The organism is Streptomyces sp. NPDC046303, from assembly GCF_055588085.1.
Genome location: NZ_JBVJFA010000001.1, coordinates 220,475 through 273,825, shown reverse-complemented (window position 1 = coordinate 273,825; position 53,351 = coordinate 220,475). Strand labels below are relative to the sequence as shown.

At 73.5% G+C, this 53,351-nt stretch carries 56 protein-coding genes, 1 tRNA gene and 1 pseudogene (2 of these 58 running past the window's edge); 27 read left to right on the top strand and 31 right to left on the bottom strand.

All coding sequences use genetic code 11. The features are described 5' to 3' along the window. Positions 1–242, bottom strand: partial view of an MASE1 domain-containing protein gene (locus ACZ6I1_RS01280; RefSeq protein ID WP_469281784.1) — the start only. It extends 754 nt beyond the left edge of the window; 242 of the gene's 996 nt are visible here — the first part of the coding sequence; its start codon is at positions 240–242; the stop codon falls past the left edge of the window. 74 nt (positions 243–316) lie between these two features. Beyond that, positions 317–1,141, bottom strand: a complete 825-nt coding sequence (locus ACZ6I1_RS01275) for a PP2C family protein-serine/threonine phosphatase (protein ID WP_469281782.1) — start codon at positions 1,139–1,141, stop codon at positions 317–319. Positions 1,142–1,471: 330 nt separating this feature from the next. Here ACZ6I1_RS01275 and ACZ6I1_RS01270 point away from each other — a divergent pair, with 330 nt between their 5' ends. Both ACZ6I1_RS01270 and ACZ6I1_RS01265 read left to right on the top strand, forming a co-directional pair. Next, a complete protein-coding gene (locus ACZ6I1_RS01270) occupies positions 1,472–2,179 on the top strand; it encodes a cyclodityrosine synthase (RefSeq protein WP_469281780.1) in 708 nt (235 codons plus the stop codon). Next, positions 2,169–3,353: a cytochrome P450 gene (locus ACZ6I1_RS01265; protein WP_469281778.1), complete on the top strand. Its 1,185-nt coding sequence runs from the start codon at positions 2,169–2,171 to the stop codon at positions 3,351–3,353. Before ACZ6I1_RS01270 ends, ACZ6I1_RS01265 begins: the two co-directional genes overlap by 11 nt. A 33-nt stretch (positions 3,354–3,386) precedes the next feature. Here ACZ6I1_RS01265 and ACZ6I1_RS01260 read toward each other — a convergent pair whose 3' ends face one another. From ACZ6I1_RS01260 to ACZ6I1_RS01250, 3 genes are all read right to left on the bottom strand, one after another. Then, entirely contained in the window at positions 3,387–4,592 is a 1,206-nt protein-coding gene (locus ACZ6I1_RS01260; RefSeq protein WP_469281776.1) for an MFS transporter, read from the bottom strand. A gap of 95 nt (positions 4,593–4,687) precedes the next feature. Then, on the bottom strand, positions 4,688–5,296 hold the full coding sequence (locus ACZ6I1_RS01255; RefSeq protein ID WP_469281775.1) for a hypothetical protein: 609 nt from the start codon (positions 5,294–5,296) through the stop codon (positions 4,688–4,690). 71 nt (positions 5,297–5,367) lie between these two features. After that, positions 5,368–5,985, bottom strand: a complete 618-nt coding sequence (locus tag ACZ6I1_RS01250) for a sigma-70 family RNA polymerase sigma factor (RefSeq protein WP_469281773.1) — start codon at positions 5,983–5,985, stop codon at positions 5,368–5,370. Between the two features lie 76 nt (positions 5,986–6,061). On the opposite strand from ACZ6I1_RS01250, the gene ACZ6I1_RS01245 reads away from it, so the two are divergent. From ACZ6I1_RS01245 to ACZ6I1_RS01225, 5 genes are all read left to right on the top strand, one after another. Continuing rightward, the gene (locus ACZ6I1_RS01245; RefSeq protein WP_469282011.1) at positions 6,062–6,889 is read left to right on the top strand and encodes an alpha/beta fold hydrolase; all 828 of its coding nucleotides are present in this window, start codon (positions 6,062–6,064) and stop codon (positions 6,887–6,889) included. A 54-nt stretch (positions 6,890–6,943) separates the two neighbouring features. Beyond that, complete coding sequence (locus ACZ6I1_RS01240; RefSeq protein WP_469281771.1) at positions 6,944–7,897, top strand: GlxA family transcriptional regulator; 954 nt, start codon at positions 6,944–6,946, stop codon at positions 7,895–7,897. Between the two features lie 130 nt (positions 7,898–8,027). Beyond that, a complete protein-coding gene (locus tag ACZ6I1_RS01235) occupies positions 8,028–8,759 on the top strand; it encodes a VOC family protein (protein ID WP_469282009.1) in 732 nt (243 codons plus the stop codon). Positions 8,760–8,826: 67 nt separating this feature from the next. Further along, a complete protein-coding gene (locus tag ACZ6I1_RS01230; protein WP_469281770.1) occupies positions 8,827–9,444 on the top strand; it encodes a dihydrofolate reductase family protein in 618 nt (205 codons plus the stop codon). 106 nt (positions 9,445–9,550) lie between these two features. Next, complete coding sequence (locus tag ACZ6I1_RS01225) at positions 9,551–10,921, top strand: FAD-binding oxidoreductase (RefSeq protein ID WP_469281768.1); 1,371 nt, start codon at positions 9,551–9,553, stop codon at positions 10,919–10,921. A 45-nt stretch (positions 10,922–10,966) separates the two neighbouring features. On the opposite strand, the gene ACZ6I1_RS01220 is transcribed toward ACZ6I1_RS01225, so the two are convergent. After that, entirely contained in the window at positions 10,967–11,398 is a 432-nt protein-coding gene (locus ACZ6I1_RS01220) for a VOC family protein (RefSeq protein WP_469281766.1), read from the bottom strand. A gap of 295 nt (positions 11,399–11,693) precedes the next feature. Between ACZ6I1_RS01220 and ACZ6I1_RS01215 the strand changes: the two genes are divergently transcribed. After that, a complete protein-coding gene (locus ACZ6I1_RS01215) occupies positions 11,694–13,037 on the top strand; it encodes an alpha/beta family hydrolase (protein WP_469281765.1) in 1,344 nt (447 codons plus the stop codon). Here the strand turns inward: ACZ6I1_RS01215 and ACZ6I1_RS01210 are convergent. The 4 genes from ACZ6I1_RS01210 to ACZ6I1_RS01195 form a co-directional block, all read right to left on the bottom strand. After that, complete coding sequence (locus ACZ6I1_RS01210; protein ID WP_469281763.1) at positions 13,006–14,949, bottom strand: DUF2264 domain-containing protein; 1,944 nt, start codon at positions 14,947–14,949, stop codon at positions 13,006–13,008. The genes ACZ6I1_RS01215 and ACZ6I1_RS01210 overlap by 32 nt on opposite strands. Before the next feature lie 58 nt (positions 14,950–15,007). Then, a complete protein-coding gene (locus ACZ6I1_RS01205; protein ID WP_469281761.1) occupies positions 15,008–16,114 on the bottom strand; it encodes an RICIN domain-containing protein in 1,107 nt (368 codons plus the stop codon). Between the two features lie 49 nt (positions 16,115–16,163). Further along, positions 16,164–17,288, bottom strand: a complete 1,125-nt coding sequence (locus ACZ6I1_RS01200; protein WP_469281759.1) for an alpha/beta hydrolase — start codon at positions 17,286–17,288, stop codon at positions 16,164–16,166. A gap of 150 nt (positions 17,289–17,438) precedes the next feature. Then, complete coding sequence (locus ACZ6I1_RS01195; protein ID WP_469281757.1) at positions 17,439–17,963, bottom strand: hypothetical protein; 525 nt, start codon at positions 17,961–17,963, stop codon at positions 17,439–17,441. A 177-nt stretch (positions 17,964–18,140) separates the two neighbouring features. On the opposite strand from ACZ6I1_RS01195, the gene ACZ6I1_RS01190 reads away from it, so the two are divergent. Further along, on the top strand, positions 18,141–18,296 hold the full coding sequence (locus tag ACZ6I1_RS01190; RefSeq protein ID WP_469281755.1) for a DUF6131 family protein: 156 nt from the start codon (positions 18,141–18,143) through the stop codon (positions 18,294–18,296). A gap of 137 nt (positions 18,297–18,433) precedes the next feature. On the opposite strand, the gene ACZ6I1_RS01185 is transcribed toward ACZ6I1_RS01190, so the two are convergent. From ACZ6I1_RS01185 to ACZ6I1_RS01175, 3 genes are all read right to left on the bottom strand, one after another. Next, positions 18,434–19,390, bottom strand: a complete 957-nt coding sequence (locus tag ACZ6I1_RS01185) for an NmrA/HSCARG family protein (RefSeq protein WP_469281753.1) — start codon at positions 19,388–19,390, stop codon at positions 18,434–18,436. 61 nt (positions 19,391–19,451) lie between these two features. Further along, complete coding sequence (locus tag ACZ6I1_RS01180) at positions 19,452–19,757, bottom strand: hypothetical protein (protein ID WP_469281752.1); 306 nt, start codon at positions 19,755–19,757, stop codon at positions 19,452–19,454. A gap of 164 nt (positions 19,758–19,921) precedes the next feature. Next, the gene (locus tag ACZ6I1_RS01175) at positions 19,922–20,350 is read right to left on the bottom strand and encodes a hypothetical protein (RefSeq protein ID WP_469281751.1); all 429 of its coding nucleotides are present in this window, start codon (positions 20,348–20,350) and stop codon (positions 19,922–19,924) included. A 460-nt stretch (positions 20,351–20,810) separates the two neighbouring features. On the opposite strand from ACZ6I1_RS01175, the gene fusA reads away from it, so the two are divergent. The 4 genes from fusA to ACZ6I1_RS01155 all read left to right on the top strand — a co-directional run bounded on the left by fusA (position 20,811) and on the right by ACZ6I1_RS01155 (position 25,029). After that, positions 20,811–22,859, top strand: a complete 2,049-nt coding sequence (gene fusA, locus ACZ6I1_RS01170) for an elongation factor G (RefSeq protein ID WP_469281750.1) — start codon at positions 20,811–20,813, stop codon at positions 22,857–22,859. Positions 22,860–23,033: 174 nt separating this feature from the next. Further along, the gene (locus ACZ6I1_RS01165) at positions 23,034–23,576 is read left to right on the top strand and encodes a heme-binding beta-barrel domain-containing protein (protein WP_469281748.1); all 543 of its coding nucleotides are present in this window, start codon (positions 23,034–23,036) and stop codon (positions 23,574–23,576) included. A 137-nt stretch (positions 23,577–23,713) separates the two neighbouring features. After that, positions 23,714–24,484 carry a polysaccharide deacetylase family protein gene (locus tag ACZ6I1_RS01160; protein WP_469281747.1) on the top strand — a complete coding sequence of 257 codons (771 nt, stop codon included), beginning with the start codon at positions 23,714–23,716 and terminating at the stop codon, positions 24,482–24,484. A 41-nt stretch (positions 24,485–24,525) separates the two neighbouring features. After that, on the top strand, positions 24,526–25,029 hold the full coding sequence (locus tag ACZ6I1_RS01155) for an FBP domain-containing protein (RefSeq protein ID WP_469281745.1): 504 nt from the start codon (positions 24,526–24,528) through the stop codon (positions 25,027–25,029). A gap of 46 nt (positions 25,030–25,075) precedes the next feature. On the opposite strand, the gene ACZ6I1_RS01150 is transcribed toward ACZ6I1_RS01155, so the two are convergent. Beyond that, positions 25,076–25,594, bottom strand: a complete 519-nt coding sequence (locus ACZ6I1_RS01150) for a DoxX family membrane protein (protein ID WP_469281743.1) — start codon at positions 25,592–25,594, stop codon at positions 25,076–25,078. Between the two features lie 117 nt (positions 25,595–25,711). Here ACZ6I1_RS01150 and ACZ6I1_RS01145 point away from each other — a divergent pair, with 117 nt between their 5' ends. The 3 genes from ACZ6I1_RS01145 (at position 25,712) to ACZ6I1_RS01135 (ending at position 28,005) form a co-directional block, all read left to right on the top strand. Further along, entirely contained in the window at positions 25,712–26,191 is a 480-nt protein-coding gene (locus tag ACZ6I1_RS01145; RefSeq protein ID WP_469281741.1) for a hypothetical protein, read from the top strand. Between the two features lie 9 nt (positions 26,192–26,200). Then, positions 26,201–26,551, top strand: a complete 351-nt coding sequence (locus tag ACZ6I1_RS01140; RefSeq protein ID WP_469281739.1) for an ArsR/SmtB family transcription factor — start codon at positions 26,201–26,203, stop codon at positions 26,549–26,551. Between the two features lie 80 nt (positions 26,552–26,631). Beyond that, positions 26,632–28,005: an MFS transporter gene (locus ACZ6I1_RS01135; RefSeq protein ID WP_469281737.1), complete on the top strand. Its 1,374-nt coding sequence runs from the start codon at positions 26,632–26,634 to the stop codon at positions 28,003–28,005. Here ACZ6I1_RS01135 and ACZ6I1_RS01130 read toward each other — a convergent pair. Then, positions 27,980–30,073 (bottom strand): SpoIIE family protein phosphatase, encoded by a 2,094-nt coding sequence (locus tag ACZ6I1_RS01130; protein WP_469281735.1) that lies wholly within the window; start codon positions 30,071–30,073, stop codon positions 27,980–27,982. The genes ACZ6I1_RS01135 and ACZ6I1_RS01130 overlap by 26 nt on opposite strands. 108 nt (positions 30,074–30,181) lie before the next feature. On the opposite strand from ACZ6I1_RS01130, the gene ACZ6I1_RS01125 reads away from it, so the two are divergent. Further along, entirely contained in the window at positions 30,182–30,532 is a 351-nt protein-coding gene (locus ACZ6I1_RS01125) for a VOC family protein (protein WP_469281733.1), read from the top strand. Positions 30,533–30,542: 10 nt separating this feature from the next. Here ACZ6I1_RS01125 and ACZ6I1_RS01120 read toward each other — a convergent pair whose 3' ends face one another. The 8 genes from ACZ6I1_RS01120 to ACZ6I1_RS01085 all read right to left on the bottom strand — a co-directional run bounded on the left by ACZ6I1_RS01120 (position 30,543) and on the right by ACZ6I1_RS01085 (position 41,952). After that, entirely contained in the window at positions 30,543–32,690 is a 2,148-nt protein-coding gene (locus tag ACZ6I1_RS01120; protein ID WP_469281731.1) for a xanthine dehydrogenase family protein molybdopterin-binding subunit, read from the bottom strand. Positions 32,691–32,735: 45 nt separating this feature from the next. Further along, positions 32,736–33,728 carry an FAD binding domain-containing protein gene (locus ACZ6I1_RS01115; protein WP_469281730.1) on the bottom strand — a complete coding sequence of 331 codons (993 nt, stop codon included), beginning with the start codon at positions 33,726–33,728 and terminating at the stop codon, positions 32,736–32,738. Beyond that, positions 33,725–34,270, bottom strand: a complete 546-nt coding sequence (locus tag ACZ6I1_RS01110; RefSeq protein ID WP_469281728.1) for a 2Fe-2S iron-sulfur cluster-binding protein — start codon at positions 34,268–34,270, stop codon at positions 33,725–33,727. The genes ACZ6I1_RS01115 and ACZ6I1_RS01110 overlap by 4 nt, the downstream gene beginning before the upstream one ends. Positions 34,271–34,548: 278 nt before the next feature. Beyond that, a complete protein-coding gene (locus ACZ6I1_RS01105; protein ID WP_469281726.1) occupies positions 34,549–35,538 on the bottom strand; it encodes a Rossmann-fold NAD(P)-binding domain-containing protein in 990 nt (329 codons plus the stop codon). Between the two features lie 76 nt (positions 35,539–35,614). Beyond that, positions 35,615–36,406, bottom strand: a complete 792-nt coding sequence (locus ACZ6I1_RS01100) for a class I SAM-dependent methyltransferase (protein WP_469281725.1) — start codon at positions 36,404–36,406, stop codon at positions 35,615–35,617. A 75-nt stretch (positions 36,407–36,481) separates the two neighbouring features. Next, positions 36,482–38,560, bottom strand: coding sequence for a dynamin family protein (locus ACZ6I1_RS01095; protein WP_469281723.1), 2,079 nt, complete (start codon positions 38,558–38,560; stop codon positions 36,482–36,484). Continuing rightward, on the bottom strand, positions 38,560–40,392 hold the full coding sequence (locus ACZ6I1_RS01090; RefSeq protein ID WP_469281721.1) for a dynamin family protein: 1,833 nt from the start codon (positions 40,390–40,392) through the stop codon (positions 38,560–38,562). The genes ACZ6I1_RS01095 and ACZ6I1_RS01090 overlap by 1 nt, the downstream gene beginning before the upstream one ends. A gap of 81 nt (positions 40,393–40,473) precedes the next feature. After that, positions 40,474–41,952, bottom strand: a complete 1,479-nt coding sequence (locus ACZ6I1_RS01085; protein ID WP_469281719.1) for a L,D-transpeptidase — start codon at positions 41,950–41,952, stop codon at positions 40,474–40,476. A gap of 186 nt (positions 41,953–42,138) precedes the next feature. Here ACZ6I1_RS01085 and ACZ6I1_RS01080 point away from each other — a divergent pair, with 186 nt between their 5' ends. Beyond that, positions 42,139–42,678: a GNAT family N-acetyltransferase gene (locus ACZ6I1_RS01080; protein WP_469281717.1), complete on the top strand. Its 540-nt coding sequence runs from the start codon at positions 42,139–42,141 to the stop codon at positions 42,676–42,678. A gap of 40 nt (positions 42,679–42,718) precedes the next feature. Here the strand turns inward: ACZ6I1_RS01080 and ACZ6I1_RS01075 are convergent, their stop codons facing one another. Beyond that, positions 42,719–43,405, bottom strand: coding sequence for a MerR family transcriptional regulator (locus tag ACZ6I1_RS01075; RefSeq protein ID WP_469281715.1), 687 nt, complete (start codon positions 43,403–43,405; stop codon positions 42,719–42,721). Positions 43,406–43,484: 79 nt separating this feature from the next. Here ACZ6I1_RS01075 and ACZ6I1_RS01070 point away from each other — a divergent pair, with 79 nt between their 5' ends. Continuing rightward, a complete protein-coding gene (locus ACZ6I1_RS01070; protein WP_469281713.1) occupies positions 43,485–43,988 on the top strand; it encodes a DUF4188 domain-containing protein in 504 nt (167 codons plus the stop codon). A gap of 7 nt (positions 43,989–43,995) precedes the next feature. On the opposite strand, the pseudogene ACZ6I1_RS01065 reads toward ACZ6I1_RS01070, so the two are convergent. From ACZ6I1_RS01065 to ACZ6I1_RS01050, 4 genes and pseudogenes are all read right to left on the bottom strand, one after another. Further along, a pseudogene (locus ACZ6I1_RS01065) lies at positions 43,996–44,270 on the bottom strand (hypothetical protein). A 51-nt stretch (positions 44,271–44,321) separates the two neighbouring features. Beyond that, positions 44,322–44,816, bottom strand: coding sequence for an SRPBCC family protein (locus ACZ6I1_RS01060; protein WP_469281711.1), 495 nt, complete (start codon positions 44,814–44,816; stop codon positions 44,322–44,324). Then, positions 44,813–45,154, bottom strand: a complete 342-nt coding sequence (locus ACZ6I1_RS01055) for an ArsR/SmtB family transcription factor (RefSeq protein ID WP_469281709.1) — start codon at positions 45,152–45,154, stop codon at positions 44,813–44,815. The genes ACZ6I1_RS01060 and ACZ6I1_RS01055 overlap by 4 nt, the downstream gene beginning before the upstream one ends. A 4-nt stretch (positions 45,155–45,158) precedes the next feature. After that, complete coding sequence (locus tag ACZ6I1_RS01050; protein WP_469281707.1) at positions 45,159–45,533, bottom strand: VOC family protein; 375 nt, start codon at positions 45,531–45,533, stop codon at positions 45,159–45,161. A gap of 96 nt (positions 45,534–45,629) precedes the next feature. Between ACZ6I1_RS01050 and ACZ6I1_RS01045 the strand changes: the two genes are divergently transcribed. From ACZ6I1_RS01045 to ACZ6I1_RS01015, 7 genes are all read left to right on the top strand, one after another. Next, positions 45,630–45,703: transfer RNA gene (locus ACZ6I1_RS01045), tRNA-Cys, on the top strand. A 32-nt stretch (positions 45,704–45,735) separates the two neighbouring features. Then, a complete protein-coding gene (locus ACZ6I1_RS01040) occupies positions 45,736–47,250 on the top strand; it encodes an ankyrin repeat domain-containing protein (RefSeq protein ID WP_469281705.1) in 1,515 nt (504 codons plus the stop codon). A gap of 49 nt (positions 47,251–47,299) precedes the next feature. After that, the gene (locus tag ACZ6I1_RS01035) at positions 47,300–47,683 is read left to right on the top strand and encodes a VOC family protein (protein ID WP_469281704.1); all 384 of its coding nucleotides are present in this window, start codon (positions 47,300–47,302) and stop codon (positions 47,681–47,683) included. Between the two features lie 172 nt (positions 47,684–47,855). Beyond that, positions 47,856–48,353: a SigE family RNA polymerase sigma factor gene (locus ACZ6I1_RS01030; RefSeq protein ID WP_469281702.1), complete on the top strand. Its 498-nt coding sequence runs from the start codon at positions 47,856–47,858 to the stop codon at positions 48,351–48,353. Continuing rightward, positions 48,346–48,726: a hypothetical protein gene (locus ACZ6I1_RS01025; protein WP_469281700.1), complete on the top strand. Its 381-nt coding sequence runs from the start codon at positions 48,346–48,348 to the stop codon at positions 48,724–48,726. The genes ACZ6I1_RS01030 and ACZ6I1_RS01025 overlap by 8 nt, the downstream gene beginning before the upstream one ends. 107 nt (positions 48,727–48,833) lie before the next feature. Then, entirely contained in the window at positions 48,834–50,054 is a 1,221-nt protein-coding gene (locus ACZ6I1_RS01020; RefSeq protein ID WP_469281699.1) for a mannosyltransferase family protein, read from the top strand. A 34-nt stretch (positions 50,055–50,088) separates the two neighbouring features. Continuing rightward, complete coding sequence (locus ACZ6I1_RS01015; RefSeq protein ID WP_469281697.1) at positions 50,089–50,838, top strand: tyrosine-protein phosphatase; 750 nt, start codon at positions 50,089–50,091, stop codon at positions 50,836–50,838. Here the strand turns inward: ACZ6I1_RS01015 and ACZ6I1_RS01010 are convergent. Beyond that, on the bottom strand, positions 50,835–51,215 hold the full coding sequence (locus tag ACZ6I1_RS01010; protein WP_469281695.1) for a PRC-barrel domain-containing protein: 381 nt from the start codon (positions 51,213–51,215) through the stop codon (positions 50,835–50,837). The two genes, ACZ6I1_RS01015 and ACZ6I1_RS01010, sit on opposite strands and share 4 nt — an antisense overlap. Before the next feature lie 119 nt (positions 51,216–51,334). Here ACZ6I1_RS01010 and ACZ6I1_RS01005 point away from each other — a divergent pair, with 119 nt between their 5' ends. Beyond that, the gene (locus ACZ6I1_RS01005; protein ID WP_469281693.1) at positions 51,335–51,550 is read left to right on the top strand and encodes an antitoxin MazE7; all 216 of its coding nucleotides are present in this window, start codon (positions 51,335–51,337) and stop codon (positions 51,548–51,550) included. Positions 51,551–51,754: 204 nt separating this feature from the next. Here the strand turns inward: ACZ6I1_RS01005 and ACZ6I1_RS01000 are convergent, their stop codons facing one another. After that, positions 51,755–52,732, bottom strand: coding sequence for a hydroxyacid dehydrogenase (locus tag ACZ6I1_RS01000; protein ID WP_469282007.1), 978 nt, complete (start codon positions 52,730–52,732; stop codon positions 51,755–51,757). Positions 52,733–52,806: 74 nt separating this feature from the next. Further along, on the bottom strand, positions 52,807–53,351 hold the 3' portion of the coding sequence (locus ACZ6I1_RS00995) for a carbohydrate ABC transporter permease (protein WP_469281691.1). 394 nt of this gene lie beyond the right edge of the window; the window shows 545 of its 939 coding nt (coding positions 395–939); the start codon falls outside the window, past its right edge; the stop codon is at positions 52,807–52,809.

The window sequence follows — 53,351 nt, the reverse complement described above, 5'->3', positions numbered from 1 at the left end:
GAGCCGCTGATCGACTGGATGACGAGGCAGGCGCCCAGTGCGATGCCCGGCCAGACGCGCAGGCCCAGCCACAGCAGGCAGGCCAGGGCGATGCCCGTGGGCGGCCACAGGGGTGTCACGACCGCGCCCTGGATCACCACCTGCTGGAACAGCCCGATGCGCCCGCCCGCGAAGTAGGCGGCGGCGACGACCAGGATCCGGAGCACCGTCATGCCCAGACGTCGGAAATCCTCGGTGCGCATCGCATCATCAGACAACAGGCCGCGCCCACCGACCGGGCATGACACGCGCTACGCCCTCCGCGGCGTCATCCGGTTCAGCCCAGGAAGGCCTCGTGGCACAGCACGAGTACGGCGGCGTCGTCCTGGTGGCCGGTGGAGTCGGCGACCTTCATCACCTCGGCGGCGAGGTCGCCGGGGTCCGCGCCCGCCTTCGCCCGGACCACCTCGGCCACGCGGGCCAGGCCGGCGTCGATGGGGAAGGAGGGGCCTTCGACGACCCCGTCGGTGACCAGGACGAAGGAGCCGGCCTCCGCGAGGCGGCGGCGGGTCACGGGGTACTGCGAGCCCGGCAGCATGCCCAGGGGCAGGCCGCCTTCGTCTTCCACGATGCCGTGTTCGCCGTCGGTGGTGGCCCAGACCCCGGGCACGTGGCCGGCGCGAGCGCTCTGGATCTCCCAGGTGACGGGGTCGAAGCGGAGGAAGGTGCACGTCGCGAAGAGGTCGCAGTCCACCGAGAGCAGCAGATCATTGGCCCTGCTGAGCACCTCGCCCGGGTCGGCCGCGGAGGCGGCGACGGCGCGTACGGCGATGCGCACCTGCCCCATGAAGGCGGCCGCCTCGACGTCATGGCCCTCCACGTCGCCTATGGAGAAGCCCAGCGCGCCCTCGGGGAGCCGGAAGCCGTCGTACCAGTCGCCGCCTATGCTCAGGCCGTGACGGGCCGGTGCGTACCGGGCCGCCGCGCGCAGGCCCGGCACGCCGGGGAGGGACGCCGGAAGGATCTCCCGCTGCAGTGCCTCGGCCAGCTCCACCCGGGCCCGCTGGAGCTCCGCTCCTTCCCGGGCCTGGGCGGTGAGCCGTCCGAGCCTGGTCAGCAAGTCGTCCGCGGTCGCCGACCGCGTGGACCGATGGGGGCTCATGGACGACTCCTGGACCGCTCCGAACGTACGTTCGCTTCAGTTTCCGGCGCAAATGACCGGATTCATCATATTGCGACGATCCGGTGATCGCATCATCACGTCACCTGGAGGCAACCTCACCGTAACGTCATGGCCATGCCCAATTCTTGTTGACGAAGCCCCTGCCGGGGACTTGGCCTGGACCAGGTAACTTCCCTGTCCAGCATGTGAGTTACCGAGGGCAAGACATGGAAACGGACGGTCACGCTCAGGTACCTTCCATCACGTCGTCGCCACACCCGGGGCACAGGGCCCCACGGGACTCGCGGCGACCGAAGGAACCGACGTCTGTTGACGACAGCCACAGAAGTCTTCACGGTCCGGCCCTACACCCCGCACTGCCAGGTGATTCACACCGAAGGCGACCATGCGGTGATAGGCATCTCACCAGGAAACAGCTACTTCTCCGCGCAGCGCGTCGCGGATCTGGCGCAGTGGGGCATGCGCAACTTCCGGCAGGTCGACCTCATTTACACCGACCTGCACGTGGCCGAGATGTACGAGGCCCTCGGCTACGGCCCGGACGAGGCGCGGCGCAAGGCGGTCAAGAACCTGCGCGGGGTCCGCGCGAAGGTGAACAACGCCGCGGCCGAGGCCGATCCCACGGGGACCCGCCTGCGGGCCCGCCCGATGTCGTCCCTCACCGACATCCCGGCGTACCGCAGGCTGCACGCCCACCTGATGACCCTCCTCGACACCGACCCGGAGTTCCGCGAGACCTGCAACGCCCTGGTCGACGCGTTCCTCTCCTCCAAGGTGCTCGGCGGGGAGACCGCCACGCTCCGCCAGCGCGAGGTCTGCCTCGAGTACGTCTGCGCCGAGGCCCCGCTCTTCCTGGACAGCCCGGCCATTCTCGACGTGCCCTCCTCCCTCAACTGCTACCACCAGCTCCTGCCGATGGCCGAGCTGTTGTACTCCCGCGGTTCGGGCCTGCGTGCCTCGCGCAACCAGGGCCACGCCGTCATCACCCCCGCCGAAGGACACGCCGATGCCCACTGACACACTCCTCGATTTCCCGTTCTCCGCGCGCGGCGACCGGCTGCCCGACGAGATCGAGCAGCTCCGCAGCGAGCCGGTCAAGCGGGTCCGCACGATCGCCGGGGACGAAGCCTGGCTCGTCTCCTCCCACGCCCTGTGCAAGCAGGTCCTCGAGGATCCCCGATTCAGCCTCAAGGACACCTCGGCTCCCGGGGTTCCACGCCAGTACGCCCTGACGATCCCGCCCGAGGTCGTCAACAACATGGGCAACATCACCGGCGCGGGGCTGCGCAAGGCCGTCCTCAAGGCCATCAACCCGAAGACCGACGGCCTCACCGACTGGATGCGGGAGCAGGCCCGCAGCCTCGTCGACGGCCTGCTGGCCACGGGCGCGCCGGTCGACCTGCGCGGCCAGTTCACCAGCCCGTACGCCGAGCAGCTCCACTGCCGCATCCTGGGCATCCCCGGCGAGGACGCCCCGCGCCTGGCCGCGAGCCTCGACATCGCGTTCATGAACTCGGCCTGCCCCGTCACCGGCGCCAAGCTCAACTGGGACCGGGACATGGCCTATATGGTCGAGCGCCTCGACGACCCCGCCGTCACGGGCCTCATGGCCGAGCTCGCGGCCCTGCGCAAGGACCCCGACTACGCCCACCTGACCGACGAGATGCTCGCCACGGTCGGAGTCACCCTCTTCGGCGCCGGGGTCATCTCCACCATGGGCTTCCTCACCATGGCCCTGGTCTCGCTCATCCAGCACCCCGAGGTGTGGCAGCAGATCCGCCAGGACCCCTCCAAGATCCCCGCGGCGGTCGACGAGCTCCTGCGCATCAACCTCTCCATCGCGGACGGCCTGCCCCGCCTCGCCCTCGAGGACGTCACGCTCGGGGACGTCGAGGTGAAGAAGGGCGAGCTCCTCCTCGTCCTGGTCGAGGCCGCCAACACCGATCCGGACGTGTATCCCGACCCGCACACCGTCGACATCGGCCGGCCGAACGCGGGTACGCACCTTTCCTTCGGCGGCGGCCAGCACTACTGCCCGGCCACCGCCCTCGGCAAGCGGCACACCGAGATCGCCCTCGAGGTGCTCGTCGAGAAGATGCCGGGGCTCCAGCTCGCCGTGCCGGTCGACCAGCTCGTGTGGCGCACCCGCTTCATGAAGCGCCTGCCGGAGCGGCTGCCCGTGCTCTGGTAGCAGCCCGGCGGCCGGCGGCGCGGGCGCCCGGGGTCATCCTCGACCCGGGTGTCCCGCGCCGCCGCCCGGCCGGCGCAGCAGGTAGACGGCCGCGGTCGAGACGAGGACGGCCATGGTGGCGATGAACACCAGGCCCGCGCCCTCCAGGCCCATCGGGCCCGACAGGACGCCCACGCCGATCACCGGCACCGAGATGCCCGCGTACGCGACCACGAACAGGGCCGAGATCACCGCCGCCCGCCGGTCGGCGGGAGACGCCCCGGCCACCGCCGCCAGCGCCCCGCGGAACGCCAGCCCCTGTCCCGCGCCGCCGACCAGCGCGCTCATGACCACCAGCCACAGCAGGTCCCAGTGCAGCGCGCCCGCGAGCAGCGCCAGCCCGGCGAGGAGTCCGGTGCATCCCAGGGGCAGCGAGCGCGCCACCCCGACCCGGCCGACCACCAGCTGTCCGGCGGTCGAGGCGAAGAAGGCCAGGGCGACGACCAGCCCGCTCACGGCGTGGTTGTGGACGTCCAGGGACTGGGCGAGGAACGCCGGGCTGACCGAGGTGAACACCCCGAACAGGGCGAATCCCACGAACGAGGCGATCGCCGCGGGCCCGAACACCGCCCGCACCTCTGCGGGCAGCCCGGGGCGCTGCGGCCGTACGGTGCTCAGCGGCCGGCGTTCCCGCACGGTCTCCGCGAGGCGCAGCAGGACGGCCGCCGAGCCGGCCACCAGGGCGAGGTGCACGATGAACGGCAGGTACAGCGGCCGGACGGCGTACTGCGCGAGCACGCCGGCGAGCAGCGGACCGCAGCCCAGCCCGCCCATGTTGGCGGCCGTGGCCACGAACGTGGCCCGGGACGCCCCGCCGGACGGGGCCAGCTCCATCACGTACGCCGTGGCGGCGCCGGTGAACAGGCCGGCGGACAGCCCCGACAGCAGCCGCCCCGCGTACAGCCAGCCCAGTCCGGTGGCGCACAGGAAGCAGACGGCGCTCGCCGCCGCGCAGCCCAGCCCGGCGAGGAGCACGGGCCGCCGGCCCACGGCGTCCGAGGCGTTGCCCGCCAGCAGCAGCACGCCGATGACCCCGAAGGCGTACACCGCGTACACGACGGTCACGATCAGCTCGGAGAAGCCGAACTTCTCCTGGTAGAGGCCGTAGAGCGGGGTCGGCAGCGTGGTGCCGGCCATGCAGACGGCGAACACCGCCCCGCTGAGCAAGCACTGGCGCCACCCTCGGCGATCACCGTCCATGCCGCCGACGGTAACCCCGCTCCCCGGCCCCGCCCGGCGCGGCGTGCCCGGCGCGCCGCCGCCGGGGTACGGGATCCGGGTCGTGAGGGGTGCCTTCAGGGGGCCGGCCGCGGGGCGTCCGGTACGGGTTCCGGGGCGGGCCGCCGCCGTGAGGCGATCAGCGTACTGACGGCGAGGAGGAGCACGGCGCAGACCACGGCCGGCCACGGCGAGGTCTTCCCCTCCAGCGCCGGGGACACCCGGCGCCGCGGGTCGTACGCGACACGGACCTCCTCGCCCGCGTCGGCGACCGGCCGGTCGTCCTTGAGTGCGTCGGGGTAGCCGCCGGGGCAGTCCAACTCGATCCGGTACACGGTCTTCTGGGCGGCCCCCTCGCCGAAGGCGTCCTGGAGCTTGCTGCGGACCTCGCGCACGACACAGGTGGCGGTCTCCGCGCGCGCCGCCGTCTGATCCGCCGCCGCCACGGTGAGCAGCAGCCCCAAGGCGAGCAGGAGCCCGCCGAAGAAGGCGCCGTTGCCGCCGGTGATCAGGCCGTACGCCGCGCAGGCGGCGACCAGCAGGACCGCTCCGCCCGCCACCGCGACGGCGGTCGGCGGCGGGGCGGGGCCCGCGTAGCACCAGTGGGCCCAGCCGTACACGACCGCCGCGGCAACGGCGGGCAGGCCTGCGGCGGGCCGCCGGCGCTGTGGTTGCGTCCCCGACATGAACACCACCCCCGCACAGGGGACGCGCGCCGCCGCCCGCCCGGTTTCCGGGCGGCTCCGGGAAACCGGGTTCAGGCGTCGTCGCCGCGGAGCCGGTCGCGCTGGAGCCGGTGGGCGAGGGCCCGGCGCACCGAGGCCGGTGCGGCGCCGGCAGGGACAGCGGCCGCCTTCGGCGGGACGTCCAGGGCGCGGCTGATCTCGTCGTAGGCACTGCGGTGACCGGCTGGCAGCCGGGCGCGGTGCTGCCGCAGGTCCTCTTCGAGGTGGCGTCGCAGGTCGTCGACGGTCCGGGGCGTGAAGCGCCTGCGGCCGCGGGCGAGGGCGTCGACGGTCCGGGTGCAGTGTGCGGTGTTGTCGAGGGCCTCGGAGACCTCCTCGGCGAGGCCCCAGAGGCGACCTTCGAGCCATGGGGTGTCGTACTGGTCGAGGGCGAGGTCGAGCGGCGGCAGCGGTTCGTCCGTCTTGTACTTGGCGACCTGCTTGGACACGGCGGGCTGGCTCATGGCGGTGAGCCGGGCGATCTTGTCCTGGGTCCAGCCGAAGCCGACGAACACCTTGATCATTTCGGTGCGCAGCTTGCGCATCTCCTCGCCCGCGCGGATGACCTCGTTCATGCCGGCGAGCATCCGCTCGGCCTGTTCCTCGGTCAGCGCCCCGGGATTCCGGGGGTCCTGCTCTCCACCTGCCATAACCACGTTATACACCACCGCCCCGATCGTCATAACCAGGTTGTATAACCTGGTTATGGGTGGCAGGATCCGCGTCATGCACACCTTCTCCGCTCCTGACGGCACCCTGCTCGCGTACCGCACCCACGGGGACGGCGCCCCCCTGGTCTGCCTCCCCGGCGGCCCCGCGGACTCCGCCTACCTCGGCGACCTCGGCGGCCTGTCCGCGCACCGCCGGCTGATCGTTCCGGACCACCGCGGCACCGGCCGGTCCGCACGCCCCGAGGACCGCGCCACCTACCGCTGCGACCGCCTCGTCGACGACGTCGAGGCCCTGCGCGTACACCTGGGGCTCCCCGCGATGGACCTGCTCGCCCACTCCGCCGGGGCGAACCTCGCGGCGCAGTACGCGGCCCGGTTCCCGCACCGCGTGAGCCGCCTCGCCCTGATCGCTCCCGGCACCCGGGCCGTCGGCATCGAGATCACCGGTGAGACGCGCCGCGAGCTCGCCCGGCTCCGCGCGGACGAGCCGTGGTTCCCGGAGGCGTTCGCCGCGCTGGAGGCGATCGGCGCGGGCACGGGCAGCGACTGGGACGCCATCGCCCCCTTCTTCTGCGGCCGCTGGGACGACCGCGCGCGCCGGCACCACGCGGCCGGCCGGCCCGGCAACACCGAGGCGGTCACCCTCTTCGCGGCCGAGGGAGCGTTCGACCCGCGGGCCACGCGCACCGCACTCGCCGCGTTCGGGGCTCCAGTGCTGCTGCTCGCCGGGGAGTTCGACCTGAACAGCCCGCCTCGGTCGACGGCAGAGTTCGCCGGGCTCTTCCCCCACTCCTCGTTCGCCGTACAGCGGGGGGCCGGCCACTACCCCTGGGTCGACGACGCCGAGCGGTTCGTGGCCACCACAGCGGCCTTCCTCGGATAGGCGGTGTCCGAGGCCGGAGTCGGGCGATCGCGGGAAATCTGCCAGACTCCGCGCATGCCGCCCTTCACCTCCGTCGCCGCCTACGCCCCGCCCGGTGTCGGGATGCTCGCCGTCGGTGTCGTCACCGAAGTCTTCGGACCGCGCGAGGGATTGCCCCGCTTCGACTTCGCGCTGTGCGCCGAACGGCCCGGGCCCGTGCCCACCGATCTGGGCGTGCCCCTCGCCGTCGAGAACGGGCTGGAGCGGATGGCCGCCGCCGATCTCGTGCTCGCCCTGCCCTGGGCCGGCTTCCGGGCCCCGCTCGCGCCGGCCGTGCTGGAGGCGCTGTCCGCCGCCCACGCCCGCGGCGCCCTGGTCGCGGCGCACTGCGTCGGCACGTACGCACTCGCGGCGGCCGGACTGCTCGACGGGCGGCGGGCCACGACGCACTGGCGGTTCGCGGAACTGCTGGCCGCCCGCCATCCGGAGGTCACGGTCGACCCCCACGCGCTGTACGTCGACGAAGGACGCGTCGTCACGGGGGCGGGAGCGGCCGCGGGCTTCGACCTCTGCCTGCACCTGGTCAGGCGGGAGCACGGCGCCGCGGCCGCCAACGCCCTCGCGCGCGACCTCGTCCTGCCCTCCCACCGCGAGGGCGGACAGGCCCAGTACCTCGCCGCCCCCGTACCCGAGGACGCCCAGGACACGCGACTCGCCGACGTCCTCGCCTGGGCCCGCGAGCACCTCCACGAGCAGCTTCCCGTCGCCGAACTGGCCCGGCGGGCCGTGATGAGCAAGCGGTCCTTCGCCCGCCGCTTCACCGCGGCGACCGGCACGACCCCGCACGCCTGGCTGGTCGGCCTCCGGCTGAGCCGCGCCGAGGAGCTGCTGGAGACCACAGACCTGTCCGTCGAGGAGATCGCCCGCGCGGTGGGGTTCGCGAGCGCGGCCGTGCTCCGCGAGCAGTTCGTACGCCGGCGCGGGGTGCCGCCCCGCTCCTACCGGCGCTCCTTCACCCGTACGCCGTAACGCTTCGTGAGCGGAGGCGCCGACGGCGCTAGGGTGGGCCGAACCCCGCCGTAGTTGATCGCGAGCAAGGTGGACCGCTGTGTCGACGTCGAGTCACGAGATGTTCGGCGCCCCGTGCTGGGTCAGCCTGATGACCGGGGATCTCGCCGCGGCGCAGCGGTTCTACGGGGCCGTCATGGGCTGGCGGTTCCGCGCCACCCGGCTCGGGGAGGGCTTCTCCATCGCCTTCGGCGGCGGGGCTCCGGTGGCCGGTATCGGCGCTCTGGCCCACCGGCTGGGCCTTCCGGCCGCGTGGACCCCGTACTTCGCCGTCGACGACGCCGATGTCACGGCGGCGCGGATCGTCGAGCGCGGCGCGACCGTGGCGGTGGGCCCGCTCGCCTTCGGCACCGGACGCGCCGCGCTGGCCGCCGACCCCCACGGAGCGGTCTTCGGGTTCTGGCAGGGCCAGGTCATCCCCGACTGGACCGTCGGTCGGGGCAGCGCCCCCGCCTGGATCGAACTGCGCACCCGTGACGCCTTCGCCGCGGCCGTCTTCTACGGCGAGGTCCTCGATTGGGCCGGCGAACGGGACGGCTGCTGCACGGTCTCCTACGAGCACGACCACGTCGTCCTGCGCCACGGGAACGACACGATGGCGCGCATCGTGGGCGGGGCCCTGGAGGAGGCCCCGGATCCGCAGGTCCGACCCCGCTGGCACGTCCACTTCCGCGTCCCCGACCTCGAGGCGGCCGTGGAATCCGCCACCGCGCTGGGCGGCCGCGTCGTCTCGCCCGTGGACACCACCACCACCAGCCGCTCGGTCGCCCTGGCCGATCCCGACGGCGCGTTGTTCACCGTGGTGGCCCCGCAGGACCAGTGACGGACCCGTGCCGGACCAGGGGCGGACCAGGGGCGGGACCTCGACCACGGCAGCTGTGGAGGCTGACATGAGGAAGATCATCGCAGGGCTGTTCATCTCGCTCGACGGGGTCGTCGAGGCACCCGACCAGTGGCATTTCCCCTATTTCAACGACGAGATGGGCGCGGCCGTCGACGCGACGCTCGGCTCGGCCGACACCATGCTGTTCGGCCGCAAGACGTACGACAGCTTCGCCGGGGCCTGGCCCGGGCGGGAGGCCGCGGGCGGGGAGGACGCCGCCTTCGCCAAGGTCCTCGGCGACGCCCGCAAGATCGTCGTGTCGAACCGGCCCCTGGAGTTCACGTGGCGCAACTCCGAGCAGCTCGAGGGCGGCCTCGTCGAGGCGGTGACCGCCCTGAAGGCCGGGCCGGGCAACGGTCCCATCGGGATGAGCGGCTCGGTCTCCGTCGTGCGCCAGCTGCTGGCGGCGGGACTGCTGGACGAACTGCACCTGCTGCTGCACCCGATCGCCGTCCGCAAGGGCATGCGGCTCTTCGACGAGGGCGAGGCCCCGATCCCGCTGACGCTGCTCTCCTCGGAGACCTTCGAGACGGGCGTGCTGAACCTCCACTACGCCCCGGCGGATTCGGTCGGGCAGGGGACGTACGAGGACGCCAAGACCCACCTGCGGCAGCCCGGGAGCTGACCGGGCCGGCCGCCGGGCGGGGGCCGGGTTGAGGCTTCGGGACACCGGCGTAGCGTGGAAAGTGGCCGCACAGCCGGCGGCACCACGCACACGAGGAGCGGTGGCCATGGGCAAGCCCTCGATCGATGAACTGCGGGAACGGGTACGCGGGGCGGTCGTCACCCCGCAGGACGACGGTTATGACGACGCGCGGGCGGTCAACAACGCCATGATCGACAAGAGGCCGGCGGCCGTCGTGCGCTGCGCCAATGCGGGTGACGTCATGGCCTCGGTCGATTTCGCCCGCGACAACGGGCTCGACCTGGCGGTCCGCGGCGGCGGGCACAGCGTGCCCGGCTTCGGCACCTGCGACGACGGCCTGGTGGCCGATCTGTCCGGGATGCGTTCCGTCCGGGTCGATCCCGCCCGCCGGACCGCCCGCGCCGACGGCGGGGCGACCTGGGGCGACTTCAACGCGGCGACGCACGCCTTCGGCCTGGCCACGACCGGCGGGATCATCTCCACCACCGGTCTCGGCGGCCTCACCCTCGGCGGCGGCATCGGCTACCTCGCCCGCGGACTCGGCCTGAGCTGCGACAACCTCCTGTCGGCCGATGTGGTGACCGCCGACGGCCAGATGCTCGTCGCGAACGAGGAGGAGAACCGGGACCTGTTCTGGGCCCTGCGCGGCGGCAGCGGCAACTTCGGCGCGGTGACCTCCTTCGAGTTCAAGCTCAGCCCCGTCAAGGACATCTACGGCGGACCGATCCTGTTCGAACTCGAGGACGCGGGCACCGTCCTGCGCTCCTTCCGCGACCTGATCGCCGACGCCCCGGAGCAACTCGGCGGCTTCCCGGCCTTCCAGATCGCACCACCGCTCCCCTTCATCCCGGAGGACCGGCACGGCGAACCCTTCGTCCTGATCGTGGCCTGCTGGGCCGGACCCGTCGACGAGGGCGAGCGCGCCGTGCAGGCCTTCCGCGACATCGCGCCGGTGGTCGCCGAGCACGTCGGCCCCATGCCGTATCCGGCGCTCAACAGCGCCTTCGACGCGCTCGTACCGCCCGGCCTCCAGCACTACTGGAAGGCCAACTTCGTGACCGAACTGACCGATGACGCGATCGAGGCGCACCTGCGGTTCGGGCCGGGGCTGCCCGCCGTGAACTCGACCATGCACATCTACCCCATCAACGGCGCCTGCCATCGCATGGCACCGGAGGAGACGGCCTTCGCCTACCGCGACGCCAACTTCGCCACCGTCATCGCCGGGATGTGGCCCGACCCCGCCGACAACGACGCCAACATCGCGTGGGTGCGCGACTACTACGAGGCGACCGCCCCGCACTCCGAGGAGGGCGGCTACATCAACTTCATGGCCGAAGACGACCAGGGGCGGATCCGGGCCAACTACAAGGGCAACTACGACCGGTTGGTGGAGGTCAAGCAGGCGTACGATCCGGGCAACCTCTTCCACCTGAACCAGAACATCAGGCCGTGACCGGAGGGCGGCGGCCGACGCCTGCGCCCGGCGGCCGCCGCCCGCTCAGCGTTCCGAGAGTTCCGACGGCGCCTCCTGGACCACCCAGCCGTTGCCGTCCGGGTCCTCGAAGGTCATGAACGAGTTCCAGGTCCCGCCCTTGCCGTCCGCCCAGCCCGTGTCGCCGAGGTGGCGGACCGGGGAGACGTCCACGCCCCGTCCCACGAGTTCGCCGTGGGCAGCCTCGATGTCCGTCACGCAGATCTGGAGTCCTTGGAGCGTCCCCGGTGCCATCGGCTTCGTACCGGGTGCGGGGGGCATCCCCTGGAGCATCGCGATCGAACAGCGGGAGCCGGGCGGGGTCATCTGGATGATGCGCACCCCCGGGGCCACCTCGTCGTCGAGATCGACCGTGAAGCCCACCTTGTCGGCGTAGAACTCCTTCGACCGGTCCATGTCGGTGACAGGGACCGGCACGACTTCGAGCGTCCAGTTCACGGCGCGTCTCCTCACGAACACCGGCTCGCCGCGGCGGACCGGACCGAACGGATCAGGTGGGTCCCACCCTCGCCCACGACGCAGCGGCCCCGCACCACGAAACGCCGAACCTTTACGCACCGCGCCCGCCCCGCGCCCTGGCGGGCCAGCACCTGGCGGAACCAGCGGCGCTCCACGTCGGCGAGGTGCCGGACCGGACTTTATGCACCGCCGCCGATTTGCGGCGCGGCCCTTTGTGGGGTTGTTTCGAAGTAGGTGCGTTCCCTGTTTCCCCTGGGTTTGGGGGTGAACCACCGTGTTCTTCTCCGACCGGGCCGATGCCGGACAGCGTCTGGCCACCGTTCTCGGACACCTCAAGCAGGACCGTCCCGTCGTCCTCGGCCTGCCGCGCGGCGGGGTCCCCGTCGCCTTCGAAGTGGCGCGGGCACTCGGTGCCCCGCTCGACGTGATCGTCGTCCGCAAGCTGGGGGTCCCGTACCACCGCGAGCTGGGCTTCGGTGCCATCGGCGAGGGCGGGGTACGGGTGATCAGCGACGAGATCGTACGTCACAGCAGGGTCGCCGAGCGGGACCTCAAGGCGGTCGAGCACGCCGAGGAGGCGGAGCTCGCCCGGCAGGCGGAACGGTTCCGCGCCGGCCGGCCGCGGATGCGGCTCGACGGGCGGACGGTGATCCTCGTCGACGACGGGATCGCGACCGGGGCCACGGCCGCGGCGGCCTGCCAGGTGGTACGCGCGATGGGCGCGGCCCGCGTGGTACTGGCGGCCCCGGTGGCGCCACCGGACGCGGTCGCCTGGCTGCGCACCGCGGCGGACGAGGTGGTGTGCCTGTCCACGCCGAGCGGATTCTCGGCCGTCGGCCAGTGGTACCAGGACTTCTCGCAGACCCCCGACGAGGAGGTCGTCTCGCTGCTGGCGCAGGCCGCCGCCGAAACCCGGCCCGAGGCCGAACCCGACGCCGGACCGGAGCGCGGGGCCGAGGCCGAGGCGGACAGGGAGGCGGACACCGAGGTTGAGGTGGAGGTGGAGGTCGACGCGGGCGGCGTCCGGCTGATCGGTGACCTCGCCCTGCCCCCGGGCGCCGCGGCGGTGGTGGTGTTCGCCCACGGCTCCGGCAGCAGCCGCCACAGCCCGCGCAACCGGTCGGTGGCCGCAGGGCTGCGCCAGGCGGGCCTGGGCACCCTGCTCTTCGACCTCCTCACCCCGGCCGAGGAGTCCCGGCGGGCGAACGTCTTCGACATCGAAACCCTGGCCCGGCGGCTGACGGACGCCACGCACTGGCTGCGCCGCCGCGAGTCCCTCCCCGTCGGCTACTTCGGAGCGAGCACCGGAGCGGCGGCGGCGCTGTGGGCGGCCGCGGACGACGCCGAGGTGGGCGCCGTGGTGTCCCGAGGCGGCCGCCCCGACCTCGCCGGGGCGCGGCTCGCCGCCGTACGGGCACCGACCCTGCTCATCGTGGGCGGCCGCGACACGATGGTGCTCGACCTCAACCGGCAGGCGCAGGCACAGCTGCGCTGCGAGAACCGGCTCGACGTCGTGCCCGGCGCCACGCACCTCTTCGAGGAACCGGGAGCCCTGGAGGAGGTCGCCGGCCTCGCCCGCGACTGGTTCACGCGGTACCTGGCGGTGCCGGAGCGCTAGGCAGGCGGGCGCTGGGCAGGTGCTCCACGGCCACCGGCTCGAAGGTGATCCGGGTCAGTGATCCGTCGTCCGCCCACCGCACCCCGATGGCGCCGGCCTCCGCCCGCACGTCCGCGACCGCCGCCGCGAGCGGGGCCGGGTCCGGCTCCGCCGTGAGGGTGGCCAGCGCCGCGTACAGGCCCGTGCCCGCCGCCCCGGCCGTCAGCCGCGGTACGAGGGCCCACGGGGTGAAGGCCGTGCCGGCGGGCGCTCGGACCTCATCCTGGTCTTCCCATCCGTGCAGCGGGTGCAGTGCGGAGACGACCGCGTCCCCGGGGCCGGCGGCCCAGCCGGTCTGTTCCACGCGCGACCCCTCCGGCGCCCCCTGCACCCGGTGGACCCGCAGTTCGTGGCGTCCCCTGACGACGGTGACGCTCTCCACGCGCAGCCCCGGCACGACGGGTGTCCCCGCCGCGAAGACCGGCCGGTGCCAGGAGGCCGCCCAGCCCGGGCCGTCGCCGTGCCCGGCGCCGAGCGGGTGGATGCGGCGCCGGGCGCTGCGCACTCCGGCCACGACCACGGCGAGGTGGTTGTCCGCGGCGTTGCCGTACGCCGTGGGCCCGGTGCGGGTGGAGTAGGCCTGGCGGGCGTAGAGCGGGTCCTCGTGCTCCGCGGACTCGGCCTCGTCCGGTCCGACGTGGTCGCTGCCGTGGTTGTGCAGGCGTACGAGGCCGTCGGCGCGGGTGGACTGGATGAGCAGGCCCGGCGCGGGCAGGGCGAGCACCCGGTCCTCCCGCTCGCAGGGAGCCGCCTCCTCGGTCGCGGTCCACAGCGGGTCCGCCGCCGGGGCGAGCAGGCAGACGAAGGCCTTGGACGCCCAGTACGGCGAGGCCGGTCCGGAGTAGTGCTGCAGGGTCGCCGCGTGCGGGCCGTGCCAGCCCGGGGAGAGCAGCCCGGCCCGGTCGACGGCGCCCCGGTCCAGGAAGTAGCGCAGCGATCCGCTGAGCAGCCGGCGCGAGGTTCCCGGGGTCAGCGGCGTGTGGCCGGTCACGGCGCCGAGGCCGACGGCGGCCGCGGCGGCGAAGCGGTAGGTCAGGGAGCGCCCGAAGTAGAGCGGCGCACCGTCGGCGCCGAAGAGCAGGGAGTGGCCGTCGAGGTGCTCGCGCAGCCGGGCGCCGTGCGGTGGGTGCCGCTCGGCCGGAGCGGCGTCCGCGCCCGCGAGGTGGGTGTCGAGTACGGGGTACAGGTGCAGGGCCCAGCCGTTGTAGTGGTCGAAGGCGCGGCCGTCGCCGTCGGCGTACCAGCCCTGGCCGCGGTACCACTGCTCCAGGAGCTCGAGGCCGCGGCGGCGGGCCCGGGCCGTCTCCGCGTCGCCCCGGCCCGCCGACTCCAGGAATCCGGCCACGGTGAACGGGAAGAGGTACCAGTTGTTCGGGGCGGGCACGTGGCGCAGCGCTCCGCGCAGCCACTGTTCGGCCCGGTCCCGCACGGCGCTGTCCAGCCGGTCCCACAGCCAGGGGCGGGTCAGCCGCAACCCGAGGGCCACGGAGGCGGATTCGACCATCGGCTGGCCCTGGACGTGCAGATCTCGGATGAGCGGCCAGGATTCCGTGTCGTCCCGGCCGGGTGTGCGGGTGCCGGCCGCGAGTCCTTCCGCGTAGCGGTCGAGCCAGCCGTACGGGTCCTTGCCGCCGCCGCCCGCGATGCGGAAGGCGGCGGCGAGGAAGGTACGGGCGTACCCTTCGAGCCCGTCGGAGCGGACGCCGGAGGCGGAGGGCGGGCCGGGCAGGTCGAGCAGGGCTCCGCCGGGTGTGGCCCACCGCCAGGCGGCGCGCAGCAGTCCGTCGGCGGCCGCCTCCCAGTGGTCCCGTGTGTAGCCGGTGTGGGGGCTGGACTCACGGTTCTCGGCGGGGAGTCCGGAGAGGGCGGCCATGCGAGCATGCTGTGCGCACGGCCGCCTCCGGGTCAACCGTCCGGCTCCTGGCCGGTGTTCAGGCGCAGGTGGTGAAGGTCGGGCTGGTGTTCGCGATGTAGAGGGTCGCACCGCCGGTCGGGTCGTCCTTGACCGGGACGGTGATGGTGTCGTCGGCCTTCCAGGGGAACCCCTGTGCGTCGAAGGTCCAGTTGCCGGTCACCTTCCGCGCGAGCACGGAGAGGGTCACCCATCCGTAGTGCGTGGCGGGCACGGAGACCTGGATGGCGTCACCGACGCTCGTCGAGCCGCTCCACACGTTCTGGAACGACAGGGTGACGCCGACCTCCGTCTGCAGGACCCCGGCGGTACCGCCGCTGAGGCTCGAGGACAGCTGCGTCCCGATGCTGCTCTGCCAGCCGGTGGTCTTGGTCACCGAGAAGGTCTGGCTGACCGGGGAGGCGGAGTTGTTGTACCAGACGGCGGAGGCGCAGACCTTCGGCAGGGGCGCCGCGGGGGCCTCGCTCTTCACGGTCCAGGAGCAGCTGGCCGGGTCCCGCTGGCAGACCTTGGCGCCGTGGTCCACGGCCAGGTTCCAGGCGGCCGTCGAGTTCGTGGTCCAGCGCTGGTTCGCACCGGCGTGGCACCGGGACTGCCCGGTCCACGCGTCGTCGTACTGGGCGCTGCCGATGAGGTCGAGGCAGGAGTTGTCGCTCGCGTTGCGGATCATGAACGTGGTGGTGGAGCCCGCCACCGGCTGGAAGTACCACTTCTGGCTCTTCTGCCCGCGGCAGGTCTGCTGCCGCAGCGCGGGCCAGCTCAGGTCGATGCACTTGCCGGTGGTGCCGTTGACGATGGCGAAGCTGAAGTCGGCCGGGTCGACGGCCAGGTTCCAGGACTGGTGGAAGCCGGGCGCGGAGTTGGTGACGATGTACGCGTTGTCGTCGCGCGAGCCGTTCTGTACGTCGAGGCGGCGGCCGTTGCTGACGGAGGTGAAGTTCAGGCCCTCGAGCTCGGAGGCGCTGTTCTGGTCGGCCGCGTCCGCCCGGGCGGCGGCGTTCGCCGGAGCCGCCGCGAGCGGGGAGGCCATGACGCCGAGGGCGACGCAGCACGTCGCCAGGGCGGCGGCGAGTAAGCGCAGCCAGGACGTGGCGCGTTCGGGTGCGCGGGCCGGGGTGGAAGACATGGGTCGGGCCTTTCTGCTGTTCGGTGGATGCGGGAGGGTCAGGGGCGGTTCAGGCGGTGGCAGCGGCGGCGAAGGCCGCCTCCAGCCGCGGGACCCAGTCCACGAGGTCCTGGCTCCAGCAGCCGCTTTCGTGGCCGCCGCGGCAGTTCTCGCCCCAGCCGGAGCCGTTGCCGTAGTTCACGTAGTGGTAGGGGAATCCGAGGGCGTCCAGTGCGTCCTTGGCGTGCTTGGCCGCCGACTCGGCCCAGAACTCGAAGTCGCCCGGGTTGCCGTTCCCGGTGCCGGTGTAGACGGCGATGCCCATGCCCTTGAGGGCGGCCATGTGCGCCGTGGGATCCGCCGCGTTCCAGCGCCAGTCGGCGTCGAACACAGGGTACGGGGTGCCGAAGACGGCGTCGCTGGAGACCGTGGGGCCGAACTCGAGGTTGCAGGTGGGTCCGGAGCTGGAACCGCACAGCGGGGCACCGACGTTGGTCAGGGTGGCGACGACGGCCCCGCGGATGACCGCGTGGTTGCGGGACAGGTCGTTGGCGCCGGAGAGGGTGGCGACCTGGCTGAACAGGTCGGGGTGGCGCTGGGCGTAGTGCAGGGCCCCGAAGCCGCCCATGGAGAGGCCCGCGACGGCCCGTCCCTGCTTGCCGGTGACGGTGCGCAGGTTGGCGTCGATGAACGGGATCACCTGGTTGATGTGGAAGTTCTCCCAGTTCTGCGCCCCGGCGGCGGTCTTCTGGTCGAGCCAGTTGTTGTACCAGCCCCGGCGGCCCCCGTCCGGGATGACCGTGATCATCGACTGGGCCGCGGTGAGGGCCGGGTAGGCGAGCGCCGGGTTCCCCGGGTCGTCGGACGCACCGTGCAGGAAGTACAGGACCGGGTAGCGCTTGGCCGGGCTGGCGGCGTAGTCGCCGGGCAGCAGGATCCGGATGCGGTGCTCGCCCGAGACCTGGGGCGTGGTGACGGTGAGCACGAAGTTGGTTGCGGTGCCGGTCACGGCGGCGCTCTGGGTCAGGCCGAACCCGTCGGCCATGGCGGGCGGCCCCGGCGGCTCCGCGTGCACGGGCGGTGTGCCCAGCAGGAGTACCGCGGCTGCCAGGGCGATGACCACCGCCTTCGCCCGCAGGAGGCGGGCGGAGCGGGACGGTCTCGTCGGGCGTGGGCGAACGAGGTGGTTGGCCATGCGCCGAGTCTGGCCCAGCCACCCCACCGATTTGGAGTCTAGTTCTAGAAAATTTTTCGACTCGCCCTGGCCGGAACCCTCCCGTTGGCACGGCCGGGAGCCCCGAGCACCCCTCGCGCTCCCGGCCTCCGGCGTGTGCGCGACCCGGGACTACTTGTTCTTCGCCAGGTCTTCCTGGAAGAGCTTCTCGCAGGTGGGGCCGGTGTCGGTGGCGATGAAGGTGACCATGTCCAGCACGCCCGCCTTGCCGTGATGGCTCGCCTTCAGGCTCCAGCCGGCCTTGTCCAGCGTCTTGATGACCGCCACCTGCTGATTGAGGCTCTTGCCCTCCTTCCACCCACCCTTGACCAGGGCGGCGACGGTGCTGTCGTAGGACTTGCCCGAGTCGTTGACCTTCTTGTCGTCCGCCTGCCAGGTGACCATGCAGGGCTTGAGGGCCGGGGGGACGTCGTCCGCGGGCTCCTCCGTGAACCCGGCGGCCGTGGCCGCGGTCTCGATCTCCCTCTTCACCGCCGCGGCGTCCAGCCCGCCGCCCGACCCGGCCTTCGCCGGGGCGGAGGAACCGGATGACGGTGCGTCACCGGCTCCGCCCTGGCCCGAACCGCCTTCACTGCCGCAGCCCGCGACCAGCAGCACCACACCGGCGGCCGCGGCCGCCCACCTCGCCTTGCGCACGACAAACCCGTTCCCGTTGCACACGCGGACCCCGTGCCCGCGTGATCGAAGGTGAAGTCTGCCACCGGGACGTGCCGGGGGCCGAAGCCGGTCGTACACGGCCGAAAGGGGGGCGGCTCCGGGCGCATTCCTTCGCCGGCACGGGGCAGAAGCAGGGTGCGAGAGCGGAGGCTTGTCATGATCATCCTCGGAGTCATCCTGCTGGTCATCGGCTACATCGCCGGTATCTCCATCCTGTGGACGCTCGGGATCATCTTGATCGTCATCGGCGCCATCCTGTGGATCCTGGGGTCCGTCGGACACGCGGTCGGCGGACGCAACCACTACTGGTGAGTACGGCGTACGACGCCTTGGCGGCCCTCGGCCTCCCACGTGCGGGGCCGCCGCTCCGGCGCGGCCGACGCCCCGGCCATCCTCCCGCCCGGTGGCGGGCTTTCACGACGTAGCCCGGGTGCAGACCGGGCTTGACGTTACGCGGTGAACGCGGTCCGCAGCTCGTCGCGGTGGGCGGCGAGCCAGGTCCTGAAGTCCTGGAGCTCGGGGTTGAGTTCGCGGACGGCGGCGAGGTCCCGCGCGGCGGTGAAACGGTCCGCGCAGTCGGCGTAGTACTGGAACATGTTCCCGACCTCGTCCGCGGCCGGGAAGCCCAGCGCCCGGAAGGCGTCCGCGCTCAGGGGGCGGTAGCGCACGGTTTCACCGAGGGTCTCGGTGAGGGCCGCCGCCATCTCCCCGACCGTGAGGTGCTCGCCGGCGATGCTGACCGTGGCGGCGATGAGGTCGGTGTCGCGTTTGAAGACGGCCAGGGCGGTCTTGCCGACGTCCTCGACGGCGATGCCCGAGAGCCTGCTGTCACCCATCGGAAAGAGCAGCTCCAGGACCCCGTCCTCGCCGCGCTGCGGGCTGAAGGTGGTGAGCAGGTTGTCCCAGAAGAAGGTGGTCCGCAGGAAGGTGGTGGGTACGCCTTCCTCGGTGAAGTAGTGGTCCGCCTCCGCCTTGCCGTCGAAGTGGGGCACCTTGTACTGCTCCTGGAGCGTGGGCATCCGCGCGTCGTCGAGCGGGATGCACGCGCGCGTGTCCTCCAGCGTGGACCAGATCGCGTGCTGGACCCCCGCGTGGGAGGCGGCGCGGGCGACGGCCTGCGCCTGGACCTTCTCGCGCTCGGCGGACAGGTGCTCCCAGAAGTTGGTGACCACGTAGGCCCCGTACGCGTGCTCGAGGGCGGGTGCCAGGCTCGCCTCGTCGTCCATGTCGGCCTGGACCACCTCCGCCCCGAGCCGGCCCAGCTCCTGGGCCTGCGGGGAGTCCGCGTGGCGGGTGACGGCGCGAACCGCGAATCCGCTCTCCGGGTCCGCCAGGATCGCCCGCGCCAGACCGCCGCCCTGCGCGCCCGTGGCACCGAACACTGTGATGGTCTTCTTCTCGCCCATGCTCCCCTTCTTCGCACACTCTCCGCGTCGATGCCATCACGCCACGCCACGGAAGGGTGCTTCAGCGGCCCGGCGTCAGCGGTACGTCCGGCATGCGGTACCGCGTGCCGGAGTCCACCAGGGCACAGGACGGGCTGTCGTCGGGGTTGTCCGGGCAGGCGAGGTCGATGGCGAAGGGGTGCGGCGGATCGCCCGGCTGTTCGCCCGGCAGTTCGGCCGTCAGCACCGTACGGGCGGCCCTGGGGACGCGGCCCATGGCGACGGTCTTGCCGTCGACGAGTACCTCAACGGGGCGGCGCGGGCCCTCGTACAGGACGCTGATCGAGTGACCGTGCTGGTCCAGGTGGAAACGGTGCCGGATGGCCATCGCGCACTCCCGGGACGACGTGTGCCCCTCCCTGATTGCATCGTACGGCGCAACGTCATGCGGCGGGTGCGTAACCCATCCCGCGGCGGATCGTTTCTCCGTACGTCGCAGATACACACCCGCGTCCCCCGCGGTGTCCGCGGCCCAGGGCCCGGGGAGATCCATCACTCCCCGGGCCCTCGGTCACGCCGCCCCCACGGAGCCGACGGGCCCGCCGCGGCGGCCGCGGAGCCGGCGCGTTCCACCGCCTCCCGGACGGTCGCGGCCACGCGGTCGGGGTGCGGATCGCTGACGACGATCCGGGCGAAGCGCGACGGGGGCCGCAGGTCGCAGTGGACGACTCCGTGGTGCCGGAGGCGGACCGCCACGAAGTCCACGCCCGTGGGGTGCTCCCACAGCCCCAGGCACAGCGCGCCGGGAATCAGGGTGCCCCGCTTCCGTACGCCGCGCAGCGGACGCCACCAGTCCGCCGTGGCCCCCACCCCGGACACTGCCGCGAGCGGAACGCGTACGGCTCCGTGCCGGGCCGCCACCCTCTCCCACCACGCCGTACGGACCACCAGATCGTCTCCGTCGACAACCAAATGCGCCATGTCACACCTCATGTGGCCTGACTGAGGACTGCCCCTCTCCCTCCACTATCGCCGCATCCGGCCCGTCTGCCAGGCCGCGGAAAAATGCGGTGCCCCGGCGCGACCCCGTTCCCTACACTCGCCACACGCGCCGCCGACAGAGCGGCGCGCCTCGAGCCGAGTGAAGAGAAGGGGAGCCGGGCCATGTGCGTTCACCGCACCGCACACGCCTTCGCTGCCCCGTCCCGGTGCCGGTACGACGTGATCCCGGTGTCTCACGCCTGACGGTGCCGGCTGCGCGGCCGCCACCGTTCCCCCGTGACGCATCCTCAGTTCCCTTCCGCCCGCCCGCCCTCCCCTGCCGTTGCCACGCCCGTACGGGCCTCCCGGCGGGCAGGGCGGTGCGGGCAGGGCTCCGCCGTCCGGGAATCGCGCCGCCCTTCTCCTCATCATTTCGACATCATTCGAAAGGCCTCGGGCCATGCGCACCCACACCGTCCGCAATCTCGGCATCCTCGCCCACGTCGACGCCGGCAAGACCACGATCACCGAACGCATCCTCTTCGCGACCGGCGCCATCCACAAGCGGGGCGAGGTCCACGACGGCACCACCGTCACCGACTTCGACGCCCAGGAACGCGACCGCGGGATCACCATCTTCGCCGCGGCCGTCAGCTGCACCTGGGACGGCCATCGCGTCAACCTCATCGACACCCCCGGCCACGTCGACTTCTCCGACGAGGTCGAGCGCTCCCTGCGGGTGCTGGACGGAGCCGTCGCGGTGTTCGACGCGGTGGCCGGCGTCGAGCCGCAGAGCGAGTCCGTGTGGCGGCAGGCCGACCGGCACGGCGTGCCGCGGATCGCGTTCGTCAACAAGCTGGACCGGGCGGGCGCCGACCTCGACACGGCGGTCACCTCGATCCGCGAACGGCTGGGCGCCGTACCGCTGGTGGTACAGCTGCCCATCGGGAGCGAGGACGCGTTCACGGGCGTCGTCGACCTGCTCGCCATGCGCGCGCTGGTCTGGCGCGCCGGCTGCGACACGTACGAGGCGGGGCCGGTCCCCGAGTCGCTGCGCGAGGAGGCCGGCCGGCGCCGCCGCTTGCTCGAGGAGGCGGTGGCGGAGCTCGACGCGGACGCGCTGGAGGAGTTCTGCGCGACCTCGGCACTGAGCGAGCAGACCCTGGCCCGCGCCCTGCGCGGGCTGACGCTGCGCGGGGACGGCGTCGTCGTGCTGTGCGGTTCGGCGTACAAGAACCGGGGGGTCGAGCCGCTGCTGGACGCCGTCCTGGCCTACCTGCCCTCGCCCGCCGACGTGCCGCCGGTGCGCGGGACGGCGGACGGAGCGGAGGTCGAGCGCGCGCCCGACCCGGCGGCGCCGTTCGCGGCCCTCGCCTTCAAGGTGACGGCGACACCGACCGGACGCCTGACCCACCTGCGGGTCTACTCGGGCACGCTGCGCAAGGGCGAGTCCGTACTGGACGCCGGTACGGGCCGTACGGAGCGGGTGGGCAGGATCCTGCGCGTGCAGGCCGACCGGCACGAGGAGAGGGAGGAGGCCGTGGCCGGTGACATCGTCGCCGTGATCGGGGTGAAGGCGGCCCGGGCCGGTACGACGCTGTGCGCGCCGCAGGCGCCGCTGGTCCTCGAACCGCCCTCGGTGGCCGAACCGGTGGTGTCGGTGGCCGTCGAGGCCGGTCGCGGCACCGATACGGGACGGCTCGCGTCGGCCCTGGCCCGGCTCGCCGAGGAGGACCCCTCCCTGGTGGTGCGGTCCGACGCGGAGACGGGCCAGACCGTCCTGTCGGGGCTGGGCGAGCTCCATCTGGAGGTCGCCGTGGAGAAGATCCGCAGCGGCCACGGGGTGGAGGTCGTCGTCGGGCGTCCGCAGGTCTCCTACCGGGAGACCGTCGTGCGCGGGGTGGCCGGCCTGGTCTACCGGCACGTCAAACAGGACGGTGGTGCGGGGCAGTTCGCGCACGTCGTCATCGATGTGGAGCCGCTGGAGGAGGAGGTGACGGGCTTCGAGTTCCGGTCGACGGTCGTCGGCGGCCGGGTGCCGCAGGAGTACGCGCGGGCCGTGGAGGCCGGCTGCCGGGACGCCCTCGCCGAGGGTCCCCTCGGCGGGTTCCCGGTGACGGGGCTGCGGGTCACCCTCACCGACGGGGCGACCCACTCGAAGGACTCCTCGGAACTGGCGTTCCGTGCGGCCGGACGGTTCGCGCTGCGCGAGGCGCTGCGCGTGAGCACCGTGGAGCTGCTGGAGCCGGTCGTGGAGGTCACGGTGACCGTCCCGGAGGACGGTGTGGGCGCGGTCCTGGGCGATCTCGCGGCCCGCCGCGGCCGGGTCTCGGGATCCACGTCCCGGTCCGGGACGGCGGTGGTCACGGCGGCCGTTCCGCTGGGCGAGCTCTTCGGGTACGCGTCGCGGCTGCGCGGCCGTACGAAGGGCAGGGGTACGTTCACCACCCGCCAGGCCGGCCTCGCGCCGGTCCCGTCCTCGGTCGCGGGGACCCTCCTGAGCCGGTAGCCGCCGACCGCGGGCCCCGCGTCCGCTCGCGCGGCCCTGCCCCGCTGCCCGCCCCGTTGGCCAGGGGCGGGGGCGGGGCGGGGCCTTGCCGGAACGGCAGGCTCACGGCACTAGGCTGCGTGTCCCGGCGTCCCCGGGCCCGGGGATGTCCACCACGACAGGCAAGGTGCGCACGTGTTCGAGTCGCCGCAGGAGAATCCGTATCCGGACAGCCACGTCCTCGGCGAGGGACCCACACCGCACCCGCTGCTGCGGCCCGTGCTGCCGCTGCTGGGGCGCTGGCACGGCCGGGGCACGGGCGAGTACCCGACCCTGGAGCAGGACTTCCGGTACGAGCAGGAGATCACCTTCAGCCACGACGGGCGCCCCTTCCTGCGCTACGAGGCCCGCGCGTGGCTGATCGACGCGTCGGGGAACCCCGTACGCCCGGCGGGCCGGGAGGCGGGGTGGTGGCGGGTCACCCCCGAGGCGACCCTGGAAGTGGTCCTGGCCCATCCGACGGGCATCGTCGAGACCTACGTCGGGCGGGTGTCCGACAGCGAGATCGAGATCGAGACCCAGGACGTGGCGCTGACGCCCTTGGCCAAGGAGGTCACCGGTACCCGGCGCCACTACGCGCTCCGGGGTGCGGAGATGACGGTCACCCATGACATGGCGGCGGTGGGGCAGCCGCTGCAGCACCACCTCACGGCCCATCTGCGCCGGCGCCCCTCCTGAACTCGCCGGTACCAGCGCGGGTCCACTGCGGGATCACCCGGGTGCCCGGCAGGTTCCGACGGGGGCCGGGCCACCTCTCTCGCATAGTCGTGGTACGCCGTGGCAGCCACGGCGTGGTGCCGGAGGGAGAAGCCGTGGTGGATACCGGACGACGCGCCGCGATGACCGCGCTGTTGGCCGCGGGGCTCGCGACGGGTACGGGCGCGGCGGCGCAGGCCCGGCCGCCGGCGCCCGCGCCGACCGTGCAGGCGGGCCCCCGACCGCCGGCGGAACTGCTCGGCGACGAGATCCGCCGGCTGCCCACGTCCCGCAAGGTCGTGGCGCTCACCTTCAACGCCGCGTGGGACGAGAGCGGGGTGGACACCGTGCTGGGCGAACTGCGCCGCCGCAAGCTGCCCGCCACGTTCTTCCCGACGGGCGAGTACGCCCTGGCCCATCCCGCCGCCGTGCGCGCCATGGGCGCCGCACACGGCCTGGGCAACCACTCGTACAGCCACCCCTCCTTCGATGACCTGACGTCCGAGGAGCGGGCGGACGAAGTCCTCCGCGCCGACGCGGCGATCCGCAGGGCGTCCGGGACGGAGCCGCTGCCGTTCTTCCGTTTCCCCTACAGCGCCACGAGCGCGGACGCGATCGCCGACGTCAACGACCTCGGCTACGCGGCGATCGAGTTCACCGCCGACACCAACGGCTACCTCGGCCCGGCGGGCGGCATGAGCGTGGACAAGGCGGTCGCGCGCGCCGTCGACGCCCTGAGGCCCGGCGCGATCATCCAGATGCACGTGGGCAGCACCGGGGACGGCACCGTCCTCGACGCCCAGGCACTCCCCCGGATCATCGACGCGGCGCAGGACGCGGGCTACGAGGTCATCGACCTCCGCCGGTTCCTCGTCCAGGGCCGCGCATAAGGGGATGCGGGCAGGTCAGCCGGTGCGTAGGGTCGATCCACGTGGAACCACTCACTGAAAAACAAATCCGCTCGTCGTTCGTGAACTGCACCAAGGGCGAGGCGGCGCGGCTGCGGCTGCCGCTGGACTTCACGGAACTGCCCTGGGAGGACCTGGACTTCCTGGGGTGGGTGGATCCGGGGGCGCCGCTGCGGGCCCATCTCGTCGTGCCCCGGCCGCAGGGTCCGGTGGGGATCTCGCTGCGCGTGCCCTCGGTGGGCCGCACCAGCGCGGTGAAGTCCAGCCTGTGCCAGATCTGCCTGACCGGCCACGCCTCGTCCGGGGTCACCCTGCTCGCCGCCCCGTTGGCGGGCGCCCGCGGCCGGGACGGGAACACGGTCGGCATCTACGTCTGCGCGGACCTCGCCTGCCCCCTGTACGTCCGGGGCAAGCGCCTGCCGAAGCTGCGCACCGGCCGGTACGAGGAGTCGCTGACCCTGGACGAGCGCCTCGCGCGCATGGCGGGCAACCTGGACGCCTTCGCTGCCAGGGTCGCGGCGGCGTGACCGCTGCCGGCCCCCGCCGCGGCAGCGGCAGGGGGCCGGGCGGCCCTCACTCCTCCTCCTGCTCCTGCCCCTGGGCGCGCTTGGCGACCACCGCGGCCGCCGCGAGGGCACTGACCGCGAAGGCCAGCCCGACCATCCACGGCTGGTCGAAGCGGTGCCTGGTGGCGTGGTCGACCGACAGCCGGCCCGCTCCGGCAAGGCCGACGGCGGCCGCGGTGAAGCCGAGGAAGGCCGGGTACTCGAACCCGCCGCCCTGGTTGAAGAACCCGGCGGGCGCGTGCACGGACACGGCTCCCGCCATGGCCCCCGCCGCCGCGGCCCCGGCGGCCGGCGTGGCCAGGCCGAGGACGAGCAGCGCCCCGCCCCCGGCCTCCCCCAGACCCGCGGCGATCGCGCTCTGGCGCCCGGGCCGGAAACCCATGTGCTCCATCGCGGCCGCCGTACCCGCCAAGCCCGCACCACCGAACCAGCCGAAGAGCTTCTGCGTCCCGTGCGCCATCAGCACCGCGCCCGTACCGGCGCGCAGCGCCAGCAGGGCGAGGTCACGGCGGTTCATACAGCTCATCGGGGTCTCCTCGCGCAGCGGATGCGGTACCCACCATCCGTATCCGCTGCGACACCGCTGCCCACACATATGCCCGCAGATCCTCCATACGGCCGGAACTGAGGGGGAACGGACGTCATGAACTTCGATCAGGTCTTCGCGTACGCCTGGCCGCACCACACGGGGAAGGGTTCCGGCGTCCTGTCGGTGGCGTTCGAACCGGACGGGGCGGGCGGGCCGCGGCGCTGGCTGCTCCTGGCGGCGCAGCCCGATTTCAGCGAACTGCTGGCCTTCGACGATGCCGCGCACGCGCGGGAGTTCGCCCGGGCCGTCCTCGAACTGCCGTTGGCGCCGCGGTTCCACGAGCACGACATCGAGCTCTGGGAGTCCGGCGAGCGCGTTGAGCGCCAGGCCACCCTGACGGTGGGCCGCGACCCCTCCGACGGACTCCGCGCCTACTTCGCGTACCAGTCGTACTACGTCTTCCCCGCCCTTGACGGCCGGGCGGAAGTCGCCGCCCTCGGTCTGCAGGTGGTGTGCGACGACGTCGACGTGGTCCGGGCCCAGGACCAGGCGTGGGCCCTGCTCGCCGCACTGGACGAAACCGGGCCCGCCTAACATGTGCACATGAGCGCAAGCGCGCACCTGGCAGGTGCACAGGATCCGCAGCAGCAGGACGAGCGGCTGAGGGTCGCGGTGTCCGTGCTGGCGCTGCTCGCGGATGCCACCCGGCTGGCGCTGCTGGACGAGCTCGGGCGGGGCGAGGCCGATGTCGGCACGCTCACCGAGGCCTGCGGGGCGGCCCGGCCCTCGGTCAGCCAGCACCTCGCCAAGCTCCGCCTCGCCGGGCTGGTCACCAGCCGCAAGGACGGCCGCCGGGTGGTCTACGCGCTGCGCCACGGGCACCTGCGCCGCCTGGTGGACGAGGCCCTGAGCGTCGCCGACCACCAGCTGCGCTCCCTCCCGCCGCACGACTGACCCCCGCTCGACGGCCGGCCGCCGGCCCCCGCCCTGGCCAACATGTGCACAGGTGCGCACATGTTGGCTATGGTGGTGCCGTGCTGTCCGTCCTGCGCAACCGCACCTACCGGCGCCTGTTCACGGCGCAGGCCGTCGCCCTGGTGGGCACCGGGCTCGCGACCGTCGCGCTGAGCCTGCTGGCCTACGACATCGCCGGGGACGAAGCCTCGGCCGTGCTGGGCACGGCCTTGGCGATCAAGATGATCGCCTATGTCGGCATCGCCCCGCTCGCGGGCGCCCTCGCCGACCGGATCCCGCGGCGCGCCCTCCTGGCGGCGATGGACCTCAGCCGCGCCGCGATCGCCCTGGCCCTGCCGTTCGTCACCGAGATCTGGCAGATCCATCTCCTGGTCTTCCTGCTCCAGGCGGCTTCGGCCACGTTCACCCCCGTCTTCCAGGCGACCCTCCCCGAGGTGCTGCCCGCCGAACGCGACTACACCCGGGCGCTGTCGATGTCCCGGCTCGCCTACGACCTGGAGAGCCTGTTCAGCCCGGCGCTGGCCGCCGCCCTGCTGACCCTGGTCTCCTACGACCGGCTCTTCACCGGGACCTCCCTCGGATTCCTCGCCTCCGCCGCCCTGGTCCTCGCCACCGTGCTGCCGCGGCCGGCGCCGGTCGAGCGCACCGGCGGCGCCTACGCCCAGGCCGTCTTCGGCACCCGGCTGTTCCGGGCGACGCCGCGCCTGCGGGCCCTGCTCGCCCTCGACCTCGCGGTGGCCGCCGCCGGAGCCATCGTCTTCGTCGACACCGTCGTCCTGGTCCGGGACCACTTCGGGCGCTCCGCGGGCGCCGTGTCCGTGGCCCTCGGCGCGTACGGGGCCGGCTCCATGGCGACCACGCTGCTGCTGCCGCGCCTGCTGGGCAGGCGTACCGACCGCGCCGTGATGCTCCCGGCCGCCTTCGCCCTGCCCGTGGTCCTGACCGGGGTCGCCGCCTCCACCTCGGCGCCGCCCGGCACCTGGTCCTGGTACGCGGTGCTGGCCGGGTGGGCCGCGATCGGCGCCGCCTCCTCCGCCGTGCTGACCCCCGGCGGCCGGGTCATCCGCCGCTCCACCGCGGATCCGGACCTGCCGTGCGCGTTCGCCGCGCAGTTCTCCCTGTCCCACGGCTGCTGGCTGCTCACCTACCCCGTGGCCGGCTGGCTGGCCGCCGCGGCCGGACTGCCGGTGACGGCACTGGTGCTCGGCGCCGTCTCCCTGGCCGCCACCGCGGCGGCCGCCGCCGTATGGCCCGCCCGCGACCCGTCCCGGCTCGAACACGTCCATCCCGACCTGCCCCCCGGCCACCCGCACCTCGCCGATGCGCGCCCCGCGGCGGGCGGCGGCTGGCGGCACGGGCACCACTACGTCATCGACCGGCACCACCACCGCTGGCCGGCCGACGGCCTCACAGGGGCTTCGCGCGGGCGATGACGAGGGCGACGTCGTCGTGGTCGTCCGGCCGGCGCAGGGTGTCCAGGAGCCGGTCGCAGGTCTCCTCCAGCGGGCGGCTGGTGTCGGCGAGCAGCTCCAGCAGCACGCCGAGGCGTTCGTCGATGGGCTGGTCCCGGGTCTCGACCAGCCCGTCCGTGTACAGGACCAGCTGGTCTCCGGGGTCCATGCGCACGGAGGTGACCTCGAAGGGAATGCCTCCCACGCCCAGCGGAGTACCGGTGGGCAGGTCCAGGAGCCGGGGCGCCCGGCCGGACCCGATGAGGACCGGGGGCAGGTGTCCGGCGACGGCGATGCGGCATTCCGCGCGGTGGGGGTCGTAGACGGCGTAGACGCACGTGGCGATGGTTTCCTCCAGGGCACTGGTGGTGCGGTCCAGCTGCTGGAGGACACGGGTCGGGTCGAGCGACAGCTCGGCGAGGGTGCGGGTGGCGGTGCGCAGTTGTCCCATCCCGGCGGCGGCGTTGATGCCGCTGCCCATGACGTCCCCGACGACGAGGACGGTGGTGTCGTCCGGCTGGGCGATGGCGTCGAACCAGTCCCCGCCGATCTCGCTGGTGGCCGCGGCGGGCCGGTACCGGTAGGCCACCTCCAGGCCGGGGGTGGGCGGCGGGTGGTGCGGCAGGAGGTGGTGCTGGAGGGCGAGGGCGGTGTGGTGCGCGTTGCGGTACCAGCGGGCGTTGTCGATGCACACGGCGGCACGGGCGGCCAGTTCCCCGGCCAGGATGATGTCGTCGTCGTTGAAGGGCAGCGGATTGCGGGTGCGCTTGAGGTCGAGGGCGCCGAGGACCTCGCCGCGGGCGATGAGCGGCACGGCCAGGTAGGAGCGCAGCCCGGCGCGGGCCAGCAGGGCGGCCGCGTCGTCGTCACGGGCGATCCGCGAGATGTCACGGGCCTGGACGTGGGCGACCAGGACGGGGTGGCCGGTGGTCACGGACCGGGTGACCAGCCGGTCCGCCGCGTAGCGGGCGATGTCGCCCGGCGGGTCCGCGGCGCGGACGGCCTCGCTCGGGAAGGCGGCCGCCACGGCCAGGGCCCGGAACACGGCGGGCTCGTGGTCGGAGGCCTTCGGGCTGGGGCGGCCTTCCAGGACGGAGTCGAGGATGTCGACGGCGGCGACGTCGGCGAGCTCGGGTACGACCACGTCGGCGAGCTCCCGGGCCGTCTGCTCCAGGTCGAGGGTGGTGCCGATGCGTACGGTGGCGTCCGCGATCAGGGCGAGGCGGCGGCGGCTGTGGGCGATCTCCTTGGCCGCCTGGTGACTCTGGGTGACGTCCACCACGGAGGTGGCGAGGCCCAGGACCCGCCCGGTGGCGTCCTCCAGCCGGTAGTACGAGACGGACCAGGCGTGCTCGTGGTGCTGGTCGCCGTGCGTGTGGCCCGCGGTGAACTGCTCGACCAGCGGGGTTCCTGTGGCCAGCACCTGCCGCATGGCCGCCTCGACGGCTCCCGCGTCGTCGAGGAAGGACAGGGCGTCGCGGACGCTGCGTCCGATGTGCTCGGCGGCGGGCAGTCCGTTGATGCGCTCGAGCGAGGGGTTGACCAGGACGTAGCGCAGGTCGGTGTCCAGGACCGCCAGCCCGATCGGAGACTGGGCGACGAGCCGGGCGGAGAGGGCCAGGTCCCGCTCCAGGCGGCGCAGCCGCGTACGGTCCGTGGCGATCCCCAGGGCGTACAGGTCCCCGTGCTCGTCGAGCAGCCGCATGTTGCGGAACTCGACCAGGCGCGTGCTGCCGTCCTTGTGCCGTACGGGGAACGCCCCGGCCCAGTCCCCGGCGCCGCCCATCACCCGGGCGAACAGTTCCAGCACCAGGTCCACGTGGTCTTGTGACGCCATCAGGCGTGCGGCGGGCCGGCCGAGGGCCTCCTGCGCCGTCCAGCCGAACAACTGCTCCGCCTGGGGGCTCCACAGGGCGACCCGGCCCTTCGCGTCCAGGACCACGGCGGCGACGTTCAGGACGTCGAGCAGCCCGCTCGGCGGGGACACCCCGGGCGCGGCGCGCCCGGCCATGTCCGCACGGCCTCCCCCGAAGGCTTCGGTCGCATCCATCCAAGGCGCTCCCTTCCGGCGCGGCTCACTTCATCCTCCCCCCAAACCCGCCCTCGAGCCCTCCCACCCGCCTGCGGTGCGGCCGGGGCCGGGGCTACGCTCGGGGTCATGACGCTGGAGTGGGAGCAGACGGTGATGGACGCGCGGGATCCGGTCGCCCTGGGCAGCTGGTGGGCGGAGGCCCTCGGCTGGGTGGTGGTGAACGACTCGCCGGAGGAGTACGAGATCCGTCCCGCGCCCGAGCGGCTCCCCGGGCTGATCTTCGAACCGGTATCGGATGCCAAGACCGCGAAGAACCGTCTGCACCTGGATTTCCGCCCCGCCGACCAGGCGGCGGAGGTCGAGCGCCTGCTCGCCCACGGCGCGCGCCGGGTCGACATCGGACAGGGCGATGACGTGACGTGGGTCGTGCTCGCCGACCCCGAGGGCAACGAGTTCTGCGTCCTGTCCTCCCGGTAGGGAACCGCCCTCACCCGCTGCCCGGGGAGGATCCGGTGTCCGCGGCCAGTGCCGTCAGGACGCGGTCGGGAGTGAGGGGGAGGTCGCGCAGGCGCCGGCCGGTGGCGTGGCACACGGCGTTGCCGATCGCGGCCGCCGTGCCGACGATGCCGATCTCGCCGATCCCCTTGCTGCCCATCGGGTTGAGGTGCTCGTCGTGCTCGTCGATCCAGCCGACCTCGATCGCCGGCACGTCTGCGTGGACCGGGACGTGATACGCGGCCAGGTCGTCCTCGGCGAAGGCGCCGTGGACGGGGTCGACCGTACTGCGCTCCGTCAGCGCCATGCCGATGCCCATCACCATCCCTCCGGTGAACTGGGAGCGGGCCGTCGCCGGGTTCAGGATGCGCCCGGCCGCGAAGACGCCGAGCAGGCGGCGTACCCGCACCTCTCCCGTGACCGTGTCGACCTGTACCTCGGCGAAGTGCGCGCCGAAGGCGTGGCGGGCGTAGGGCGACCCCCGCCGGACCGCCTCCGTGGTGTCGGCCGACGCCGAGAGCCCCTCGTCGGGCAGGCCGCCCCGGTGGCCCGCCAGCCGGGCGGCCAGGGCCGTGCAGGCCTCGTGCACCGCCCAGCCCCAGGAGGCGGTGCCGCAGGATCCGCCGGCGAGGGGGGCCCGGGGCAGGTCGGTACGGCCGAGGGCCACGGTCACGGAGTCCACCGGGACGGCCAGGGCGTCGGCCGCCACCTGGGCGAGGACGGTGCGGGCGCCGGTCCCGATGTCGGTGGCGTTGATCTCGACGAGGTGGCTGCCGTCGGGCCGGGCGAGCACCCGGGCGGCCGAGGGGGCGATCCACACGGGATACGTCGCCGCGGCCGTCCCCACACCGCGCAGGAACGGTCCGTCGCGGCGCGGGGTGCGGTGGGTGGACCAGCCAAAGCGGGCCGCGCCCTCCCGGAAGCACTCCACGAGGTGCCGGCTGCTGAAGGGGCGGTCCGTGTCGGGTTCGAGGGCGGGCTCGTTGCGGATGCGCAGCTCGACCGGGTCCACCCCCAGCGCATCGGCCAGTTCGTCCATGGCCGACTCCAGGGCGTACATGCCCGGCGCCTCGCCCGGGGCGCGCATCCAGGAGGGCGTGGGCACGTCCAGGGCGACGGCCCGGTGGAGCGTACGGCTGGCCGGTACGGCGTACATGACACGGGCGGGGACGGCCGCCTGCTCGACGAACTCCCTGACCCGGGAGGTGTGCGTGGTGGCCTCGTGGACCAGCCCGGTGAGGGTGCCGTCGGGGCGCGCGCCGAGGCCGATCCGGTGCAGGGTCGGCGCGCGGTGTCCGACGACGGCGGGCATGTGGCGCCGGGGCAGGGCGAGTTGGACGGGGCGTCCGAAGCGGCGGGCGGCCATGGCGGCCAGTACGACGTGCGGGCGGGGGGTGCCCTTGCAGCCGAAGCCTCCGCCGACGTGCTCGCTGATGACGGTGATGCGTTCTTCGGGCAGGCCGAACAGCGAGGCCAGCGCGGTGCGGACGGCGCCCGCGCCCTGGCTGGAGTCCCACACGGCCAGGTGCTCGCCGTCGGCGTCCCACGCGGCCGTGGCGGCGTGCGGTTCCATCGGATGGTTGTGCAGGGGCGGCACGCTGTAGGAGCAGTCGACGCGCACGGGTGCGGCGGCGAGGGCGGCGTCCGGGTCGCCGCGTTCCCGGAGGGCGGGATACCCGCCGTTGACCTCTTGCGGTGTGTAGGCGTCGGGGTGGTCGGCGCGCAGTGCTCCGTCGTGCTCCCCCGTCGCGTAGCCGATCCGCACGGCGTCGGCGGCGGCCCTGGCCCCTTCGAGGGTCTCGGCCACCACCAGGGCCACGTACCAGCCGCGGTGCGGGACTTCGGCGTTCTGGAGGACCTGGAGCGTGGGGTCGTCCGAGGGGCCCAGGCGGGGCGCGTCCCCGGGGGTGAGGACGCCCAGGACGCCGGGGACCTCCAGGCAGGGGCCGGTGTCCACGGCCGTGACACGGCCGCGGGGTACGGCGGCGGGCACCGGCCAGGCGTGGACGAGGCCGGGCGGGCGCTGGTCGGTGGCGTAGCGGGCGGCGCCGGTGACCTTCTCGGGGCCCTCGGCGCGGACGGCGGAGGTACCGAGCACGGTGTCGGGGCGTCCGGGGCGGTGGGGGCGGTCGGCGGGCATTGCTGCTCCTACGGGGTGGTGCGGGGCTCTCCGCCCGGAGACCGCTCAGGCCTGCCGGGCGAGCGTGGCGAGCGCGTCGCACGCGAGGTTGCGGGCGAGCGTGATCTTGTACGCGTTGTCGCGCAGGGGTCGGGCCTGGGCCAGTTCCGCCTCGACGGCCTCCCGCACGGCCTCGGCGGTCGGCTCGGCGCCGGTCAGCCGCGCCTCGGCCGCGGTGGCCCGCCAGGGCCGGTGGGCGAGGCCGCCGAAGGCGAGGGCGACGCGCCGTACGCGCCCGCCGTCGGGGCCGAGTTCGAGTACGGCGGCCACCGAGGCCAGGGCGAAGGCGTACGAGGCGCGCTCGCGGGCCTTGCGGTAGAGGGAGACGGCGCCGGGGGCGGCGGCGGGCAGCAGGACCGCGGTGACGATCTCGCCGTGCCGGATGACGGTGTCCTGCTCGGGCTGCTCGCCGGGCAGCCGGTGGAAGGCGGCGGCGGGCACCGTCCGGGTGCCCTGCTCTCCGTGCAGTTCGATGTCGGCGTCGAGGGCGGCGAGGGCGACGGCCAGGTCGGAGGGGTGTGTGGCGATGCAGTGCGCGGAGTGTCCCAGTACGGCGTGGTCGCGGTGGACCGCGTCGCGGGCCGCGCAGCCGGAGCCCGGATCGCGCTTGTTGCAGGCGGTGGAGACGTCCTGGAAGTAGGGGCAGCGGGTGCGCTGGAGCAGGTTGCCGCCGGTGGTGGCCGCGTTGCGCAGCTGCGCCGACGCCCCCGCGAGCAGTGCCTGGCTGAGGGCGGGGTGGCGGGAGCGGACCAGGGGGTGGGCCGCCACGTCGCTGTTGCGGGCCGTGCCGCCGATGCGGAGGGTCCCGTCGGGCAGCTCCTCGATGCCGTTCAGGGGCAGTCGGCCGATGTCGACGAGGGTGGCCGGGCGTTCGACGCCCCGTTTCATGAGGTCCACGAGGTTGGTGCCGCCGGCGAGGTAGCGCGAGCCCGGCAGGCCGGCGTGAGCGGCGGTGGCCTCCTCGAGGGTGGTCGCGCGCACGTAGGCGAAGGGTTTCACGCGATCACGTCCAGCACGGCGTCGACGATGCGGGGGTAGGCGCCGCAGCGGCAGAGGTTGCCGCTGAGCCGTTCCCGGATCTCCTCGACGGTCAGCGGGACGGGCCCGGAGCCGGGGTCGGCGATGGTTTCGGCGGGTGTGGCGTGCGACGGGTGGCCCGCGGCGGCCTCCTCGATCGCCGCGACGGCGGAGCACAGCTGGCCGGGGGTGCAGAACCCGCACTGGAAGGCGTCCCGGTCGATGAAGGCCCGCTGGAGCGGGTGCAGGGCGCCGGAGGGGTCGGCGAGGCCTTCCACGGTGGTGACGTGCGCGCCGTCCTGGGCGACGGCGAGCAGCAGACAGGAGTTCACCCGGCGCCCGTCGAGGAGCACGGTGCAGGCGCCGCACTGGCCGTGGTCGCACCCCTTCTTGGCGCCGGTCAGGGCGAGGTGCTCGCGCAGGGCGTCGAGCAGGGTGACGCGGTGGTCGAGCCGCAGGAGGTGGTCCGTGCCGTTGACGCGGAGCGTGACCGAGGAGGCTGGGGGCTCGGTTCCACTCGCCACCGCCGGCTCCCTTCGACTGGGTGGGACGTCGCTTACACGTCGACTATCCCGCCCCGGGCCTTGTGGCCGCCGTGCCACGCGGAGGGCCGCCGCTCCGGGCCCCGATCTTCCTTCGGTCGGCCCCGTCGGCGGCCGTCGGGCGGCGCATGTCCCCGGACCGCGGCGGGTAGGCGCACCGCACGGGGCGCGATCTGGCCACCAGGCTGCGACGGGGTCGCGTCCCGGCACAGCCCTGGCCCCCGGCCGGCTACCCCTTTGTCGGCTGACCCCTCTGTGCGCTACCCCCCGAGCACGGCCAGGAGTTCTCGTTCGCGGCCGGCGCTGAGGCCGGCGCGGCGGGGACGGTCCAGGCCCTCCGCGCGTTCCCAGTGCAGGGTGTCCGTCAGGAGTTCCCTGCGGGGGCGGTGGCGCAGGCCCGCCGCGCGTGCGGCGGCGCCGCTGCGAGCGCTGAAGCCGGCCCACTCCGGGTCGGCCATCCACATCGCGAGCGACTCGGGGCCCATGAACTCGGCCACGCCCTGTCCGAGCAGCCAGTCGCGGGCGGCCGGCACCACCGGTCCCGTGTGCCCGCCGATCTCCCTCGACAGGCCGAGCCACTCCCCGAAGGGCACCACCGGGCCGACCGCGTCGTAGGTACCGGTCGTCTTCTTCTCCGCGCAGTCGAGCAGCCACGCCGCAAGGTCCCGTACGTCGACCGTCTGCGTCGGAACGTCCGCGGGTTCCGGTACCAGCAGCGGCGCCAGCGGCTCCCGGGCCGCGCGGCCGACCCAGTATCCGGTGCGGCCGCTGCTGTCGCCGGGTCCGCCGATCAGTCCGGCCCGCGCGATGAGGAGCCGGTCGCCCAGCGCGGCCGTCGCGGCCTGCTCGCAGGCCACCTTGGCCTGCCCGTACTCCTCGCGGCCCAGCTCGTCCGCCGTGGCCGCCGGCAGCAGTTCGGCCGTCTCGTCCGCGCCCGGCCGCGCGGGGGAGGCGTACGCGCTGACCGAGGACACGTACGTCCAGTGGGCCGCCCGGGGGCCGAGTGCCTCCAGTGCGCCGCGTACGAAGCCGGGCTGCCAGGACACCTCCAGCACGGCGTCCCAGTCCCGTCCCGTCAGGCTGTCGTACGCCGACTCCGCGCGCCGGTCGGCGGCCACCAGCCCGGCGCCCTCGGCGACTTCGCCGCTCCTGCCGCGGGCCAGGCACGTCACCCGGTGCCCGCGTTCCACCGCCTGCCGCGAGATCTCGCGTCCCACCCATGCCGTTCCACCCAGTACCAGGATCTCCATGCGCCCACCCCAGCACGGGCGGCGGCCCGTGCCCAGGGGCTTCGCCGAGAGCGGACCGGCGGCTGCCGGAATCCGGTCAGGCCGCCAGCGCCGTGGTGACGACCAGCGGTGGCCTGGTGCGCTCCGCCGACCAGGTGTGGCCGCGGACGAGCTCGGGGTCCGCGAGGGGGAGCGCCTCCTCCACGGTGGGCCGGTGCTGGACGACGTCCCGGAACCCGGTGCGTTCCAGCAGCGCCGGGAGGAGGGCGACGGGCCACGCGTGGTTGCGCACCTCCTGCCAGGAACCGTCGGTGCGCCGGAGCCGTACGGTCAGCTGCTCGCCCGGCCCGTAGGTCTCGCCGGGGCGGCCGATGCGCAGCGAGGCGTAGTCCAGGCCCGTGCAGTCCGGGTCGGTGACCAGCAGTACGAACGGGGATCCCGGCCGCAGCAGCCGGCGGATCTCCGTGAACACCGCGAGGACCGCCTCCTCCGTGGGCAGGGAGGCGAGCACGTGGTTGCACATCACGGCATCCGCGCAGCCGTCCGCCAGGCCGGCCGTGCGTCCGTTCCGTACGAGGTGGTACTCCGCCACGGCCGTGCCCGAGCCGCGCGCCAGCGCCAGCATCTCGGGCGAGGTGTCCACGCCCAGTACCCGCGCTCCCAGCCGCCGGGCCGCCTGATCGGCCACGGTGCCCGGCCCGCACCCGTAGTCCACCAGGACCTCGCCGCCGGCGAGCCGGCGGGAGAGCTCCCGGAAGACGAACGGGTACCCGAGGAGCCAGTCCGTGGCCGCGTCCACCGCCGCGAAGGCCTGCGCACCCTCGCGGCCGGACCATGCGGCGCTCTCTTCGACACCGGGTTCCCCGGATCCCTGCGACCAGTCGCTCACAGCCCCACTATCCGCCCACGACGGCCGTCCGGGGCCGGTACGACACGGGCCAGGCGGCCGCCGGGCGGGGCCTGCCTATGTGTGCTGGCGTTCGCGTTCGGCCTCGGAGACGAAGGGCTGGAGGAAGGCCCCGATGAGCTGTTCGATCTCCGTGATGCGCTGCTCGTGGGTGTAGAGCTGGTCCCGCAGGACCGCCTTGCCCTGCTCGTCGTGCCGGGACTCGTCGATGTTGCGCTGGACGATGCCGATGAGGTCCTGGAGCTGGGTGTGGAGGGTTTCGCTGATCCCGCCCCATACGGCGCGCAGATCGGCGGCGCGGCTGTCGGCGTACTGGCGCGCTGCGAGCGTCGCCGACTCCTTCACGTGGTCGGAGAACTCCTGCGCCGCCCTGGCCTGCAGTTTGCCGTCGGCGAACAGGACGGCCCCGGAGGCCATGAGCGGTCCGACGGCGGCGCCGATGGCGATCGCGATGCCGACCGGGGGCATGGTCAGCCCCAGGGTGATCAGACCGGCCGTGGCGGCCGCGGCCGTACCGCCCGCGACGGCCGCGCCGGTGCCGGCACCGATCGCCATGAGCGAGCTGGGCCGGAACATCAGGGGCACGTCGTCGCGGTGCCGCCGTCCGCTGCGGCCGTTGCCCTTGCCCGCCGCGATGGCGAGGGTGTAGAGGAGGTGGTTCTGGTCCCGGACGGACTGGGCTCCGGTGAGCTCCGCGCGGAGCTTGTCGAGGAGGTCCGCGTGCGCCCGGATCAGCGGTTCGAGCTGGCGCAGCAGATCCGTCTGCCGCTGCTCGATGAGCCGGTCGAGGGTCTTGGTGCAGAAGACCTGCATCCGCTCCTGGAGTTGGGCGGTGTACGCGTCCATGAGCGCGTGCTGGGCCGCGACGCGCCCGCCCTTGGTGAAGGAGCGGACGGCGCGGGTGAAGCGTCCGGGGCCGCTCGTGACGTGCCAGTCGGCGATCCCGCCACTGGTGTCGGTCAGGAACCTGGCGAACCTCAGCTGCAGTTCGTTCTCGATGTCGAGGATCCTGCCGCCCACGATGTCGCGGATGGCGTCGGCACTGGCCCGCAGCTGGTCCTGGGTGGCCTGGCTGCGGTCGAGCAACTCGCGCAGTTCCGCGGTGGACTTCATCAGGATCGCGCCCTCGTCGTGCAGCCGCAGGCGCAGGTTGACGGCGTTGTTCCGGAGGAACTCGGCGAGCCGGACGAACTTCACCCGGGCGGCGTCCCGCATGCAGAACACCTCCAGGGCCGACTCCAGTTGACCGATTCCGGAGGCCCGCAGCCCTTCCTCGTCCCCGTTGAGCCGCGCCTTCAGCGCCGAGAGCGCGCTGACGAAGTAGACGTTAGGGGCAGCGGGCGAGCCGGTGTCCCCGCTGAGCTCGGCCACCGCGTTGCGGCAGCGGCTCATGACCTCCGCCCGTTCCTCCGGCTCGATCCGGTCGAACTGGTTCACGACGAAGAAGATGTCGCGGTGTCCGAGCCTCTTGACGCGTTCGAGGTAGTTCTCGGTCTCGTGCAGGGTGAACGGCCGTCCGGCGTCGGTGACGAACACGACGGCGTCCACCTCCTCCAGATACCTCAAGGTGACCAGTTCGCGGTCCGGGCTCTCGTTGATCCCCGCCGAGTCGACGATCTCCACGGATCTGCGCAGCAGCTCCAGCGGCTGCTCGACGACGGCCAGTGCGAACGAGGGGGCCCGGGGCGCGCCGTGGGCGTCGATCTGGAGGGAGACCTCGCGGGCGAACTCCTCGGTGGTGACGGCCGTCTCGCCGCCCTGCCGGTCCGCGTCCCGGTAGAGCCAGGCCCGCTCGGTCTCGCCCCAGCGCAGGACCGTGGTGAACGCGGTCGCCGGATTGGCCTTGGTGGGCAGCAGCCGCTTCCCCAGCAGGGCGTTGATCAGGGTGCTCTTGCCGCTGCTGAACTCGCCGAGCACCATGATCCGGAAGGTCTCTCGCTCGAAGACCGCTCCGTTGATGCCCAGCTCCAGCACCCCGGCCGGGCCGCCGGGCGGGGCGACGGCCTCCGCCGCCTCGCCGGCCACCTGCTGCAGCCGCTGGTAGTAGGAGCGCAGCGTTCCGATGTTGTCGCTCCAGCCGCGAAAGTGCGTGGCCGGGGACTCCTGGCCGGACGACGGCCGGGTCTCGTGGTCCATCAGGCCCCTTCCAGGGGGGAGAGGTGGGCGTGTACGGAGCGGCCGAGCGAGCGCGCGGTGCTCCGCAGCGAGCTCCAGTGCCCGAGCGAGTCCGGGCGGGCGGCGACCGCCGTCGTGTGCAGCCGCCACCACTGCTCGTCGCGGTCCCGGGCCTCGCTCAGCAGGCGGTCGTACACCTGGCCGATCCGCGCTTCCGTGCGGGCCACTTGTTCGGTGAAGGCGGCCTCGACGATCCGCTCCAGGTCGTCGATGGTGCGCTCGCGGCGTTCCGCCTGGCCGTGTTCGAGCGCCTCGGTCACCAGGGCCGTGCCGGCCGCTCCGGCGATCTGTGCGACGACCTCGGTGGAGACGGGGGTCAGCACGCTCTCGATGGCGGTGCCGACGAACTCGGGCAGCCAGGAGGCGTCCCAGCCGGTCGCGTTCTGTGATTCGGCGGCCGCCGCCGTGCCGGCGACCCCGGGCAGCGCCGCCGTCGGCACGATCCGTCCGGCGCGCGGGGCGGCCAGTCCCTGGAACAGTTCCTCGCCGGGCCTGTTGCGCAGCAGGACGTCCCTCAGCCGGCGGGTGTCCTCTTCGAGCACCCGGTCGACGGTGGCGGTGATCCAGGATTCGAAGCCCTGGAGCGCTTCCGCGGTGTAGGGGATGGTGTGCAGCCGGATGAAGTGCTGTTCCTCCGGGGTTTCCAGCATCCCGGAGAAGCGGGCGGCGAGTTCGCGGGCCGCGGCGGCCCGGCGCCTGCGCGCCTCGGCGGCGATCGCGGAGACGAGCGCCGCGCGCCACTCCCCCACGTCGGCGCTGAGCACGATCCAGTGGAAGCGGGCGCTCTCGTGCGCCGTGTGCCAGATCTCTGCGGCGCGGGCCCGTACCGGGTCGGAGCGGTCCGCGTCCGCCAGCGCCCGGGCGGCGGCCTCCTCGACGAGGTCGCAGGTGGCCGCGAGCAGGTACAGGCGGCGGATCGTGCGTAACGCGCGGCGCAGGCGGACGCCGGCGAGCTGCGCGAGGACTGCGCGCAGCCGGTCGATCCCGTCCGGCTCCCGGGTCGCCTCCCCGTCCCCCGCTGCGTCCGCGGCCCCGTTCGCGGAGGTGGTGCCGGGCGTGCGCACCGGTCCGGGGACGACCAGCGCCTCGGGGGCCAGCATCCCGACGAGGTGGTGGACGCGCCGCAGGATGTCGGCCGCCTCCTCCCCGACCTCGCCGAGTTTGGTGACGACGACCGCGAGCGGCGGCGTGTGCGGGGCGGCGGCCAGTGCCTTGATCCTGGCCTGTTCGGTGGCGAGCAGCGCCCGGCGGGCCTCGGTGACCACGACCACCACGTCACCGTCGGCCACGATCCGGGCGAGGGCGGCGGTGTCGGGCTGCCGTACGCCGGACCAGCCCTCCCAGCCGGGCGTGTCCACGAGTTCGATACCGGCCCGGGCCAGCCAGGAATCGGCCGGCACGCGGACCCGTACGGTGCGCGGCTGCGCCGGTCCGGCGTCCCCGGGACCGGCAGCCTTGGAATCCGCGTCCTCGGCCTCTGCCTCGGGGGCGGGGCGGACGACGACGGGCGGTCCGGTCGTCGGGTGGACGGACACCGGCAGGCAGTCGGTGCCGATCAGTTCGTTGACGAGCCGGGACTTGCCGACGTTGCTGCCGCCGATGACGCAGATCCGGGCCAGCGGCGATTCGGCCCTGCGGGCGGCCCGGCGGATCAGCGAGGCCGCCGAGTCCGCCCCGGCCTGGTCCGCGAGCAGGGCCACCCGCTCCGCCAGTTCACGCAGGGGCTCACCCGGCGGCCCGTCCGGGGGCCCGCCCTGGGGCAGGTCCCGCCCGTGCATCCCCGTATCGCCCACGGCCCCGCCACCCCACCCCGTCCCGACCGACCCGCCGCGACCATGATGCCAACGGACGCCCCCCGGCGCCGCCGTTTCGGATCAGGTGATCGGATGCAGGCGGGACGGCGCGGGCGGCGCACCCTCCCGGCGCGCGTCGGCGGCGGCGAGGGCGCTGCCGGCCAGCCAGCTCTCCCAGTCCAAGTTCCAGTCTCCGAAGCCGTTGTCGAAGGGGGCCATCTTCTCGCCTCCGCTGTTGACCACCTCGACGATGTCCCCTTCGCGCACCGTCTCGAAGAACCAGCGGGCGTCCTCGGTGCTCATGCCCGTGCAGCCGTGGCTCACGTTCTCCTCGCCCTGCGCCTCGACCGACCAGGGAGCGGCGTGGATGTACTCGCCGCTCCACGTCACGCGGGTCGCGTAGCGGACGGGCAGGTCGTAGAACTCCTTGGTGCCGCGCTTGATCCCGACCGTGTCGCCCCGCATCCGGACCTTGGGCTCCTTGCGCAGGACGACCTTGATGCCGCTGCGCGTCCGGAACCCGGCCTTGCCGGTGGTGACCGGGATCGTCCTGATGATCCGTCCGTTGCGGCGTACGGTCATCTCGTGGGCGGCGGAGTCGGTGACGGCCTCGATCCGGTCCCCGATGGTGAACTCCAGCGGCTCCGAGGGGCCCCCGTAGCCGAGGTCCCCGACCTCGACCCCGTCGAGCCCGCTGCGCACGCGGACCACGGTGTGGGCGGGCCAGTAGGTGCGCGGGCGGTAGTGCAGGGTGGACGCGTCCACCCAGTGCCAGGCGCCTTCGACCCGGGGCTGCGAGGTCACCTGGAGGGCCTGCTCCACCCGTTCGCGGGCCAGCGGGTCGCCGGCCGGCACCGGGCGGCTGAGCTCGGCGGTGACGATCTCCCCCGCGCCGTACGTCCCCGGGCGGGGCCCGAAGTCGGCCGTCAGGCGGCCCCCGGAGGCGGAGTCGGCGGACGCGGCGGAGTCGGCGGGCGGGGCTGAGTCGGTGGGCGGGGCGGTCCTGAACGCCATGGTCACGCCGACCGGGGTGCCGGCCGCGTCCTGCGCCCCGACCTGCACGGTGTACGTCTCGCCCGCCCGGAGCGGCTCGGTGTTGAGCCAGCGTCCGCTGTCGGGGGCGAGCTCCCCGGCCAGGTGGCGGCCGTGGCCGTCGGTCACGGTGACGTCGGTGAGGCGGCCCCGTTCCGCGAGGGCGATCTCCAGCGGCGCACCGGCGTCCGTGGGCAGCTCGTCCCTGCGGGCGGCGCCCGACGCGTCGCCGAGGGCGGGCGTCCGCAGGAGGGTTCCGCTGCCGCGGGCGGTGGCCCGGACCCGCTGTTCCCGCCAGCCGCCGCACAGTCCCGGCCGGGAGGTGTGGACGGAGCAGCGGCCGGCGCCGGTCCGGCCGCCCTCGTCCACCGCCCGGCCGACCAGCAGGGTGACCGCCGCCTCCTTCGGCCCGCTCCCGGCCGCGTGCTCGGCGGCGTCCGTGTCGGACGCCCGGCCCGGCGCAGCCGCTGCCACCAGCATGGCTCCCGTCACGGCGGCCACCACGCCCCACGCCTTGGTCAGTTGCATTCGTTGCCCTCCCGCATTTCACACCGTCAGATCCGACACGGCCGGTGGCAGCATCCAAACGATCGGGAGCCAAAATGATGATCATGAACTCGGCTCTTCGGCCGAACGGGCACCCCAAGTGAACCCGTACGGAGCACAGTCCGGGCCGGCGGCAGCGCCGATCGGGGCGGTGCGTAGCATCCGGGCATGCCCGATTCCCTGCGCGACTCCCTGCCAGACACCCCGCACGGCTCGAGGCCGAGTTCCCGCCCGCGGCTCCAGCGCCTGCGCGACGACCACGCCCCGGCCCTGCTCGCGTTCGAGCGCGAGAACCGGGCCTACTTCGCCGCGTCGGTTCCCGATCGCGGCGACCTGTACTTCGCGCGCTTCGCCGAACGGCACGCCGAGCTGCTGGCCGAGCAGGCCGCCGGGCTGCACCACTTCCACGTGCTGGTCGGTGGGGGCGGCGAGGTGCTCGGGCGGGTCAACCTGGTCGGCGTGGCGGACGGTTCGGCCGAGCTGGGGTACCGGATGGCCGAGCGGGCCGCCGGCCGGGGGCTGGCCACGGCCGCCGTCGGCGAGGTCTGCGCGCTGGCCGCCGCGCAGTACGGGCTGGCCTCCCTGCGGGCCGTCACCACGCTCGACAACGCCGGCTCGCGCGCCGTGCTGGCCCGTACGGGATTCACCCCCGCCGGAGAGATCGAGCTGGACGGCCGCCCGGGACTGCGCTTCGTCCGGGCCCTGTAGGGAGCGCGGCCGGGGCTGGACGGCCCGTCACGGCAGCCCGTCACGACAGCCCGTACCGCCGGGCGGACTCCTCCTCCTGGGCCAGCCCGTGCAGGGCCTTGAGCACGGGCTGGAAGAGGATCGCCGCCGCGACGGCGGTCTCGATCTTCTCCGCCTCGGAGGGGTGGGTCTCCACGAAGTCCAGGTCCCGCACGGCCGCTTGGTGCATCAGCTCGGCGTACGGGGCCATCAGCTCGGCGTCCCAGGGATAGCCGAGCCGGATGAGGGTGGCCACCGCCACGACCAGGGAGCGGTGGACGGGTGAGAGCCCGCCCAGTTCCCGCGCCGTCGACCAGCCGAGCATCGCGAGCAGCCGGTCCACCTCACCGCGCGCGGCGGCCGTGGCCTCGTCCTCGTCCTCGTCCGCTTCCGCGCCCGCGTCCGGCCTCGCGCCCGTGCCGGCGGCCCCGGTCTCCTGCGGCAGCGCCCAGAGGGCCGCGCCGAGGCGGATCGTGCGGCCCAGGGAGTCGTCGTCGACGTGCCGGAGCACTTCCCGGACGGTGGCCACCGGGACCCGGCCGACCTGGATCATCGCGCGGACCAGGCGCAGCCGGCGCAGGTGGCCGTCGTCGTAGTCGGCCGTGGTCGCGCTGACCCGGCGGCCGGGCGCCAACAGCCCTTCGCGGAGGTAGTACTTGATCGTCGCGAGGGAGACACCGCTCCGTTCGCTCAACTCCGCCAGCCGCATCCCTTGAACCTTCCTTTGGGGAGTGCCACTATCCCACCACAGAACCTTGGGCAGCAGTGCTATCCAACAGGGGGCCATCGTGTTCGCGAAGCCGTTACCGGGCCGCATGACCGCGGCAGCCGAGGGGGACGTCGTGGTCCTGCTCATCGGCATGCGCATCAACCACTTCTGGGCCGTGCACCATTGGGTTCCGGTGCTGCTGGCCATGCCGCGCATGCTCCGCGAACTGGCCCGGGACCCGGGCAGGGGCCTGCTCGGGCACGTCCTGCTCTCCGGCTCACCGCGCACGTACTACGTGGTCCAGTACTGGGAGTCCAAGGAGAAGCTCTACGCGTACGCGGCGGCCCCGGACATGTTCCACCACAAGGTGTGGGGGATCATCAACCGCAAGGAGCGGGCGGGGGCGGTGCGCCGGCACGTGGGGCTGTGGCACGAGTCGTACGTCGTGCCCGAGGGGTCGTACGAGTCCATCTACTTCGACATGCCGCGCTCCGGGCTGGCGGCGGCCACCGGAGTCCTTCCGGTCGAGGCCCGCGGCCGACGCGCCGCGGACCGGTTCGCACACCGCCGCCCCGCGCCCTGAGCCCCCGTCACAGGGCCCGGCGCATGCAGACGCGCGGCCACCGGTCCAGACCGCGCCTCGCTTCCTGTGCGCGGATCTTCCGCAGGCCCGGCGTGAGCGCGGCTTCGTCCAGGAGCCGGAATCCGCAGCGCTCGCAGAAGGGGCGTTCCACGGTTCATCGAGCGGGAGCGGCTCGTCGTCGGCGATCTCCGGCATGCCGATGTCCCGGAAGCACCGCCCGGCCGCCCGCTCGATGTCCTGGAGGAGGGGCAGTTCGTCCGGGCGTGCCGCTCGTATGCGCAGGGACGCATTGTGGGGGCCGGAGGGCGCTGTCCCACCTGGTTCATCCGGCGGTCAGAGCCGCTCCAGCACGGCGCCGAGGGCGTCCATGACGTGGCTGCGCCAGCCGCCGCCCATGAGGGTGCGGGCCCTCATCTGGCCCGGGTCGTCCGGGTCGAACCCCTCGTGGACGAGGAAGAGCCTGGTGCCGCGGCCTTCCGGTGCGAGCGTCCACGTGATGGTCCAGTCGGCCCGGCCGGCGGCGGGGGCGTCGGAGGCGTCCGTCCAGCGGACCGAGAGCATCCGCCCGGTCTCGTAGGCGAGCACCTCGGCCGCGGTCGTACCGGAGTAGCCCGTGTTGGGGCGGGGCAGCGAGGTCATCGTGTAGCGGTGGCCGACTTCGAGGCGGAAGTCGGAGGGCATGAGCCACTGGGCGATCAGGTCGGGCTCGGTGAGGGCGCGCCAGACCTTGGCGGGCGGATGCGGCAGGAACTGGTCGACGCGGACCGTCGTGAGGTCCTCGTCGGAGCCCTGGCCGGAGGCGTCGGGGGCTTCGGAGGCGGAGGTCATGTCTCATCGTCGGGCATGCGGTCCAGCAGATCGCCCAGACCCTTGAACCGGTCGCGCCAGAACCGCTCGTACGGATGGAGCCAGTCCTGCACGTCGGCCAGGGGCGCGGCCTCGAGGCGGTAGATGCGCTGCCGGCCGGCGCGCTCCTCCGAGACGAGCCCGGCCTCCCGCAGCACCTTCAGGTGTTCCGAGAGGCTGGGGCGCCGCATGTCGAAGTGGTCGGCGAGGGACTGGACGGGCTGCGGGCCGCGCTCGCGCAGCAGCCGCAGGACTTCGCGGCGGGTGCCGTTGGCGAGAGCGGCGAACACGCGGTCCTCGGCGACACCCGTCGTGGTCATGGCGCTAGAAGCCTTCCTTCTCCGTGAGCAGCATCAGGGCGTTGCCGTCGAGATCGCGGAAGCCGGCCATCCGCCCCCAGGGGGCCTCGTCCGGACCGTTCACCTCGACACCGGCTGCCTCGAGCCGCGCGCAGTCGGCGTCGACATCGGCCGTGACCAACATGATCCCCCGGGCGGAGCCGGGCGTGAAATCGCCCATCCCGGGGCCGGAGAGGGTGAAGACGGTCTGCGCGCCCGCGGGGGCCACCTGGAGCCAGCGCATGGGGCCCACCCGGCGGTCCGCGCGGACCTCGAAGCCGAGTACGCCGGTGTAGAAGGCGAGGGCCCGGTCCTGGTCGGCGACGGGGAGGGTGACGAAGGAAGCGTGCGTGATGGTCATGCGCCCCACGATAGGTAGGGATTTTCCTACATGTCAAACGTAGGAGATTTCCTACGCATGGCCGGCAGGTGGGCCGCCGTTATGATCACCGGCGGCAGGGCCGTAGCGCAGAGGTCGTCGCACCTGGCCTGCACAGCCGGAGGACGTCGGTTCGAATCCGACCGGCCCTGCCGCCCTCCGCCGCCTCGAAGGGTGATGACTCATGAGCAGAACACCGCTGGTGGGCGGGCTCCCCGTAGAGGAGGTCGCCCTCTGGCACCGGGTGCGGCGCCACGCCGTGCCGCGCTGGATGATCGAGGGCGCGACCGAGGCCCGGCTGGCCGGGGACTGGCGCGCGGCCTGCGCGGTCGCGGCCGTGGACGTCGCCCTGGACCCGGCGAAGACCGGGACGGGAAGCGGGGCGGGGAGCGCAGGGCGGATCGGTTCCTGGCTCCGGGCCCGGTACGGTGCCGCCGTACGGGACGCGGTCGAGGCCGACCTCGCGAACCTGGCGCCCGACCTGGTGCGCTGGCACCTGCCCCGGGCTCTCGCGGCCGGCACGATGCCGGCGGGGGGCCGGATCGTCCTCCTCGCCCGCTACGGCGGACGCGGGCGCGAATCCCGGGCCGACGCGGAGGCCTCGTACCTGGCCGTCCGCACCCCCGGATGGGACGCTCCGCAGCGGCTGGCGCTGGACCTCGTGGCAGCCGGCGACCCCGACGTGAAGCGGCACTACCTCGTGGAGGACTGGACCGCGGCCCGCCACTTCTGGGACGCCCGGCACGCCCCGGAGCTCCGCGCCTGGTGCGGGGGCGGCGCGGGGCGGCTCCCCTTCTTCCGCGCGGACGGCACACCGCTCGAACCGCAGGAGCTGCCCGACACCGACCCCGGGTCCACCGATCCGGCGGCGCGGGAGGAGTGGATCGCCGTCCTCCAGGCCCGTGGGGACATCGCGGGCGCCTTCGCCGCCGCGGGGATCCACATCGACCTGGCCACCTTCGCGCGCCCCTCCGGCTGGGGCCCGCAGGAGCCGGAAGCCGTCATCACGAGGCTTCCGCTGGACCTGTCCCGCATCGTCCGGGAAGTACGGCGCCTGGCCGCGGCGGGGGACGCCGCCCGGTTCCGGATACCGGGCGCGTACCGCGGCGACGTGCTGCTCGAACCGGCCGGCCCGGGCGCGCCCGCCGCCCTGCGCGCCCACGTCGGCGCTCCGTACTCGAACTCCGCGGTGCCCACGGTCCCGGGCACGGTGTGGCGGCGCCAGCCCGACCTCCAGCTGGTCCGCACCGGGCGCCTCGCGCCGGAGGAGCTCCATCCGCTGGTGGCGGCCGCCCTGTTCCCGGCATCGGGCCCCGCCTACGGGCCGCCCGGCCCGACCGCCGTCCTGGAACCGGTACGGGTCCGGTGCGGGGGCGAGTGGCACCTGGTCGGCTTCCGCGACGGGGAGCTGCGCGTACCGCACAGCGCGGCGGAACAGCAGCGCGAGCGGGCCCTGCTGGCCTTCGGCGGCGATGTCGCCGGCTGCTTCGCCGTACAGCGCGCGTGGGCCTCGGGGCGGGGGCGGCTGCCGCGCGCCCTGCGCACGCTCCGGCGGGAGGTCTTCGACCGCGCGCGGCACGGCGACCGCCCGGGGATCGCCGCCCTGCTGGCCGCCGGTCTGGACCCCGAGGTGCGGGACAACGAGACCGGCCGCTCCCTTCGGGAGGAGCTGGACCGTCTCGGCCCCGAGGCGGGCTGAGGCCGCCGGGAGGAGGATGGAAGGGGGCGGTCCGGCCACGGGAGTGATCATGTTCCAGGAAACCAAGGCGTTCAGCGGGTTCTCCGTGGACGACATCGGGAAGGCCAAGGAGTTCTACGGCGGCACGCTCGGCCTGCAGGTCTCGGAGGAGAACGGCATGCTCTTCCTGCGGCTCGGGGGCGGCGGCACCGTGCTGGTGTACCCCAAGGACAACCACCGTCCGGCGGAGTACACGGTCCTGAACTTCCCGGTGGACGACATCGACAAGACCGTCGACGCCCTCACGGCCCTCGGGGTGGCCTTCGAGCGGTACCCGGGCTTCGACCACGACGCCAAGGGCATCGTCAGGGAGCAGGGTGAGGGCATGCCCTCGATCGCCTGGTTCAAGGACCCGGCCGGCAACGTGCTGTCCGTACTCACCGAATCGGCCTGACCCCGCCCGCCACCGAACGCCGAACGCCGAACGCCGAACGCCGAGCGGTTCGGCGAACCGGCCCGGCTGCCTGTGACGGCACTCACACGATGTCCGGCCGCTGCGTGTCGACCGGATGCGGTGCGGGGGGCGTATGCCCGGTGAGAGGGTCACATGGATTCGGGAGCGATTTTTGACCGTCGAGGAGTTCGAACAGTTCTACGCGCAGGCGGCGGGACGGCTGACAGGCCAGTTGTACGTCATGCTCGGCGATCACCATGAGGCGCAGGACGTGGTGCAGGAGGCCTTCGTCAGGGGCTGGAGCAGACGAAGCCGGCTGGACCGGGACGGCCGGCCCGAGGCGTGGATCCGCACCGTCGCGTGGCGGCTCGCGGTGAGCCGGTGGCGCGTGCGCCGCCGCAGCGCCGATGCCTGGCAGCGCACCGCCCCCGCGGGCCATGTGGAGGGTCCGGGGCCGGAGGCGGTCGCCCTCGTCCAGGCGCTGGCGCACCTGCCCCTCCAGCAGCGCCGGACGATGGCGCTGTACTACGTGTGCGATCTGACGGTCGAGCAAATCGCCGCCGAGACCTCCCTGTCCGCTAGCACGGTCAAGACCCACCTGTCCCGGGGCCGGGCCACCCTCTCCCGCCACCTGCAGGACCCCCGCATTGAGGAGGCGCCCGATGCATGACTCCCAGGATCCGCTGCGGTCCCTGTTCCGGGAGGCGGCCTCCGCCGGGCAGTCCGGGGCCGGACTCCCGCCGGTCTCCGTCATCGCCCGGCGCGGGCAGCGGGCCCGGCGGCGCAGGACGGTCTCCCTGGCGGCCGCCTGCGTCCTGCTCCTCGGCGGGACCGGCGCCGCCCTGGCCACACTGCTGCCGCAGGACTCGGGCCCCACCCTCCCGGCGACCACTCCGACTCCCGCTCCCACTCCCACTCCCACTCCTGCGCCGCCGTCCCCCGTCCCCACCTCGGCGGGCGCGTCGACCTCGCCCCCCGCGCCGCCGGCCACGACCGCGGACCCGGACGGATCCGCGCCCGCCACCACGAGCCCGCCCCCATAGCCCTTCCCAGTAGCCCGCCCCGCTAGCCCTTCCCCCGCACCGCGGACACCGGCCCGGAACCACGGCCGGCGCTTCCGCACGCCTTCAGCCGAGCAGGAGATCCGCCCATGTCCGTTTCCGCCCCGCCCCGGCCCGCCGAGGCCCCCCGCGGGTACGCCGCCCGCCGCCAAGTGTTCGCCTGGCGCCCGGTGTTCGCCTGGCGCCCCGGCCGTGCGGACCGGGAGGTGCTGTGGCTCTACCTGCTGACCCGCGTCGGCCTGTGGAGCACGGCGGGAGCCGTCCGCTGGCTGTTCCCCTCCGACGGCCAGGCCCGCGAGCCCGCCGCGTTCCTGTCCCCGTGGCAGCAGTGGGACTGGTGGCACTACCTGCACATCGCCAGGGACGGCTACTTCCCCGGCGGGGCCGGTCCCTGGACGGCCGGCTGGGACAACCGGGAGGCGTTCCTCCCCGGCTTCCCCCTCGCCCTGCGCGCCGTGCACGCGGTGGTCCCGCACTGGGCCGCGGCCGGAGCCCTGATCTCCTTCGTCGCGGGCGGCATCGCCGTCCTGGCCCTGGCCCGCCTCGCCCGCCGCCGGCTGCCCGCCCCGGACGCAGGGCGGCGTACCGTGCTGTTCTTCCTGTTCTCGCCGTGCGCGGTGTTCCTCGCCGCCGGATACACCGAGGCGCTGTTCCTGGCCCTGGCGCTGCCCGCCTGGCTGGCCGCCCAGCGCCGGAACTGGCCGGCGGCCGCGGTCCTGTCCTGCCTCGCCTGCGCGGTACGCGTCACCGGGCTGTTCCTCGTGGCCGCGCTCGTCCTGCACTTCGTGCTGACCGTCCGGGGCCGCCGGGACTGGCGCGCGGCCCCCTGGCTGTGCCTCCCGGCCCTCTCCCCCGTGCTGTACAGCTGGTACCTGGAGGCGCGCACCGGCGACTGGATGGCCTGGAAGCACGCCCAGGAACGCGGCTGGTACCGAGACTTCCACGCGCCGTGGGACGCCTGGTCCCACACCTGGGACGCCGCCTTCCACCACCTCCACCCCACCGGGTACGCCCTGATGTGGCAGGCCGAACTGCTGGCCGTGCCGGCCGGGGTGGCCCTCGTGATCCTGCTCGTACGGGCCCGCAGCTGGCCCGAGGCCCTCTACATCGGCCTCACCCTGTGGGCCCTGGGCACCTCGTACTGGTACACCTCGGTTCCCCGTTCGACGCTGCTGTGGTGGCCGCTCTGGATCGGGCTGGCCTCGTGGAGCCTGCGCCGCCCCCAGGTGCTGACGGGGTACGTGTGCGTCGTGGCCCCGCTGGGCACCACGGTCGCCGTCACCTTCCTGACGGGGCGGTGGGCGGGCTGAAGGAGCAGAACGGGCACGGCATAGGGTCCTGTCCGTGGACAGACACATAGCTTTCGAGCGGCTGCACAACTTCCGTGACCTGGGCGGCCATCCGACCGCGGACGGCCGGACGGTGCGCTGGGGCCGGCTGTTCCGGTCGGACTCCCTGGGCAAGCTGCGGGGCCGGGACTGGGAGCGCTTCCTGGAGCTCGGCGTCGAGGCGGTCATCGATCTGCGGTACTCGTGGGAGATCGACGCGAAGGGGCGGGTGCCCGAGCATCCGTCATTCGCCTACCACCACCTCAGCATCGAGCACCGCCCCTACGACCAGGCGGCCCTCGGCCCGGACGTCGAGACCGGCCCCTACCTCGCCGAGCGGTACGTGGAAGTCGCCCACGACGGCGTCGGCGAACTGCGCCGGGCCCTGGAGGTGATCGCCGGCCAGGAAGGTCCGGTGGCCTTCCACTGCGCGTCCGGCAAGGACCGCACCGGGCTGCTGGCGGCGCTGGTCCTGACCCTGCTGGGGGTTTCCGAGGAGGTCGTCGTCGAGGACTTCGCCCTCACCGGGCTCGCGACGGGCCGGCTGCTCGCGGACTGGCGGGCGGAACACCCCGGCCAGGAGCCCGCCTGGCCGGGGTTCGGGCAGGCGCCCCCCGAGGTGATGCGCCTGTTCCTCGCCGCCCTGACCCGCGAGCACGGATCCGTACGGGCCTACGCGGCAGACCTGCTGGGCGCGGACGACACCCTCGTCGCCGCCCTGCGCGAGAACCTGCTCGAACCCGGTGAACCCTTCCGGACCCCCTAGACGCGGTTTCCGCCGAAGGGGCCGCCGAACGGGCCCGCGAAGCCCCAGTACGTGACCAGCACCTCGCGGTAGCCCGGGTCGCCGAGGTGGTGCTCCCGGTGGAACTCCGGGGCGGCCTTGATCTGTTCCTTGGTCCCGTCCACGTACACGGTCCGGCTGTCCGGGTCGACGCGGGTCACCGCGCCCGCCGGAACGAGCACCTCCTTGCCGAAGATCCACAGGCCGGTGTCGACCACCAGATAGGCGTCGCCGGCCTCGTCGTTGTGCTGGTCGACCTTTCCGATGCGGCCGTCCGTCGCCTCGACCGTGTAGCCCGTCAGATCGGTACCGGCCAGGTGGCCCGAGGTCGAACGGAAAGTCCACACATGCTCCGTCACGCGAAACAGCTCCTCCGGTGGGGCGGACGGCGGGGCCTTCCCGCCACACCCGTTCGACTGCCCGGTGGGCGAAGCCGTAACCTCCCCCGTCGGCGTCGCGGACGGCGCATACTCGGACCATGGCTGACACCACCACAGTCGAGGTCGACACCGACGTCCACGACCGCCTCGCCGCGCTGGCCGCGGCCCGTGGACTGAGCCTGCGGGCCTACCTGGCCGAACTCGCCGCCGCCCAGGAGAACGAGGCCGCCCTCGACCGCGCCGCCCGCGCCTTCGAGGGGGCGGTGGCGCGGCCCGGCTTCCGCGAGGGCTTCGCCCGGGACTTCGCGGCCTGAGCGCCTGAGCGCCGTCCAGCCCGCGCGAAGCCGGGCCGCAGCGTCGTCGGCCGTGCGTGCAGCTCGTGTTCCGGCAGCGGACCCGGGCCGCACGAGGCCGTGCCGATGCCGTGGTGTGCGGTTCGGCCGGAGTCCGGTTCGGGTGCGAGGCGGCCGGTGCCGGCCGTTCTCCTCCGGGGTGTCGTGGCCGGGGCGGTGGCCGGGTCACGCGGAACGCAGCAGTTCCTCCGGGCCGACGCCGTGGGCGAAGGGCCGGCCCTGTGCGTAGCGTTCCACCTCGTCGATCGCCCAGTGCGCCATACGGGTCAGCTCGTTGCCGAGGGAGCCCGCGATGTGCGGGGTGAGGAGCACGTTGGGAAGGGTGTAGAGGGGCGATTGCGCGGGGGGCTCTTCGGGGTCGGTGACGTCGATGACGGCGTGGATGCGGCCGGTCCGCAGTTCGGTGACGAGGGCGTCGGTGTCGACGAGGGAGCCGCGGGCGGTGTTGACGAGGGTGGCGCCGTCGGCGAGCCGGCCCAGGAGGGCGGCGTCGAACATGTGGCGCGTTTCGGGGAGTTCGGGTGCGTGGATGGAGACCACGTCGCTGCGCTGGACGAGTTCGTCCAGCGGGAGCGGGCGCACGCCGAGGGCGGCGGCCTCCGCCGGGTCCACGTACGGGTCGTACAGCAGCACGTCGAGGTCGAAGGGGCGCAGCAGTTCGATGACGCGGCGGCCGATGCGCGAGGCACCGACGATGCCCACGGTGCGCCGGTAGTTGCCGTGTCCGGCGAACCAGGGCAGGAGTGCGTACGCCGCCCGCTCCCGGCGGTAGCGGCGGGCGCTCTCCAGGACCCGCTTGTTCGCGAACAGGATGGCGGCGAGGGTGAACTCGGCGACGGGCCGGGCGTTGGCGTCCGCGGCGGAGGAGACGGTGATGCCCCGTTCCCAGACGGCCGGGGTGATGTGGTGTTTGACGGATCCGGCGGCGTGGACGACGGCTGTGAGCGCGGGCATCCGGCGCAGCGCGTCCTCGTCGAGGAGCGGGGAGCCCCAGTGGGTGAACAGGACCTCGGTGCGGGCGAGCAGGTGCGGGTCGGCGGCCCGGTAGTCGGTGACGAGCAGCGCGGTGTCGGTGTCGGCGATGCGGGGCAGCCGCTCGAGCGCGGCGGATTCGAGGAGGGTGCGGTGGATGGTGGCGCCCATGGCCAGCAGGGTGCGCGGAGGCCTTCCCGCCTCAGGGCGCCCTTGTTCGTGGACGGGTGCGGTGGTGGTCACGGTCACTTCACCGCGCCCGCGGTCAGGCCCGAGCGCCAGAAGCGCTGGAGGCAGAGGAAGGCAGCGGCGAGCGGCAGGACGGAGACCAGGGAGCCGGTGATGAGCAGGGCGTACTGCTCGGGGTACTGGCTCAGGGTGGCGTTCCAGTTGAACAGGCCGAGGCCCACCGGGTAGAGCGCGTGGTCGTTGAGCATGACCAGCGGGAGGAAGAAGCTGTTCCAGCTGCCGGTGAAGGAGAAGAGGAAGACGGTGACGAAGGCGGGCGCGAGCATGGGCAGGGCGACGGAGCCGAAGATGCGCAGTTCGCCGGCGCCGTCCATGCGGGCGGCCTCCAGCGTCTCGTCGGGGACGTAGCCCTCGGAGAAGATCCGGGAGAGGTAGACGCCGAACGGGCTGACCAGGCCGGGGATCAGGATCGCCCAGTAGCTGTTGATGATGCCGGCCTTGGAGGCGAGCAGGTACATGGGCAGGGAGATGACGGTGGCGGGGACCAGCAGGCCGAGGAGGATGAAGCCGTACAGCTTCTCCTTGCCGCGGAAGTCGTAGG

What these genes read in the sequence shown, in the direction of transcription:
- ACZ6I1_RS01275 (WP_469281782.1), bottom strand. Translation starts at nt 1,141, where the DNA reads ATGAGCCCCCATCGGTCCACGCGGTCGGCGACCGCGGACGACTTGCTG.
- ACZ6I1_RS01265 (WP_469281778.1), top strand. Translation starts at nt 2,169, where the DNA reads ATGCCCACTGACACACTCCTCGATTTCCCGTTCTCCGCGCGCGGCGAC.
- ACZ6I1_RS01260 (WP_469281776.1), bottom strand. Translation starts at nt 4,592, where the DNA reads ATGGACGGTGATCGCCGAGGGTGGCGCCAGTGCTTGCTCAGCGGGGCG.
- ACZ6I1_RS01255 (WP_469281775.1), bottom strand. Translation starts at nt 5,296, where the DNA reads ATGTCGGGGACGCAACCACAGCGCCGGCGGCCCGCCGCAGGCCTGCCC.
- ACZ6I1_RS01250 (WP_469281773.1), bottom strand. Translation starts at nt 5,985, where the DNA reads ATGGCAGGTGGAGAGCAGGACCCCCGGAATCCCGGGGCGCTGACCGAG.
- ACZ6I1_RS01245 (WP_469282011.1), top strand. Translation starts at nt 6,062, where the DNA reads ATGCACACCTTCTCCGCTCCTGACGGCACCCTGCTCGCGTACCGCACC.
- ACZ6I1_RS01240 (WP_469281771.1), top strand. Translation starts at nt 6,944, where the DNA reads ATGCCGCCCTTCACCTCCGTCGCCGCCTACGCCCCGCCCGGTGTCGGG.
- ACZ6I1_RS01235 (WP_469282009.1), top strand. Translation starts at nt 8,028, where the DNA reads ATGACCGGGGATCTCGCCGCGGCGCAGCGGTTCTACGGGGCCGTCATG.
- ACZ6I1_RS01230 (WP_469281770.1), top strand. Translation starts at nt 8,827, where the DNA reads ATGAGGAAGATCATCGCAGGGCTGTTCATCTCGCTCGACGGGGTCGTC.
- ACZ6I1_RS01225 (WP_469281768.1), top strand. Translation starts at nt 9,551, where the DNA reads ATGGGCAAGCCCTCGATCGATGAACTGCGGGAACGGGTACGCGGGGCG.
- ACZ6I1_RS01210 (WP_469281763.1), bottom strand. Translation starts at nt 14,949, where the DNA reads ATGGCCGCCCTCTCCGGACTCCCCGCCGAGAACCGTGAGTCCAGCCCC.
- ACZ6I1_RS01205 (WP_469281761.1), bottom strand. Translation starts at nt 16,114, where the DNA reads ATGTCTTCCACCCCGGCCCGCGCACCCGAACGCGCCACGTCCTGGCTG.
- ACZ6I1_RS01200 (WP_469281759.1), bottom strand. Translation starts at nt 17,288, where the DNA reads ATGGCCAACCACCTCGTTCGCCCACGCCCGACGAGACCGTCCCGCTCC.
- ACZ6I1_RS01190 (WP_469281755.1), top strand. Translation starts at nt 18,141, where the DNA reads ATGATCATCCTCGGAGTCATCCTGCTGGTCATCGGCTACATCGCCGGT.
- ACZ6I1_RS01185 (WP_469281753.1), bottom strand. Translation starts at nt 19,390, where the DNA reads ATGGGCGAGAAGAAGACCATCACAGTGTTCGGTGCCACGGGCGCGCAG.
- ACZ6I1_RS01180 (WP_469281752.1), bottom strand. Translation starts at nt 19,757, where the DNA reads ATGGCCATCCGGCACCGTTTCCACCTGGACCAGCACGGTCACTCGATC.
- ACZ6I1_RS01175 (WP_469281751.1), bottom strand. Translation starts at nt 20,350, where the DNA reads ATGGCGCATTTGGTTGTCGACGGAGACGATCTGGTGGTCCGTACGGCG.
- fusA (WP_469281750.1), top strand. Translation starts at nt 20,811, where the DNA reads ATGCGCACCCACACCGTCCGCAATCTCGGCATCCTCGCCCACGTCGAC.
- ACZ6I1_RS01150 (WP_469281743.1), bottom strand. Translation starts at nt 25,594, where the DNA reads ATGAGCTGTATGAACCGCCGTGACCTCGCCCTGCTGGCGCTGCGCGCC.
- ACZ6I1_RS01145 (WP_469281741.1), top strand. Translation starts at nt 25,712, where the DNA reads ATGAACTTCGATCAGGTCTTCGCGTACGCCTGGCCGCACCACACGGGG.
- ACZ6I1_RS01140 (WP_469281739.1), top strand. Translation starts at nt 26,201, where the DNA reads ATGAGCGCAAGCGCGCACCTGGCAGGTGCACAGGATCCGCAGCAGCAG.
- ACZ6I1_RS01130 (WP_469281735.1), bottom strand. Translation starts at nt 30,073, where the DNA reads ATGGATGCGACCGAAGCCTTCGGGGGAGGCCGTGCGGACATGGCCGGG.
- ACZ6I1_RS01125 (WP_469281733.1), top strand. Translation starts at nt 30,182, where the DNA reads ATGACGCTGGAGTGGGAGCAGACGGTGATGGACGCGCGGGATCCGGTC.
- ACZ6I1_RS01120 (WP_469281731.1), bottom strand. Translation starts at nt 32,690, where the DNA reads ATGCCCGCCGACCGCCCCCACCGCCCCGGACGCCCCGACACCGTGCTC.
- ACZ6I1_RS01105 (WP_469281726.1), bottom strand. Translation starts at nt 35,538, where the DNA reads ATGGAGATCCTGGTACTGGGTGGAACGGCATGGGTGGGACGCGAGATC.
- ACZ6I1_RS01095 (WP_469281723.1), bottom strand. Translation starts at nt 38,560, where the DNA reads ATGGACCACGAGACCCGGCCGTCGTCCGGCCAGGAGTCCCCGGCCACG.
- ACZ6I1_RS01085 (WP_469281719.1), bottom strand. Translation starts at nt 41,952, where the DNA reads ATGCAACTGACCAAGGCGTGGGGCGTGGTGGCCGCCGTGACGGGAGCC.
- ACZ6I1_RS01080 (WP_469281717.1), top strand. Translation starts at nt 42,139, where the DNA reads ATGCCCGATTCCCTGCGCGACTCCCTGCCAGACACCCCGCACGGCTCG.
- ACZ6I1_RS01075 (WP_469281715.1), bottom strand. Translation starts at nt 43,405, where the DNA reads ATGCGGCTGGCGGAGTTGAGCGAACGGAGCGGTGTCTCCCTCGCGACG.
- ACZ6I1_RS01060 (WP_469281711.1), bottom strand. Translation starts at nt 44,816, where the DNA reads ATGACCTCCGCCTCCGAAGCCCCCGACGCCTCCGGCCAGGGCTCCGAC.
- ACZ6I1_RS01055 (WP_469281709.1), bottom strand. Translation starts at nt 45,154, where the DNA reads ATGACCACGACGGGTGTCGCCGAGGACCGCGTGTTCGCCGCTCTCGCC.
- ACZ6I1_RS01050 (WP_469281707.1), bottom strand. Translation starts at nt 45,533, where the DNA reads ATGACCATCACGCACGCTTCCTTCGTCACCCTCCCCGTCGCCGACCAG.
- ACZ6I1_RS01040 (WP_469281705.1), top strand. Translation starts at nt 45,736, where the DNA reads ATGAGCAGAACACCGCTGGTGGGCGGGCTCCCCGTAGAGGAGGTCGCC.
- ACZ6I1_RS01035 (WP_469281704.1), top strand. Translation starts at nt 47,300, where the DNA reads ATGTTCCAGGAAACCAAGGCGTTCAGCGGGTTCTCCGTGGACGACATC.
- ACZ6I1_RS01025 (WP_469281700.1), top strand. Translation starts at nt 48,346, where the DNA reads ATGCATGACTCCCAGGATCCGCTGCGGTCCCTGTTCCGGGAGGCGGCC.
- ACZ6I1_RS01020 (WP_469281699.1), top strand. Translation starts at nt 48,834, where the DNA reads ATGTCCGTTTCCGCCCCGCCCCGGCCCGCCGAGGCCCCCCGCGGGTAC.
- ACZ6I1_RS01005 (WP_469281693.1), top strand. Translation starts at nt 51,335, where the DNA reads ATGGCTGACACCACCACAGTCGAGGTCGACACCGACGTCCACGACCGC.
- ACZ6I1_RS01000 (WP_469282007.1), bottom strand. Translation starts at nt 52,732, where the DNA reads ATGGGCGCCACCATCCACCGCACCCTCCTCGAATCCGCCGCGCTCGAG.